General features: G+C 41.4%; 52 protein-coding genes (1 of these 52 cut by a window edge). 30 read left to right on the top strand and 22 right to left on the bottom strand.

Going from position 1 to position 57,671, the window contains the following annotated elements:
• The 6 genes from QF042_RS06970 to QF042_RS06945 form a co-directional block, all read left to right on the top strand.
• Positions 1 to 480, top strand: partial view of a sensor histidine kinase gene (locus QF042_RS06970; protein WP_307526642.1) — the 3' portion only. The gene continues 294 nt to the left of window position 1, outside the view; the window shows 480 of its 774 coding nt (coding positions 295-774); its start codon lies beyond the left edge, outside the window; the stop codon is at positions 478 to 480.
• Between the two features lie 173 nt (positions 481 to 653).
• Positions 654 to 1,304 carry a response regulator transcription factor gene (locus QF042_RS06965; RefSeq protein WP_307526641.1) on the top strand — a complete coding sequence of 217 codons (651 nt, stop codon included), beginning with the start codon at positions 654 to 656 and terminating at the stop codon, positions 1,302 to 1,304.
• Positions 1,305 to 1,561: 257 nt separating this feature from the next.
• Positions 1,562 to 1,867: a hypothetical protein gene (locus tag QF042_RS06960; protein ID WP_029277731.1), complete on the top strand. Its 306-nt coding sequence runs from the start codon at positions 1,562 to 1,564 to the stop codon at positions 1,865 to 1,867.
• A 58-nt stretch (positions 1,868 to 1,925) separates the two neighbouring features.
• Positions 1,926 to 2,477, top strand: a complete 552-nt coding sequence (locus QF042_RS06955) for a hypothetical protein (RefSeq protein ID WP_307526640.1) — start codon at positions 1,926 to 1,928, stop codon at positions 2,475 to 2,477.
• A gap of 7 nt (positions 2,478 to 2,484) precedes the next feature.
• Positions 2,485 to 3,306, top strand: a complete 822-nt coding sequence (locus QF042_RS06950; protein WP_307526638.1) for a hypothetical protein — start codon at positions 2,485 to 2,487, stop codon at positions 3,304 to 3,306.
• Positions 3,291 to 3,710 (top strand): thiol-disulfide oxidoreductase DCC family protein, encoded by a 420-nt coding sequence (locus tag QF042_RS06945; protein ID WP_307526636.1) that lies wholly within the window; start codon positions 3,291 to 3,293, stop codon positions 3,708 to 3,710. The genes QF042_RS06950 and QF042_RS06945 overlap by 16 nt, the downstream gene beginning before the upstream one ends.
• A gap of 87 nt (positions 3,711 to 3,797) precedes the next feature.
• Here the strand turns inward: QF042_RS06945 and obgE are convergent, their stop codons facing one another.
• Positions 3,798 to 4,793, bottom strand: coding sequence for a GTPase ObgE (gene obgE / locus QF042_RS06940; RefSeq protein ID WP_307526635.1), 996 nt, complete (start codon positions 4,791 to 4,793; stop codon positions 3,798 to 3,800).
• Positions 4,794 to 4,933: 140 nt separating this feature from the next.
• Positions 4,934 to 5,509: an adenylate kinase gene (locus QF042_RS06935; RefSeq protein WP_307526634.1), complete on the bottom strand. Its 576-nt coding sequence runs from the start codon at positions 5,507 to 5,509 to the stop codon at positions 4,934 to 4,936.
• A 980-nt stretch (positions 5,510 to 6,489) separates the two neighbouring features.
• Between QF042_RS06935 and QF042_RS06930 the strand changes: the two genes are divergently transcribed.
• The 7 genes from QF042_RS06930 to QF042_RS06900 all read left to right on the top strand — a co-directional run bounded on the left by QF042_RS06930 (position 6,490) and on the right by QF042_RS06900 (position 14,244).
• On the top strand, positions 6,490 to 6,684 hold the full coding sequence (locus QF042_RS06930; protein WP_307526633.1) for a hypothetical protein: 195 nt from the start codon (positions 6,490 to 6,492) through the stop codon (positions 6,682 to 6,684).
• Positions 6,685 to 6,937: 253 nt separating this feature from the next.
• Positions 6,938 to 7,447 carry an RNA polymerase sigma factor gene (locus QF042_RS06925; protein ID WP_307526632.1) on the top strand — a complete coding sequence of 170 codons (510 nt, stop codon included), beginning with the start codon at positions 6,938 to 6,940 and terminating at the stop codon, positions 7,445 to 7,447.
• Positions 7,448 to 8,214: 767 nt separating this feature from the next.
• Entirely contained in the window at positions 8,215 to 9,189 is a 975-nt protein-coding gene (locus tag QF042_RS06920) for a glycosyltransferase family 4 protein (RefSeq protein ID WP_307526630.1), read from the top strand.
• A gap of 17 nt (positions 9,190 to 9,206) precedes the next feature.
• Entirely contained in the window at positions 9,207 to 11,111 is a 1,905-nt protein-coding gene (locus QF042_RS06915; RefSeq protein ID WP_307526627.1) for a glycosyltransferase, read from the top strand.
• Positions 11,101 to 11,688: an HAD family hydrolase gene (locus QF042_RS06910; protein WP_307526626.1), complete on the top strand. Its 588-nt coding sequence runs from the start codon at positions 11,101 to 11,103 to the stop codon at positions 11,686 to 11,688. The genes QF042_RS06915 and QF042_RS06910 overlap by 11 nt, the downstream gene beginning before the upstream one ends.
• Positions 11,669 to 13,171: a PfkB family carbohydrate kinase gene (locus QF042_RS06905; protein ID WP_307526624.1), complete on the top strand. Its 1,503-nt coding sequence runs from the start codon at positions 11,669 to 11,671 to the stop codon at positions 13,169 to 13,171. The genes QF042_RS06910 and QF042_RS06905 overlap by 20 nt, the downstream gene beginning before the upstream one ends.
• Positions 13,171 to 14,244 (top strand): glycosyltransferase family 9 protein, encoded by a 1,074-nt coding sequence (locus QF042_RS06900; protein ID WP_307526623.1) that lies wholly within the window; start codon positions 13,171 to 13,173, stop codon positions 14,242 to 14,244. The genes QF042_RS06905 and QF042_RS06900 overlap by 1 nt, the downstream gene beginning before the upstream one ends.
• Here QF042_RS06900 and QF042_RS06895 read toward each other — a convergent pair.
• From QF042_RS06895 to QF042_RS06885, 3 genes are read right to left on the bottom strand one after another with little or no spacing between them, the layout of a single operon-like run.
• Positions 14,222 to 15,199 (bottom strand): glycosyltransferase family 9 protein, encoded by a 978-nt coding sequence (locus tag QF042_RS06895; protein WP_307526622.1) that lies wholly within the window; start codon positions 15,197 to 15,199, stop codon positions 14,222 to 14,224. The genes QF042_RS06900 and QF042_RS06895 overlap by 23 nt on opposite strands.
• A gap of 2 nt (positions 15,200 to 15,201) precedes the next feature.
• The gene (locus QF042_RS06890; RefSeq protein ID WP_307526620.1) at positions 15,202 to 16,173 is read right to left on the bottom strand and encodes a glycosyltransferase family 2 protein; all 972 of its coding nucleotides are present in this window, start codon (positions 16,171 to 16,173) and stop codon (positions 15,202 to 15,204) included.
• Positions 16,115 to 17,890, bottom strand: coding sequence for a carbamoyltransferase C-terminal domain-containing protein (locus QF042_RS06885; protein ID WP_307526618.1), 1,776 nt, complete (start codon positions 17,888 to 17,890; stop codon positions 16,115 to 16,117). Before QF042_RS06885 ends, QF042_RS06890 begins: the two co-directional genes overlap by 59 nt.
• 218 nt (positions 17,891 to 18,108) lie before the next feature.
• Here QF042_RS06885 and QF042_RS06880 point away from each other — a divergent pair, with 218 nt between their 5' ends.
• Complete coding sequence (locus tag QF042_RS06880; protein ID WP_307526616.1) at positions 18,109 to 18,753, top strand: response regulator transcription factor; 645 nt, start codon at positions 18,109 to 18,111, stop codon at positions 18,751 to 18,753.
• Here QF042_RS06880 and QF042_RS06875 read toward each other — a convergent pair whose 3' ends face one another.
• The gene (locus QF042_RS06875) at positions 18,754 to 20,256 is read right to left on the bottom strand and encodes an MFS transporter (RefSeq protein ID WP_307526615.1); all 1,503 of its coding nucleotides are present in this window, start codon (positions 20,254 to 20,256) and stop codon (positions 18,754 to 18,756) included.
• Between the two features lie 77 nt (positions 20,257 to 20,333).
• The gene (locus tag QF042_RS06870; protein WP_307526613.1) at positions 20,334 to 20,543 is read right to left on the bottom strand and encodes a hypothetical protein; all 210 of its coding nucleotides are present in this window, start codon (positions 20,541 to 20,543) and stop codon (positions 20,334 to 20,336) included.
• A gap of 682 nt (positions 20,544 to 21,225) precedes the next feature.
• On the opposite strand from QF042_RS06870, the gene QF042_RS06865 reads away from it, so the two are divergent.
• From QF042_RS06865 to QF042_RS06850, 4 genes are read left to right on the top strand one after another with little or no spacing between them, the layout of a single operon-like run.
• A complete protein-coding gene (locus tag QF042_RS06865) occupies positions 21,226 to 24,159 on the top strand; it encodes a CheR family methyltransferase (RefSeq protein ID WP_307526611.1) in 2,934 nt (977 codons plus the stop codon).
• A gap of 7 nt (positions 24,160 to 24,166) precedes the next feature.
• Positions 24,167 to 25,780, top strand: coding sequence for a PAS domain S-box protein (locus tag QF042_RS06860; protein ID WP_307526608.1), 1,614 nt, complete (start codon positions 24,167 to 24,169; stop codon positions 25,778 to 25,780).
• A 5-nt stretch (positions 25,781 to 25,785) separates the two neighbouring features.
• Complete coding sequence (locus QF042_RS06855) at positions 25,786 to 26,808, top strand: chemotaxis protein CheB (RefSeq protein WP_307526606.1); 1,023 nt, start codon at positions 25,786 to 25,788, stop codon at positions 26,806 to 26,808.
• Entirely contained in the window at positions 26,805 to 27,452 is a 648-nt protein-coding gene (locus QF042_RS06850) for a response regulator transcription factor (RefSeq protein WP_307526604.1), read from the top strand. Before QF042_RS06855 ends, QF042_RS06850 begins: the two co-directional genes overlap by 4 nt.
• 756 nt (positions 27,453 to 28,208) lie before the next feature.
• Here the strand turns inward: QF042_RS06850 and QF042_RS06845 are convergent.
• From QF042_RS06845 to QF042_RS06830, 4 genes are all read right to left on the bottom strand, one after another.
• Positions 28,209 to 28,625, bottom strand: coding sequence for a PleD family two-component system response regulator (locus QF042_RS06845; RefSeq protein ID WP_307526603.1), 417 nt, complete (start codon positions 28,623 to 28,625; stop codon positions 28,209 to 28,211).
• A 256-nt stretch (positions 28,626 to 28,881) separates the two neighbouring features.
• The gene (locus QF042_RS06840) at positions 28,882 to 29,148 is read right to left on the bottom strand and encodes a hypothetical protein (RefSeq protein ID WP_307526602.1); all 267 of its coding nucleotides are present in this window, start codon (positions 29,146 to 29,148) and stop codon (positions 28,882 to 28,884) included.
• A 94-nt stretch (positions 29,149 to 29,242) separates the two neighbouring features.
• Positions 29,243 to 29,461, bottom strand: coding sequence for a hypothetical protein (locus tag QF042_RS06835; protein WP_307526600.1), 219 nt, complete (start codon positions 29,459 to 29,461; stop codon positions 29,243 to 29,245).
• A 637-nt stretch (positions 29,462 to 30,098) separates the two neighbouring features.
• Positions 30,099 to 30,464 (bottom strand): response regulator, encoded by a 366-nt coding sequence (locus QF042_RS06830; RefSeq protein ID WP_307526598.1) that lies wholly within the window; start codon positions 30,462 to 30,464, stop codon positions 30,099 to 30,101.
• A gap of 708 nt (positions 30,465 to 31,172) precedes the next feature.
• Between QF042_RS06830 and QF042_RS06825 the strand changes: the two genes are divergently transcribed.
• The gene (locus tag QF042_RS06825; protein WP_307526596.1) at positions 31,173 to 31,334 is read left to right on the top strand and encodes a hypothetical protein; all 162 of its coding nucleotides are present in this window, start codon (positions 31,173 to 31,175) and stop codon (positions 31,332 to 31,334) included.
• A gap of 166 nt (positions 31,335 to 31,500) precedes the next feature.
• Here the strand turns inward: QF042_RS06825 and QF042_RS06820 are convergent, their stop codons facing one another.
• Together QF042_RS06820 and QF042_RS06815 are read right to left on the bottom strand one after the other, a co-directional pair.
• On the bottom strand, positions 31,501 to 32,598 hold the full coding sequence (locus QF042_RS06820) for a class I SAM-dependent methyltransferase (RefSeq protein ID WP_307526594.1): 1,098 nt from the start codon (positions 32,596 to 32,598) through the stop codon (positions 31,501 to 31,503).
• Between the two features lie 89 nt (positions 32,599 to 32,687).
• Positions 32,688 to 33,080, bottom strand: a complete 393-nt coding sequence (locus QF042_RS06815; RefSeq protein ID WP_307526592.1) for a DUF4142 domain-containing protein — start codon at positions 33,078 to 33,080, stop codon at positions 32,688 to 32,690.
• A 436-nt stretch (positions 33,081 to 33,516) separates the two neighbouring features.
• On the opposite strand from QF042_RS06815, the gene QF042_RS06810 reads away from it, so the two are divergent.
• Positions 33,517 to 34,482, top strand: coding sequence for an SDR family oxidoreductase (locus QF042_RS06810; RefSeq protein WP_307526590.1), 966 nt, complete (start codon positions 33,517 to 33,519; stop codon positions 34,480 to 34,482).
• Positions 34,483 to 35,162: 680 nt separating this feature from the next.
• Here QF042_RS06810 and treY read toward each other — a convergent pair.
• Complete coding sequence (treY, locus tag QF042_RS06805) at positions 35,163 to 39,215, bottom strand: malto-oligosyltrehalose synthase (protein ID WP_307526587.1); 4,053 nt, start codon at positions 39,213 to 39,215, stop codon at positions 35,163 to 35,165.
• Positions 39,208 to 41,067, bottom strand: a complete 1,860-nt coding sequence (gene treZ, locus QF042_RS06800) for a malto-oligosyltrehalose trehalohydrolase (RefSeq protein WP_307526585.1) — start codon at positions 41,065 to 41,067, stop codon at positions 39,208 to 39,210. The genes treY and treZ overlap by 8 nt, the downstream gene beginning before the upstream one ends.
• A gap of 135 nt (positions 41,068 to 41,202) precedes the next feature.
• On the opposite strand from treZ, the gene QF042_RS06795 reads away from it, so the two are divergent.
• Both QF042_RS06795 and QF042_RS06790 read left to right on the top strand, forming a co-directional pair.
• On the top strand, positions 41,203 to 42,210 hold the full coding sequence (locus QF042_RS06795; RefSeq protein WP_307526583.1) for an SDR family oxidoreductase: 1,008 nt from the start codon (positions 41,203 to 41,205) through the stop codon (positions 42,208 to 42,210).
• Positions 42,211 to 42,229: 19 nt separating this feature from the next.
• Positions 42,230 to 42,721, top strand: a complete 492-nt coding sequence (locus tag QF042_RS06790) for a DUF421 domain-containing protein (protein ID WP_307526581.1) — start codon at positions 42,230 to 42,232, stop codon at positions 42,719 to 42,721.
• A 936-nt stretch (positions 42,722 to 43,657) separates the two neighbouring features.
• On the opposite strand, the gene QF042_RS06785 is transcribed toward QF042_RS06790, so the two are convergent.
• The 5 genes from QF042_RS06785 to QF042_RS06765 form a co-directional block, all read right to left on the bottom strand.
• Entirely contained in the window at positions 43,658 to 44,455 is a 798-nt protein-coding gene (locus QF042_RS06785; protein WP_307526579.1) for an SDR family oxidoreductase, read from the bottom strand.
• Between the two features lie 38 nt (positions 44,456 to 44,493).
• Positions 44,494 to 44,697: a hypothetical protein gene (locus QF042_RS06780; protein ID WP_307526577.1), complete on the bottom strand. Its 204-nt coding sequence runs from the start codon at positions 44,695 to 44,697 to the stop codon at positions 44,494 to 44,496.
• A gap of 52 nt (positions 44,698 to 44,749) precedes the next feature.
• Positions 44,750 to 45,643 carry an SDR family oxidoreductase gene (locus QF042_RS06775; RefSeq protein WP_307526575.1) on the bottom strand — a complete coding sequence of 298 codons (894 nt, stop codon included), beginning with the start codon at positions 45,641 to 45,643 and terminating at the stop codon, positions 44,750 to 44,752.
• Between the two features lie 197 nt (positions 45,644 to 45,840).
• On the bottom strand, positions 45,841 to 48,033 hold the full coding sequence (locus tag QF042_RS06770) for a catalase (protein WP_307526573.1): 2,193 nt from the start codon (positions 48,031 to 48,033) through the stop codon (positions 45,841 to 45,843).
• A gap of 14 nt (positions 48,034 to 48,047) precedes the next feature.
• Positions 48,048 to 48,632 (bottom strand): ferritin-like domain-containing protein, encoded by a 585-nt coding sequence (locus QF042_RS06765; protein WP_307526571.1) that lies wholly within the window; start codon positions 48,630 to 48,632, stop codon positions 48,048 to 48,050.
• A gap of 188 nt (positions 48,633 to 48,820) precedes the next feature.
• Here QF042_RS06765 and QF042_RS06760 point away from each other — a divergent pair, with 188 nt between their 5' ends.
• The 6 genes from QF042_RS06760 to QF042_RS06735 all read left to right on the top strand — a co-directional run bounded on the left by QF042_RS06760 (position 48,821) and on the right by QF042_RS06735 (position 52,655).
• Positions 48,821 to 49,306 (top strand): CinA family protein, encoded by a 486-nt coding sequence (locus tag QF042_RS06760; RefSeq protein ID WP_307526569.1) that lies wholly within the window; start codon positions 48,821 to 48,823, stop codon positions 49,304 to 49,306.
• Positions 49,307 to 49,321: 15 nt separating this feature from the next.
• Entirely contained in the window at positions 49,322 to 49,999 is a 678-nt protein-coding gene (locus tag QF042_RS06755; RefSeq protein ID WP_307526567.1) for a DUF6766 family protein, read from the top strand.
• Positions 50,000 to 50,038: 39 nt separating this feature from the next.
• The gene (locus QF042_RS06750; protein ID WP_307526565.1) at positions 50,039 to 50,833 is read left to right on the top strand and encodes an inorganic diphosphatase; all 795 of its coding nucleotides are present in this window, start codon (positions 50,039 to 50,041) and stop codon (positions 50,831 to 50,833) included.
• Between the two features lie 66 nt (positions 50,834 to 50,899).
• Positions 50,900 to 51,457 carry a ferritin-like domain-containing protein gene (locus QF042_RS06745; RefSeq protein WP_307526563.1) on the top strand — a complete coding sequence of 186 codons (558 nt, stop codon included), beginning with the start codon at positions 50,900 to 50,902 and terminating at the stop codon, positions 51,455 to 51,457.
• A 158-nt stretch (positions 51,458 to 51,615) separates the two neighbouring features.
• On the top strand, positions 51,616 to 52,083 hold the full coding sequence (locus QF042_RS06740; RefSeq protein WP_307526561.1) for a low affinity iron permease family protein: 468 nt from the start codon (positions 51,616 to 51,618) through the stop codon (positions 52,081 to 52,083).
• A gap of 98 nt (positions 52,084 to 52,181) precedes the next feature.
• Complete coding sequence (locus QF042_RS06735; RefSeq protein ID WP_307526560.1) at positions 52,182 to 52,655, top strand: ankyrin repeat domain-containing protein; 474 nt, start codon at positions 52,182 to 52,184, stop codon at positions 52,653 to 52,655.
• Here QF042_RS06735 and QF042_RS06730 read toward each other — a convergent pair.
• Positions 52,652 to 53,260 carry a hypothetical protein gene (locus QF042_RS06730; protein ID WP_307526558.1) on the bottom strand — a complete coding sequence of 203 codons (609 nt, stop codon included), beginning with the start codon at positions 53,258 to 53,260 and terminating at the stop codon, positions 52,652 to 52,654. The genes QF042_RS06735 and QF042_RS06730 overlap by 4 nt on opposite strands.
• 201 nt (positions 53,261 to 53,461) lie before the next feature.
• Here QF042_RS06730 and QF042_RS06725 point away from each other — a divergent pair, with 201 nt between their 5' ends.
• Together QF042_RS06725 and QF042_RS06720 are read left to right on the top strand one after the other, a co-directional pair.
• Complete coding sequence (locus QF042_RS06725; RefSeq protein ID WP_307526556.1) at positions 53,462 to 55,003, top strand: FAD-dependent oxidoreductase; 1,542 nt, start codon at positions 53,462 to 53,464, stop codon at positions 55,001 to 55,003.
• Positions 55,004 to 55,095: 92 nt separating this feature from the next.
• A complete protein-coding gene (locus QF042_RS06720; RefSeq protein ID WP_307526554.1) occupies positions 55,096 to 55,332 on the top strand; it encodes a hypothetical protein in 237 nt (78 codons plus the stop codon).
• 20 nt (positions 55,333 to 55,352) lie between these two features.
• On the opposite strand, the gene glgX is transcribed toward QF042_RS06720, so the two are convergent.
• Positions 55,353 to 57,467 carry a glycogen debranching protein GlgX gene (glgX, locus tag QF042_RS06715; RefSeq protein WP_307526552.1) on the bottom strand — a complete coding sequence of 705 codons (2,115 nt, stop codon included), beginning with the start codon at positions 57,465 to 57,467 and terminating at the stop codon, positions 55,353 to 55,355.
• Positions 57,468 to 57,671 lie beyond the last annotated feature (204 nt).

Below are 57,671 nucleotides of genomic sequence, written 5' to 3'. Positions count from 1 at the left end.
AAAGGCAAAAGTTTGCTTGACGACGGAATTTATAAAATCCGCGGCATTTCGCACAACCTCCACTCCACCATTTTACAAGAATTAGGTTTAAAAGAGGCCATTTCACACTTCTGTAGTAAAATCAGCCATAGTAATGTTGCCGAAATCAGTTTAAGTTTAACAGACGATCACTGCATAAAGGTAAGCCGGAACGATATCAGTATTTACAGAATCATTCAGGAGCTTATCCATAACATAACCAAACATGCAAAAGCCAGCCTTATCCATATTCAATCTGTGAGTGTTAATCATAATTTGGTATTTACCATTTCGCATAACGGCAATGGTCTTACACAAAATCAATTTGAAGAATTGCGCTTTATAAAAGATGGATTAGGTTTGAAAAATATTCAAAATAGAATGATCCTGTTAAAAGCAGACCTTGTTTTTTCACAGTATGGAGGTCGGTATTTTATTAAAATTACCATTCCTGCTAGTTAAACATCTTACTATGTAATATAAATTATATTAAAATGTAATAATAAAACTTCACAAGTTATAAAGTTAAAACCTAAAAGAAAATAATAATAAATACAAATAAGATAGTATTAATAGACAATTAGTGTACATTAAGATAAATATTAAGTAATTTTAAGTGCTCAATTAAAATAATAATGCTCAAAATAAGGATAGCCATAGCAGATGATTATAGCATTTTTAGAGACGGTTTAAGGGTAGGCTTTAACCGTGATAAAAATCTGGAAGTAATATTTGAGGCATCAAACGGTGAAGAACTGATATGCAAACTCGAAGATGTACAGCCGGACGTTATTTTAATGGACCTGAAAATGCCAGTAATGGACGGGATGGAAGCCATGAAATTAATCCGCAAAAAATATGCTGAGAGTATTAAAATTCTTGTTCTAACCATGTATGATGAGGTTAAATTTATTATTCATTTAATGGAAAACGGGGCTAACGGCTATCTATTAAAAAATACAGATCCTAAAGAAATCAGGAAAGCTATTTATTCGGTACACGAAAGCGGCTACTACTTTAACGATATTGTAACCAAAGCATTATTAAAAAAATTAACAATTAAAGGTTCTACCAGGCCCTCGCTCGATCAGAATATAGAATTCTCAGAACGTGAACTGGATGTTTTAAAAATGATCTGTGATGAGAAAACTGCGACTGAAATTGGCACAGAACTTTTTTTGAGTCCCCGTTCAGTTGAAGGTATCAGAATGCGCATTATCGAAAAAACAGGCGTTCGCAATACTGCGGGCCTGGTGATGTTTGCCATTAAAAACGGTGTAATATAACCGTATCAAATCCTCTTTCTTAAGCTAAATACAAGGCTAAAACATTCTTTTGCCTTTCTATCAGCATCTATCTTATTTTAAGCATACACCCAAAAGGCCATTTTATCCTAGTAACTACGTAGAAATACTCAATATTTTAAATGAGTATTACCACTCTGGTAAAAAAATTATGGTGTACCGAACTTTATGTTGTGCAAATGAAGCTTCAAAACAAGGCACACTAAACAATTTTTTATTTACCTCAAAAAGAAAACAAAATGGCAAAGTCAAGTTTATCAAAATCAGAATTAGCAATTCTTGATGCATTAATCGCTAATTTAAAAGGCGACAACGAAATTGTTGAAGCGAATTCAGCAGAACCACTTTTTATTGCTGCAATAGCCCGTACAGCGCTCCAAGCTGTTAAGGTAACCATTCAAGCCACCCCGGTAGTTACCCAGGTAATTGAGGCTATCGGTGCTGCTAATGCTTTAAATGAAGCTGAAATTGGCGCGCTTTCTAAAGAAGCCAAAGATGGTTTGTCTTTAGATAAGCTGATCGAACTTCGTAAAAAATTCAATTAACAATTTGAAAAGGAGGGGAAGTATATCTACCCCCCTTTTCCTCAACTAATTCGAAATTATGATGCTGAAATTAGACCCTGTAGTTATTTACGAGCTTGTAGTAACTATTTTTCTGGCCTTTTGGTTTTTAGCAACCATATTGTGTCAGTTTAAGGAAACCAAAATATCCTCGTTTATCAGATATAAAATTGATTATTTTAACCTGATCCCGCTATGGACATTCTTTGCCCCACACCCCGGTAAAAGGGATTACCATCTACTGTATCGGGATAAAATAACCGACATCGATTATAGCGATTGGCAGGAAATGGAAATTACCGAAGAACGTACAATATGGTCATGGCTTTGGAATCCCGAAAAACGTGATAAAAAAATATTATCAGACGTAGTACAAAGCCTGGTATCAAGCATCCCTTCTTACCGCGAAAAAGCAGGGAACCTAAATTTACTGATGTTTTCTATGCCTTATATCATAGTATTACATGCGGTTAGCCAATACAAAAAACAATCACAAAATTGCTATCGGCAGTTTATGCTTGCAGAATCATCAGGTTATCAAAAAGAAACTGCGCCATCATTAATTCTATTATCCGTTTTTCATCAAATATAAAATAGTCATGATTTTATTAAATGATATATCACAAACCGTACTCATTATATTGAGTATAGGTTTATTAATTTCTACGCTGGAGTACCTCAAGAAAGTGCAGATATTTTCTCCTAATGGTTTGTTATCCTGGAATGTAATGCAGCTAAAATGGACCAAACAGAACGAAAAGTCTTTTTTTAAACCTCTTTTTAAACTGTTTAGCGCACCAGGCCTGGCTGCCCTTTTTATCATCAGGTGCCTGCTTATTGTTGGATTATTGTTCTTTCCGTTACAGAGTACAACAGGATGGGTACTGATCAGTTTGTTAGGATTCAGCTTACTGGCGGCATCACTGGTTACTTATTATGGAAGTGATGGTTCAGACCAGATGAGCATGCTCATTATCATCACATTGATCCTATGCAATCTTCCTGCTTTTACAACTGGTAAATTGAGAGATATCGGTATATGGTTTATCGGATTACAGGCCTGTCTTTCTTATACTGTTGCGGGTATTGCCAAACTTGTATCTGCTGAGTGGCGTTCGGGAACAGCAATAAAAGATGTATTCTCGACCAAAACATATGGCTCCAAAAAAGCAAGTCTTTTATTGCAAAAATACCCTTCTGCAAACCGTTTTCTGTGTTGGAACGTTATTGTTATGGAAACCATATTTCCATTATGCCTTATTCTGCCCTGGCAGTATGCCATAGTATTTCTGATCTGGGGATTTATATTCCATTTCTTTACAGCGCTTATTATGGGCTTGAATTCGTTTTTCTGGGCTTTTATGGCTACTTATCCAGCAATTTATTTTATTAACCACCAAATAACATGGCACCTATTTTAGACACAACAAAAGACATCATCCTATTTGATGGTGTTTGTAATTTTTGCAATGGCTTTATCAATTATATAATCACTCATGATCAGGCAAACAGGTTTAGCTTTGCTCCGCTTGACAGTGAAACCGCAGTGCAACTGGGCAAAGTCCATCAGGTTAATTTTATAAAACTAAATAGCATTATTGTGGTACGCAACAACGAGTTTCTTAGCCAATCTAATGCAGTAGCTTATATCCTAAAAAATTTAAATGCCTGGTGGGCTCCGTTAATCAATGTGGGTTATTTGGTACCCGGTTTTATAAGAAACCGGCTGTATAAAGCATTCGCCGATAACCGCTATGCTTTATTTGGGCGAACAGACAGTTGTATGCTGCCTACTGAACATATTCGAAGTAAATTTTTGATATAGACTTCGATCGGCGGCTTAATTTTGGTAAATGCAGAATATGGCAGCAATGTTCTGCACACCAAAATTATTTATTAAAACTTGTTTATATTACCCTTCAATTGCTTTCCAAAGCATATCCTTTAGCTCTAAAATATTTTTTTCAGCTACTGACGAAATAAATATAGATGGAATATTTGGCAGATCCTGTTTCATTTCTTCCATTAATTCTTCATCTAACATATCTGATTTGGTAATGGCTAAAACATGCGGTTTCTGCATTAATTCAGGATTGTAAGATTCCAGTTCGCTTTTAAGAATTTCGTATTCTTCTTTAACTGAACGGCTTGTATCAGCCGGAACCATGAACAACAGCACTGAATTACGCTCGATATGACGCAGGAAACGGTAGCCTAAACCTTTACCTTTTGATGCACCTTCTATAATCCCAGGAATATCGGCCATTACAAAAGATTTTCCACCTCTGTAACTTACAATACCCAGGTTAGGAACAATGGTTGTAAAAGGATAATCGGCAATTTCTGGCTTAGCAGCCGAAACTACTGAAAGTAAAGTAGATTTTCCCGCATTTGGAAAACCCACCAGGCCTACATCGGCTAAAACTTTTAATTCTAAAATGTTCCAAACCTCTTGTCCCTGCTCACCCGGTTGTGCAAAACGTGGTGTTTGTTGAACAGAGTTTTTAAAATGCGCATTACCCAAACCGCCACGGCCACCTGGTGTTAAGATCTTAGTTTCGCCATCTTTGGTAATTTCGAAAAGGACTTCTCCGGTTTCAGCATCTTTGGCGATGGTACCAAGCGGAACCTCTAAGATTTCATCCTTACCTTGTTTACCGAATTTATGGGAACTCCCACCTGCTCCACCATCTTCAGCAATAATGTGCTTACGGTATTTAAGGTGTAATAATGTCCAGATATGAATACTGCCTTTAACGATAATGTGGCCGCCACGACCGCCGTCACCACCATCAGGACCACCCATTGACGTTAAAATATCACGATGTAAATGTGCCGAACCTGCCCCGCCTTTACCAGAACGGCAACAAATTTTTACATAATCTACGAAATTCGAACCCTGCGACATATTTTAATATTGAAATGTTTTACTCTCGGAGCGTTGAAATAACAACTCCTTTAAAATTAAAAAGTTATAACGTTTTAACATTATAACTCTTTGTATGTTTTGAAATATACCGGATCTGAAAATTAATCCTGATCTGGCACTTATACTTTATACTGATCTATTACAGCGCAAAGATCATTATATACTGTTTCTATATCACCAATTCCGTTTACTTTATTCAACTTTCCCTGCTCTTCATAATAAGGCAATACGTGGATGGTTTTATCAAAGTATTCTGAAATTCGTTTTTTCAATTTTTCAGCGTCATCATCTGGACGACCGCTGGTTTTATGGCGTTCGGCAATACGTTTTGTCAACTCGTCCTGATCAACATCTAAAGCAATAACACCAGCAATTTTACTGCCTTTACGCTCTAAAAATAAATCAAGTTCAATTGCTTGCGGAACGGTACGCGGAAATCCATCAAACACAAATCCTTTAGCATCAGGATTTTTATCTACCTCTTCTTCAAGCATGGCAATTGTAAGGGCATCAGGAACCAATTCTCCATCAGCTAACAATTGACTCACTTTTTTTCCTAATTCGGTTTCTCCTTTAACGTGTGCTCTAAAAAGATCGCCTGTTGAAACGTGTACCAACTGATATTTTTCTATCAGCTTTTCAGATTGGGTGCCTTTACCCGCCCCTGGAGGGCCAAAGAGAACTAAATTAAGCATTCAAGTTGTTTAGGTTGTCTTCAAAAATTAAAAAAGCCTTATTCCTATGGCTCAGTCAAAAGTAATATTCAAATCACTGATTAATAGGATTAGACATTGCTTACTTTCAAGGCTGCAAATATATCATTATTAATTTAGATGCCATTTAAAATTGATAATTTATTTAAAAAGGGGCTATTTTAATGACATTTATCTTATGCTACGAAGAATCTTGTGCCATTTTTATATTTAACAGAATTTTCTTCAAATACAAGGCGGCCTGACCAAACAATTCCTTTCACATTTTATTAGAAACTGTTAAAAGATGATGAAAATTTACGCAGGTTGTTACGTTGAGTCTGTCGAAACGCCTTAAACTGATCCTTCGACAAGCTAAGAATGACAGAATCCGTTAGTGTGGTCGTCATTCCCGCGCATGCGGGAATCTTAAAATCGCTTGCATTAAGATTATCTGCAATGAGCACTTCGTGGTTCCCAATCGAGTTGGGAATGACGATACCCCGATGCTATTCACTTCCTTAAAATCTCATATTATTTATATTGATTTCATACAAAATATTAACCATTGACAGAATCCTATAGAAAAGTCGTCATTGCGAGGAGGAACGACGAAGCAATCTTTCCTGCTATTGATCCTGCTATAAAGATTGCTTTGTCGGCTGAAAAAGCCTTTTCGCAATAACGAAAATATGAGGAGATTTATCTTCTTTAAAATTCCTATTATTTATATTGCTTTTTATGAAATAAATTGTCCCTCAGGATGATAAGTAAAATATAAAACGAAACCTTAAGCAGTTTCTTAACCAATCAATTTTAACTACAAATGGATTAACCACTATCTAAAAAGAAGTATTTAACACCGCAATATATCCAAAACACAAGTAGATATACCTGTTTTACTCATTCGGTTAAACAGCCTAAAACCTTTTTAAAAAATTCCCTGTTACTTTTTATATGTTTTACCTTAAATCACAAAATCTATGAAAAAGCTGATGATTATCTTATTGGCATTAGGAATAGGCTTAGCCTCTTCTGCCCAAACCCGTCAGGACACCACTAAAAAGAAAACGGAAAAAACCAAACCGGCAAAGAAAAATGTTCCCGGCAAAAGGGATACGACCAAGCGTGACACGCTGAAACGTGACACCATAAAAAAAACAATCCCACCACTATAGGACTAAGCCCGGTTAATCCGGGCTTTTTGTTGCTACTTATTTTCGTGGATAGCAGCTTTCAATATTGCATTGCGAAAAATGCAAAACTCACCCAAGTTAATTTAATCAAACTTCTTTTTGACTTAACACCATGTTCCTCAGGTATTTTTCCTCGTTGCGGTTTATACCTAGGGCACTAGTAAGCCAAAAAATGACGCATGCCAAATGGTATACCCTTTGATGAACTTTATTATACCTTAAAACATTTTTTGCTATGACACAATCCGAATTCACCCAAAGCGTAAACCTCTATTCGAGAGCGCTGCAATTACATGCCCTCAATTTTACTAAAGATCCTGATGACGCAAATGACCTGTTACAGGATACGCTTGTTAAAGCCATCCGGTTTGCTAAAAACTTTAATCATGGCACCAATATAAAGGGATGGCTGTTTGTAATCATGCGCAATACCTTTATCAATTCTTATCGCCAAAACCAAAGACATCGCGACCGCATTGTTCAGGTAGAAGAAATCTCTTCAGCGAACCTTTGCCATAGTGCAACCTCAAACCATGCAGAACACAGGTTTGCGATGGAAGACATTAAAAATGCTTTAAACAGGCTTCCGGCAGCATATTCAGTACCTTTTATCCGGTATTTCGAAGGATATAAATATAAGGAAATAGCCGAAGAACTGGGTATCCCGGTGGGTACAGTTAAAACACATATCCATCAGGCCAGGTTACTGCTTAAAAAGCAACTTAAACAATATAAAACGCAATAACTATAATGGCCTGCTGCTGTCCTATGGCATGCAGGCCTGACCACAAATACAGACAGCCTATTGCCTGCGCTGTTGTTGCGCAAATTACGTGATCTTACGTAACTTATACCTAAAAGCACCTGGTAAATCCTGTCTGAATGTAATGCTATATCCCCAGGCTTAAACCAACTACCCGGATTCCTATTCCTCAGGATAAATCAGGCAATCTATATAGCACGAGCTTTCCTAATGTCATTAAGTTAAGTAGAAGCTGTCAGTCTGAGCTTGTCAAAGACCTTTAATTGTCGAAAACAAAAACATTTTTCCTTCGACAGGCTAACATTGACAGACACTAAAAATCGGCGTCATCTCCTTTTCAATGCGGAGTGGAGAGATCTTTTAACTATGTTTAAAAGATCTCTCCACTGCGGTCGAGATGACGATTTATCTTAACCTGTCATCCAACTCCTTTGTTTTTGGCTAAAAAACTGATCTTCCAACTAGGCCATACCACCGTATCTCGGTTCTACTTAAATCCGGCCAGTTTTTAGTAAAGCACGCTTCGCTTCCTATACATTAATTAACAAAAATCAATTTGTATTAACCGCCTTGAGTTTTGTTTAAACCTGAAACAAGGTATTCCTGGTCATGATTCAGGTATATTCCACGTTAAAACAGGTAGTTGCACAACGAACAAAACGCTTCTAAGCGTAGTTGTTTAAAACAGTATTACCCGGGCAGGTATCTAGCTTTTTTGCTTAATATCTTGTCCATTATTCAGATCTTTTATGCAACAATATAACAGGCTAAAAATTTTTACATGGCACATCCACGGTAGTTATCTTTTTTATCTTTCACAGGGTGACTATGATATTTATATACCCGTAAACGAGGCTAAGAGCGAAGGATATGTTGGCCGGGGCACGACTTTCCCTTTTGGCAACAATGTCCATGAAATCCCTGCAGCTGAAGTCCGCAATATGGATTTCGATGTCATTTTATTCCAGACCGATGAGAACTATCTCCGCGACCAGTTCGACGTCCTTTCTGAATCCCAGCGTACTTTACCAAAGATTTATCTCGAACATGATCCACCCTGGGACCACCCTACCAATGCACAACATCCGGTAAAAGACCCAACGGTAACACTTGTCCATGTAACACATTTTAACCAATTGATGTGGCATAGTCCAGGTGTACAGACCCTGGTTATTGAACATGGCGTAACCGCCAGTAACCATCCGTATAAAGGCACACTCGAACGTGGAATAGTGGTGATTAACAATTTGCCAACAAGGGGACGTCTTTTGGGTTTCGATATTTTCGAACAACTTAGTAAGGTACTTCCCCTGGATCTGGTGGGTATGGGTGCAGAACAATACGGAATAGGCGAAGTACTTCATCCACAATTACCGGCATTTATATCCAACTACCGTTTCTTTTTTAACCCCATCCGCTACACCAGCCTTGGCCTTGCCGTATGTGAGGCAATGATGCAAGGTATGCCTATAGTTGGCCTGGCTACCACAGAAATGTCGGTGACCATCAAAAATGGTTATTCAGGTTTTGTACGAACAGACATGGGGATGCTTAGAAAAGATATGGAACTTCTTTTGGAGCGCCCTGAACTTGCGCAACAATTGGGTAATAACGCCCGAAAAACCGCCGAAGAACGCTTCAGCATCGAACGGTTTACCCTACAATGGCATAACTTATTCAAAGAAGTAGCTGCAAAAAAGGCCATGTATAAATTAACTAACTGATACCTAAAAAGAATCCGATGACAAATAGAATTGCATTTATAAGTGAACATGCTTCACCACTTGCCCTGCTTGGGGGAAAAGACAATGGCGGCCAGAACGTTTACGTGGCCGAAATTGCAAAACAATTGGGGCAGCAAGGATACCAGATTGATATCTTCACCCGTAGGGAGGACCTCATCTCGGAGGAAGTTAACACATTTAGTGAAAACGTACGGGTGATATTAGTAGAGGCAGGCCCCAAAGAACCTGTAGATAAAGAAGATCTGTTACCCTATATGAAAGATTTCAGAAAGGAAATGGAATATTTTATCCTTAGAAATAAAATTTCTTACCGGCTCATCCACGCCAACTTCTGGATGTCGGGCCTGGTGGCAATGGAGCTTAAAGAAAGGCTCGATATCCCTTTTGTGATTACCTTTCATGCCCTTGGGCACATCAGAAAAATATACCAGAAAGAAGCTGACCGTTTTCCTCCGGAGCGTGTAGAAATCGAACGTGCCATTGTACAAAGAGCAGACAAGATCATCGCTGAATGCCCACAGGATGAAGCCGATCTCAGTACTTACTACAGGGCGGATCCGGAAAAAACCGTGATGATTCCTTGTGGATTTAATCCTGAGGACTTTTACCCTATTGCAAAACCTACAGCAAAGTCATTGCTCGAAATAGATGAACAGGAAAAAATAGTACTCCAGCTTGGCAGGATGGTTAAACGAAAAGGCATAGACAATGTTATTGAGGCGTTTGCCAAATTAGGCTCCAAGCATCGGGCTCGACTTATTGTGGTTGGTGGAGAGCAAGATGATCCAAGTGCTGATCCGGAACTGAAAAGATTAAAACAGCTCGCTGCCGATCATGGAGTTGAGGCCACTGTAAGCTTTGTAGGTCGCAAAAACCGTGAACTGTTAAGGTATTATTACAGTGCTGCCGATATTTTTATCACCACTCCATGGTACGAACCTTTTGGTATTACGCCATTAGAGGCCATGGCCTGTGGCACCCCGGTTATTGGTGCGGCAGTTGGTGGCATAAAATATACTGTAAAAGATGGCCATACCGGCTATTTAATTCCGCCTCAGCAGCCGGAAATTCTTGCGCAGAAAATTGACCGGTTATTGTCTGACCCTGCCCTGCTCAGCGAAATGTCTGCCAAAGCGCTTAACCATGTACAGGAAAACTTTACCTGGGAAAAAATTGCCAGACAGATACACGACTGTTACGAGGCAATCCATGCCAATCAGCAGAAAATGCAGGAGCAGGAATTTAAAATGATCCAGCATGCCTTTGAAGAAGGTGCAAGAACTTTCGAACGCACTTCCAGAGAATTAAGCACAAAAATTGCATTTGCCGGCGAATTGATGAGCAGGGCACTCAAAGCAGGAAACAAGATCCTGGTTTGCGGAAACGGCGGAAGTGCTGCCGAAAGCCAACACTTCGTTGCCGAGCTCGTTGGCCGTTTCGAGGTACCGCACCGAAAAGGGCTCCCAGCTATATCGCTCAATTCGGACATGGCCATTATAACCGCGTGGGCAAACGATTTTGGATATGATGATGTATTTGCGAGGCAGGTTCAGGCTTATGGTGCTGAAGGAGATATACTGCTCTGCCTGAGTACCAGCGGGAACTCTGACAATATTATCAAAGCCATACAAATGGCAAAAAAGAAAGGGATTAGCTGTATCAATATGCTGGGTAAAGATGGTGGTCGCGCAGCAGCCTTTGGAGAACTGAATCTCATCGTGCCTTCGCAAAGCACCCAGCGCATCCAGGAAATGCACTTACACCTGGTACACCTGCTTTGCAGCATTATCGAAAACCGCATGTTCAATGTTGCCTTTACCAACAAGACCGCAGCAAAAGAACGCACATTACCGGCTTTTTCTCATACTGAAACAGCCTACAACAGCAGTTATGGCAGTTAAAAAGGCAGTATTTTTAGATAAAGATGGAACCCTTATTCCCGATATCCCTTATAATGCCGATCCCGACCTGATTAGCCTTGAAACCGGCGTTGGTGAAACACTGGCGCAACTGGCTGAATATTTCCAGCTGATCGTCATCACCAATCAGGCTGGGATTGCATTTGGCCGTTTCACCGAAAAAGATCTTATCGGTGTAGAAAAAAGAATTGCAGATTTACTGCAGCATTATGGTGTAAGACTAAGCGGTTTCTATTATTGTCCGCACCATCCACAAGGCAGTAGCGCCCCGTATGCGAAATCTTGTACCTGCCGGAAACCAGGTCCTGGTCTGATCATTAAGGCGGCTGGAGAACACAGCCTTTCTTTAAGTGACTCCTGGATGATTGGCGATATCCTGAACGATGTACAAGCCGGAAAAGCGGCAGGCTGCAAGTCGATATTGATTGATAATGGAAACGAAACCGAGTGGGATTTTATGGCAAGTCCGGAGCGCATTCCCGATTACATCAGCAAAGATTTCGCTGATGCAGGCAAGTATATTCTTAGAACTGAAAAAAATGAAAAATACAGCAAATAAATACGATCGTTACCTAAAAAAATTCACAGGAAAAAAGATATTGGTCATTGGAGATCTGATGCTAGACCGTTACCTTCAAGGGAGCTGCTCGCGCATTGCGCCTGAAGCAACGGTACCAGTGGTCGATTTAAATTCCAGTAGAGAATGCCTTGGCGGTGCCGCCAATGTTGCAGCAAACCTACGTGCATTGGGCGCAAACGTTCTGCTTTGTTCTGTAATAGGAACTGACACACATGGCCACAGCTTAACTAACCTGTTAAAAGAGCATGGCATAAATACCGACCTTATCATCCAGGACCAAGAAAGATCAACCATCTGCAAAACCCGTGTAAGCTCCGGTTCACAGTTGATTGTACGTTATGACGAAGGCAGTTGCGATCCTATTTCACTGGCTACTGTGGAACAGCTTAAACAAAATATTATAGCTGGTTTTGATCAGGTTGATGCCGTTTTCATTTCTGATTATGGCAAAGGCGTGCTCACTGATGCGCTTATTGACACATTAATTTCGTTACGAAAAAATTCTACCCAAATAATTGCTGTTGATGCCCGCGACTTTGCGCTTTATGCAGCTTTGGAACCTACGTTGATCAAACCCAATTATAGTGAAGCTGTATCCTTATGCCAGTTTAAAACTACCCATGATAAACGGGCCGAACAAGTAAAAAACTGGGGTAAAACCCTTTACCAGTATAGCGGTGCAAAGCATATTTTCCTCAGTATGGATAAAGACGGCGTATGCTGTTTTAAAGAAGGTAACTTTTGCTTACACCAGCCCGCGCCAACGGTTGTCAACCCACAGGTGAGCGGGGCCGGCGATACATTTATTGCCACGGCCCTGATGGCACTTCTTGGTGGTGCTGATGTTATCGCTACTACCGAGCTGGCCGTAAGCGCAGCCGCTATGGTGATCAGCAAGCCACACACCGCCGTATGTGATATTGAGCATTTGAAGAAAAACCTGGGCGAGAAACAAAAATTACTCCTGGCCAAACAGGAAATAAAAGAATTAATCGCCGGGTATAAAGCGCAGGGCAAACGCATTGTATTTACCAATGGCTGCTTTGATATTCTGCATAGCGGGCATGTTAGCTACCTGAAAGGATCAAAAGCACAGGGAGATGTACTCATCGTTGGATTGAATACCGATGAAAGTATTAAAAGGTTAAAAGGGCTGCAACGCCCGATTAATTCTTTAGATGACCGTACTGAAGTACTTTCTGAACTGAGTTGCATTGACCACATTATTCCCTTTGGTGAGCATGGTGACGACACGCCAATACCGCTCCTTAAACTGATAAAACCACATTTTTTTGTTAAGGGTGGCGACTATCGCCATAAATTCTTGCCTGAAAAAGAACTACTGGATAGCATAGGTTGTAAAATTATTTTCCTGCCAACGGTAGCCAACAGATCAACCAGCAATGTAATTAGCAAAATCCAGGAAAACCTGAGTTTTGCCGGCCAAAATATCGTAAATTAATGGACTGGAAATCCTGCAAGCATATCCTGGTTATCCGGCCAGACAATATGGGCGACCTACTGATGTCGGCCCCGGCCATCAGGGCCTTGAGCGAAAGTTTTGGCTGTAAGATAACCCTGCTCACCTCGCAAATGGCAGTGGAAGCATCGGCTTTACTGCCCTGGATACAAGAGGTGATTTGCTACGATCTTCCCTGGGTAAAAACAAATGAAGCAATGCCTGGTGAAGCGTTAACCAAAGTAATTGAAGAGGTTAAAGCCAGGGCATTTGACGGATGTATCGTTTTCAACGTTTCTACCCAGAACCCCGCCCCTTCATTAATGATCGCTTTTATGGCCGGCATTCCTTTGCGGGCAGCATACAGCAGAGAAAACCTTTATAGCCTGCTTACCCACTGGTTACCAGATAAGGAACCCTATTTCGAAATCATACATCAGGTAGAGCGGGATTTGAGACTTTGTGCATTTATAGGTGCCCATACCGCAGATAGACAGATCAGAATTGGCAGTTTACCTCAGGATATTCTCCAGGAAAAATTAAAACCTCTTAACCTTAAAAAGAACCAGTTCTTTGTTTTCCATATCAGTGTTTCAGAAAAAAAACGACAATACCCGGAAGCAGAATGGATAAAAATAGCCAAAGAACTGATCCGGATACAAGGGCTTCCAATATTACTAACCGGAAGCAAAACAGAGCAGCCGTTAATCGAGCGTGTTGCCACCAATGTTGGCGAAGGTGCACTGCCCATAGCAGGTTTGCTAAATTTAAAAGAACTGGCAGCCTGCATTGCCATGGCACGAGCTATGATGAGCGTAAACAGCGGCCCCATGCACCTGGCTGCAGCAACAGACACCCCCGTTCTAAGTTTATATGCCAGAACCAACCCACAGCACAGCCCTTGGATGGTACCGCATAGAACTATCGAGTTTGATGTTCCCTCCGCTTTGCAGAGTAATAATCAGGTTTTGAGGTATCAATCCGTAAAAGCTTATTCTTCTCCAATTACATTTCCGGGTGCGGAAAAAATACTGAAGGCATTTGAAGATCTGCTCAACGAAACAGCATCTCGTTAACTGCTTGTTTAACCAGGTTATATTCTGGCGTTTTTGTCCAGTCGATAGTGGTATGTCTTGATACATCGAGCGGTCCCCAACGGCCAGGTTCGCCATCCATACTGATGATCACACTGTGCACTTTGAGTGCGGCAGCCATATGCGATACGCCTGTACAATTGGCAATTAGTCCTTTAGCGCCTTTAAGTAGCACGCCTAGTGTACCCAAATCTGTTTTACCTGCCACCACAACTGGGCTTCCCTTCATCAATGCGCTTACCTGGTCAATAAGTCCAAGTTCATCTGCCGACCCGGTGAGCACAACCTCATAATCTTGCTCTATACAATAGTCGGCCATTTTTGCAAAATTGACTGGTGGCCACTGCCGCCATGCACCGCGCGAACCACAGTGCATACAGATATATTTTTTATGAATAGCAGATCTGTCAAGCGCTTTAAAGTCGTTTTCGTGTAATGGAAAAAACATCTCTGTCGTTTCAATCGGCACGCCAAGGTGTTTCATGAGTGCGATATGCCTTAAGCTTTCGTGGCCCGAATCAGGATAAGGCATCAATAAAGGATTTCCTTCCAGCTCGGTGCGATCTAGTGAAAAACCACCAAGGAGACTACCCGAGAGTTTACCCAGCATAGCATTCACAATACTTCCATTACCATGCATCTGCAAAATGATATCGAATGCTTCCAAACGCATTTGCCGTTCAAAACGGACAAAACCATCTTCATCAAATTCCCTTTCTGGCAGTCCCGGAAAGCCTGGAAACTCCATAAACCTATCAAATAGCGCTGCATAACGTTCAATCAGTTTCTGGCTGGATGGCAGGCCAATGAAAACTATTTCGGCATCCGGGCAAGCGAGACGAAGATTTTTAAGGGCAGGCATTGCGCATAAAAGGTCGCCAAGCTGCAATGCCCTGAAAATGGCAATCTTTTTAAACTGCCTGATTGCGTATCCCATACTTAAAAAAGAAGTTTTCTATAACGGATACTTCCGTAAATACGGTAATAAACAGACAGGAAAGGAATAAAAAGAGAGGTAATCAACATTTCGGCTACATGACTGCCAGAGCGGCTACTTTTCCTGAGTCGCTGATAGGCGAAGATTACGATGATCAGAAACATACAAAGCAGCATTGATTTCGATAATACATCGTATCGCCGAATCCCTGTAAGCAGGGCAAGTACGCCTAACAATACGATCAGATAATAATTCCACAAAGGTCTTTTTTGTATCTTTTGCCTGTAGAGTGTTGGGTATTTTTTGAATAGCAGCACATCGAATATGCCTTTGCGCTGCTCCTTTAAACTTACTCCCCAAGGCGCTTTCCGCACCGGATGCACCACAACGGCCTTCTCGTTTCTGTATACTGGTACCTGGGCCAGCAATAATTTAAATTCCAGGTCAGAATCTTCACGCCAGGCCATGCTAAACCTTTCGTCAAAACCGCCAACCTTAAGCAGCGCAGGTTTTGTACAGGCACAATTTGCAGTAATAAATTCCGCTTCTGAGAGCCTTGCGGTATTCAGCGCAAAATCTGTAGGCTCCGGATCAAGAGGAACAACTGTTTTACCGCTAAAAGCAATAAATTCCTGATTTTGATAACCATCTAAAAATCCGGTCAACCAGTTTGGTCCCGGCAGGCAATCATCATCAGTAAAAGCAACCAATTTTCCACTAGCCAAAAGCCATCCTAAATTACGTGCGGCTGCCGGTCCTTTTTTTTCTTCCGTACAACGAACCAGTAGTCGAAAGGCATAGCGGTCGCGTAGGTTTTCCAGTGCCTTAAAAATCCGCTCATCCGGTCCATCATGAACCACGATGACCTCGAAATCGCTGGCATTAAGGCTTTGCCCGTTAAGTGCATCCAGGCAGTTACATAAGAGGTTCAACCTGTTGTAGGTTGGAATGACTACTGATATTCTTTTTTGCATCTGTTTTGGTAATTAAATATGATCCGATAATAAGTGCGTCGAAGGGCGATGTCCAGAAACACTCCACTGCATCTCTTGGTGTACATACAATGGGTTTGCCCAGGGTATTGAAAGATGTATTGATTAAAACAGGAACCCCGGTTATCGCTTTAAAAGCCTTTAATAACTGATAATAACGCGGGTGTTGCTCCTCGTTAATGGTTTGTACCCGTGCAGTGCCATCTGTATGCCGTACGGCAGGAATCTGATCTTCTTTTTCCTTTAGCACATCGTAGATAAAAAGCATAAAAGGCGAAAAATGTGCATCTTTAAACCACAGATGGGCATCTTCCTCTAACACCACGGGTGCAACCGGACGGAAATCCTCACGGTCTTTCACCTCATTTAGCATGGCTTGCATCCGGGGGTCAATTGGCGAGGCCAGAATAGAGCGGCTGCCTAATGCCCTTGGCCCAAATTCCATCCTGCCCTGGTACCAGCCAATAATCTGGTTATCAGCCAGCAGCGATGCTGCTTCCAGGGCCACATCTTCCATTTTTGTAAAAGGTACTTTTGCCCAGTTTAAAAAACGTTCAATCTCCACATCGCTATATTCTGGCCCCCAGTAAACATGGTCCATTATAAATTCTTTTTTATTCACTTTACGTTCATTGATATCTACATACATGGCTGCCCCTAATGCTGTTCCCGAATCGCCTGCAGCAGGTTGTACCCATACATTTTCGAAAGGGCCTAAATCCCTGATCCTGGCATTTAACACGCAATTTAAGGCTACCCCACCGGCCATCACCAGGTTAGGAACTTTAGTAACCTGATAAAGATAATCAACAAGCTTGAGCACCGTTTCTTCCAAAACCAATTGTAATGAACGCGCAAGATCGAAGTGAAAAGCGGTAAATGGCTCATCTTTCAATCTGGCAGGGCCAAAGCGTTCGCTCAGGTTTTCGCCACTTACCGTGTACTGGCCATTACTTCCCAACCGGATGATATCCCTGAAATCGGAAGCGAACCGGGGCTCCCCGTACGATGCCAACGCCATTACCTTATATTCATCAGATGAATGCAGGAAACCGAGATGAGTGGTAAGCCTCTCATAAAGCAGGCCCAGCGAATGTGGAAGATCTACCTGATTAATCCTCGTCATTGTTGTTCCATTCCCAATGCCATAGGTGGTAGAAGCTACTTCGCCCCTTCCGTCTAAGGTTAGGATAGCTGCTTCATCATAGGGTGAAGGGAAAAAGGCACTGGCAGCATGGGCAACATGGTGATCAACATAATGCCATTCCCAATCACTGGTCTTTGCGCCATAAAAACGTTTCTGCAGGTGGTGAGGATAACCATCAACCAACTGGTGAGGTGCATGAAGTATAGAAGAAAGGAACAGGTTGTCCCATGGCTGTGGGGTGGAACTGATAAAATCCTGACTGGGATAAAATGGAATTTTGCATTCCGGGTTGTTTTGCAAGGCCGGTGGAACCAAAAGGTTTGGATCGAAAGAGTAGGCAATGTGGTCTACATCGCTCAAATGGATGCCTGCAATCTTTAAACAATAATCTATCGCGTGAAAAGGAAGTTCGTAGGTGTTAAATGGAATAGGTCGTTTTCCGTGTTTAAAATGGGTAAAGCGCTCATCTTCTACAGCTGCCAGGAGCATTCCATCTTTAAAAATACAGGCAGCAGAATCATGAAATACTGCATTAATACCGAGTGTAATCATATTGATATTAGGTTTAAGTGAAGGAAGTAGTTCAGCTTATAAACATCTTCTATTGTCAGAGGATTTTGTTTTTTTTTAAACAGGTATAACCACTACCGGTAATCGTATAAATACCTAAAGTGCGGGAGTTTTTACCCCGCGTAAAACTTTTGTTTTTTCAGCTATGTTATTTTAGTATTAATGACCATTACTGGCGAACGATTACATTTTAAATTATTATGATTAAAGTAATATTGGCTGATGACCATCATGTAGTAAGAGATGGCATTAAGATGCTGTTAAATTCCGGAGAGGAAATTAAAGTTATAGGAGAGGCATCAGACGGACATCAGGTGTTGGGATTGATCGATTCGGGTTTGGATCCTGATATTGTGATTTCAGATCTGAGTATGCCTGTTATGGATGGCTTTTCACTGATCAGCAAACTCAAAACAGAACGGCCTTCAATTAAAACCATGGTACTGTCTGTTTCTGATGATGAAAATTATGTGGCCCAGGCTTTTCAAAATGGCTGCCTTGGTTATCTGAGTAAAAGTGTTCAACCGAGCGAACTTATTTTTGCCATCAGGCATATCCATTCTGGCGGGCGTTATCTTGGTGCAGACTTAAGTGTAAAAATGGTAGACCGCGTAATGCAGGAGAAAAAACCGGAACTTTCTCCGGATATTACTTTTACCTCACGCGAGAGCGAAATCCTGCAACTTATTGCGCAGGGATGTACCAATAATGAAATTGCAGAGAAACTTTTCATCAGCAGGCGCACAGTAGAAGGCCACCGTCAGAATCTTATCGAAAAAACTACTTCAAAAAATACCGCAGAACTGATCGGCTTCGCTTTCCGTTATGGGCTTATTTTAAACTAACTAAGCCAGAGGTGTTTGGTCATCAACCGTTCCAGTGCCTTTATGCCTGTTGCGCCTCGCCCTGACAGTGGCTTTTAACTGTTCGTTAATGGAGATGAGATCTCCGATCAGAAAATAATCCCGTAGATTGTTTTTGATGGTTTTACGCATAATCCTGCGGACGATGTCTTTATGGATTTCTCCGAGCTCTTTTACACGCGAAAGCCTGTTGAGCGCAACCAGGGCAAGCAATGCACCAATTATAAAGAGGAAGTTCCACTCATGCAGTTCGAGCAGTTTAAAAGTCTTATGGATTACCGGGCTGCTCCAGTCTATCGTCATCAATAGTTTTCGTTCGGCAAAGTAAACTGCAAGCATTCCGCCTGCCAATGGCCCTAAAGAAGAGGCTACAGCAACAACAATATTTTTAACTGAAAGATAGACGATTGCATCTTTTTTTGGCGCCAATTTGAGCCCGATATTATTAAGGGAAAGGTTAATGCCTGCAGCCGCGAAACCACTAAACACGTGAATAGCCAATAATAATAACACATTAGCGTACTGGTGGGTATAAATACCAACAAAACACCAGGCCAAAATACACAGAATGTAAAGTGGTGCGGCGGCCGCGATAATACTTTTATTACTGTAACGGTCAGAAAATGTTCCCCAGAGCTGAAGTGTCAAAATACCTGCAAGCTGACCAGCAACACCCAAAATGATCACATAAGAGATCGGGAGTTTTAAAGAGGTTAACATAAAAACAGTAAAAAATGGCGTTGCCATATTAAGTGCAAATGCCCAGGCACAATTGAAAACCAGCAATCTGCGAAAGTTAGGATTCTTGAGCGGACTTTTAAACAGCGCAAAAATATTACTGTCTGAAAGATATGACTGGGGTTCCTGAGCCTTGGAAAGGACAAAACTACCAATGAGGCCAATGCTTCCCGCAATCATAAAAAACAGGGCATAAACACTAAGCTGATAGTCTGGATACCGATTTTTAACCCAATCTAACAGGAGTGCCAGCGCTATGCTCAAAACTACATTAAGTGTTTGTGTGTAACGGCTGCGCCTGGAAAAATATTCACCAAGCATATTTTCCGGCACCATATCTTTCATCCAGGAGTTCCAGCTTGGCCCGGCTATCGAACCAAATACATAATGAAAGAAAAGCATAAAAATCAGTAGATTCAGTGAAAGCCCGGAAAATACGAGTACGCTTAAACCAACCAACAACAATGGAACCCGTGCAAAGTAAGCACATAAAACAGCAACAATACGCCTGTTGTGATAGCGGCTAACCAGCCATATCGATGCCAGTTGAAAAACATTTGTGGCCAACGGCAGTGCTGCCAATAATCCGATCTGCATACTGTTTGCCCCTAAAAGCAAGGCCATCGAAACCAAAAAAGCGCCACTGGAAAAAACGGTCATCACCTCTGCGGCCAAACCGTCCCATATTACAATTTTTAATCCTTTTTGTACATCCTGCTCGCTAAGCGCTTCCTTTGGTAATAGCATAACAATTGGTTTAATTAAAAGCACCCGGCTGTTTGGCTATGCTTTCAACTGATCGACAAATCCGGAGCGTTTTCAATTCATATTCCCCTGATTAATGGACTCTCCCATTCCTGGCTTTGATCTTTGCCTCCATCGCTGGTCAGTTTCTTTTTTAAATTCCCTACTGACCTATTTGAACCCACGGTACCTGAAGAATCTGCAGGTATTTTACCTTTATTACACTGTGCACCAATGCGTTCGTTTGCCAGCGCATTTTTGCTGTTTTTCCCTGAATTATGATTTCCCATATCCATCTTCATTTTGCTATATAAATAACAGCACAATTTGCAGATTGGTTAACGTAATTTATACCCGTTCTGAAGGAGGTTAATACGCTTTCTATGGAATAAAAATGGTTTTTTATCACCTGAAAGAAGTACTACAATTTTACTCAGATGGCCCGGCACGATTGAAAAAAAATTGACAAGGAAATTTGATCCATGTTTGAAAATTAAGAGATTCCTTTATGTAAACACAGTTTTACCGCTATTCTATACCATAAAACCAAAGGCAGAAAGCATTGTCAAAATCAAATTAAAGATGAGCCCAATCATTCAAATTGTAACATTTTTAACACGTAACAGTACCTCGCGCGCCTTTTATTTTTTTAGTGGTACTGTCTTTCAAAAACCTTTAAATCCATATTGTATTCTTTTCGAACAGGATTTAAGGCATAAAAAGCCTTTGCAGCACTAAAATGGAAGCTTCCTGATTTTTTACAGAAGCGTTTACCTGCTTTGACACATAGGAAATTTCGCCTATATTTATGCCTTAACTTTCATGCGGATGCCTGGCTAATGCACTTGTACGCCCAGATGTGGTCTAAATTCCAACTTGAAGGCAATGCTCCCAGTGAGCAATATAAGAAGGATGCTAATTGCAGACTACCAATTCCCGATGGTAATCGCGATCCGCAAAAAACAAAAAAACATGCAAGAAAACCAAGATGGTGCGCTGTCACATCCCGCAGCAGAACTGAACATGGAAATGCCACAAAAAACAGGAACTTTTCCAATAATTGGTATGGGTGGGGCCAGTGGGTCTTTATCTGCTTATCAAAAATTCTTCACCCATATGCCTGCCAGGTCGGGAATGGCATTCGTAATAATTGTTCACCAGGATGAAGCCGAAGGACTCGATTACATTAAATTGCTTAAGGGCTCAACCAGCATGCCCATATTAACTGCAGAAGATGGAACTGAGGTACGTGAAAATCATATTTATATTATTCCTCCCCGCACAGATATGGGTATCCATAACGGGCATCTTTTGCTCTTTAGTGCATCCCGGCAAAAAGGTGCACACATGTCCATCGATTATTTCTTACAAAGCCTGGCAGAAGACCAGTGGAATAAGGCGGTAGCCGTTATCTTTTCGGGTTTGGGCGCTGACGGGGAAACGGGGCTCAGGATGATTAAGGAAAAACTGGGTATGGCCATGGTACAAGACCCTGATACAGCCGAGTATCCGAGCATGCCTTCTGCGGCGATCAAAACCCATCTGTCAGATTATATTCTTCCGCCAGAAGAAATGCCTTTAAAACTGATCCAGTACCTTAACCACCCGGCGTTGGCCGGGGCCAATGAAGAACTGGTATCACCACAAACCAATAAAGTACATATCCAAAAAATACTGATGTTATTGCGTTCGCAAACCGGACATGATTTCACCTTATATAAAAAAAATACCATTTCCAGGCGTATTGAACGCCGCATTGCCTTCCATCAACTGGCAGACTATGAAAGTTATGTAAATTACCTAAGGGAAAACCCTGGAGAGATTGAGATTCTTTTTAATGAACTGTTGATCGGGGTGACCAAATTTTTTAGAGACCGCCATGCCTTCGAAAGCTTAAAAGATCAGATATCCAGGTTGCTTAGGCAAAAAAGCGTAGAAGAACCAATCAGGGTATGGATTGCAGGCTGTTCAACCGGAGAGGAAGCCTACTCGGTGGCCATCATTATCACTGAATATCTCGACAGCCTTAAATCGAAGCGGAAACCAAAGGCACAGATTTTTGCTACCGATCTGGATCCAAACGCCATAGAACACGCCCGTGCAGGTTTTTATTTTTCTAACATTGTCGCAGAGTTATCTTCACAACAGCTCGAAAGGTTTTTTGTTAAAAAACCAAACGGTTATACAGTAAAAAAAGAAATCCGCGAGATGATCGTGTTTGCACAGCATAACCTGATCAAAGATGCACCTTTTACCAGGCTTGATTTACTCTGCTGCCGTAACGTAATGATTTACCTGACCACAGAACTGCAGAAAAAGATCATTCCCGTTTTCCATTACTCGTTGCAGCCAAACGGGCTGCTTTTCCTTGGCCCTGCAGAATCTGTAGGTACATTTCATGATATTTTTAACAGTGTAGATTCGAAGTGGAAAATCTTTGAAAGAAAAGAAGGGGTTAGCTCACTTGGCAAAATTCTCGATTTCCCTTTCCATATCGCCAATCAGGATAAACTGAGTAAAACAGACGGGCTGGCTAAAGCCGTGGCCAAAAACCCAATCGCAGAAAACTTTAACAAGGTATTAATCGAAAACTACACGCCAGCTTCATTATTGCTTAATGAAAAAGGAGAAATACTATATATCAACGGCAAAACAAACCGGTTTATTCAATTAAACCCTGGCGAGGCGGTAATGAATATCCACAGGATGGTAAGGGAAGAACTTAAATATGTACTGGGCAACGCCATCCACCTCTGTATAATGAACCAGTCGAAGGTCGAAATTACTGACATTAAGATCAAGGAAGACAACCGCACCTACCTGATGGACTTTTCTGTTGATTACCTGACAGAGCCAGCACTGCATGGCCTCTTATTGGTTAGTTTTCATGAAAAAGGTCCGGTAAAGAAACTACCTGGAAGAAAATCTAAATCTTCAGGCAACATCAGTGAAGGAGTCGTTGAGGAATTGGAGAAAGAGCTTACTTACACCAAGCAGCAGCTCCATACCACCATCGAACAGATGGAAACCTCTCTCGAAGAACTTAAGTCGACCAATGAGGAGCTCCAAAGCACCAACGAAGAATTGCAGAGCACCAATGAGGAAGCACTTACGACCAAAGAAGAAATGCAGTCGCTCAATGAAGAATTGATGACCATTAACCTGCAATACCAGAACAAGGCAGAGGAACTTACCCAGCTCAACAACGACATGAAAAATCTGCTGGATAATACGGAAATTGGCACTATATTTCTCGATAACCAGCTTAATATATTACGTTTTACCCCACAGGTAACCAGACTATTTAATGTTATTTCTTCGGATATTGGCCGTTCCATCACCCATATTGTTTCCAATTTTGAATATCCATCGATCGAACTCACCATCAAAGAGGTGATCGATAGCCTCTCTGGCAAGGAACTCGAAATTAAAACTAAAAAAGGCGAGTGGTACAACCTGCGCATTATGCCATACCGCACCATGGACAATTTTATAAACGGTGCAGTATTAGCCTTTACCAAAATTACACCGATTAAATCCATGAATGCCAGGATGCTCGGACTCCTGCAGTATGCACAGTCGACCGCCGATTTACATCCGCAGGCCACCGTGGTACTGGATGCCGACCGTAAGGTACTGGTATGTAATGAAAAGTTCCAGAACATGTTCCGTATACAAGAATACGAAATCAGAGAACTTTCTTTCACCGAAATTGTTATTAATAAATGGCAGATGGATCTTCTCTCTGATAAGCTCTCTGATTCATCACCTGCGAACGAAGAGGTTTATGTACAGCATCATTTTAATGGGATGGGTATTAAACACTTACAGATTAAAATAGACAGGATAATGGAAAAAGGAACAGAGAATACTTTAATCATAGTACTTAGTTTTAAAGAAAAATAAAAAACAGGTGAACAGGACATCAAAAGAGGTTATTCTTTCTGCGCTGAGGTCTAAAGCTGAAGAGCTTTTAAGTGTAAGATCTGGTGCAGAACATCGGACATTGCCCGACAGCGAACTGGCTGTATTGCTCAATGAACTGGAAATTCACGAACTGGAAGTGGATATGCAGAACGATGAACTGCGCCAATCGTACCGTTCAATCGATATGGAGCGTTCGAGGTTTACCGGATTTTTCGACGCGGCTCCAATCGGCTATTTCATTCTCGACTCATTAGGTACGATAAGAGAAATTAACCGCAGCGGCATCGAATTATTAGATGCTGGTAAAGATGCCATATTGGGCAAACACCTTTCTTATTGGATTGTACCCGAGGTAAAAGAAGATTTTTATGTTTTTATCAACAGCCTCGAAGCTGTGGGCAGCAGGCGGAATTACGAAACCCTGATGCGCAGCTCACAGGGACAGGTGATGCACGTACAACTTGGCGGAATAGCGATGATAAACCCGCTCACTTCTGCCCCAGAATACTATATTACACTTACCGATGTCACCGAATCAAGAAATGCCGCCCAGGTACTTAAAGAAACAACCGAACGTCTTAACCAAACCCTTAAAGCCTCGGTAACCGGCACCTGGAGTATCTGGCCCGACCGGCAAGAGGTGTTTTTTGACGAATTTAGTAAAAACATACTTTCCATTAATTCGGTCAGCTTTGACAATACCTTAGCCAGTTTATTGGAACTGGTGGTGCGCGAAGACCAGGAAAAAATAAGATCGGTATGTGACAAAAGTGGTGCACTTCGGGAAATTGATATGGAATTCCGCTTAAAGTCAGATCATGGAATGCCAAAAATCATTATGGCAAAAGGCAGGGAAATTTCAAATCCTGGTGAAGCCTGTTATTTTACGGGAATTTTATTTGATATTTCTGAGCGCAAACGCGCTCTGGACATTGAAGAAGCCACCAAACGCAGCCAGCAACGGCTCTTAACGCAGGCAGCGCTTGATGCACAGGAAAAAGAAAGGGCAAAAATCAGTGCAGCATTACATGATAGTATCTGCCAGCTTCTCTATGGAATAAGATTTAACATCAACCACTTAAAAAAGGCAAATGATGCCCAGCTAAAAGCCGAAATGGGAACCATCACCAAACTCCTTGATCAGACCATACGGGAAATCAGGGACATTTCTTATGAGCTTACCCCTTCGGTATTAAAAGATTTTGGATTTATCGCAGGTGTTAAAGAGATGAGCCAACGGTTAAGCAACAAATTTTTCAAAGTAGATAGTAAAATTCACAGGGATGCAGATCAGCTTCCTGCAGCTGTACAGTTATACGCCTTTCGTATTATCCAGGAACTTCTTAATAACAGTATCAAACATTCTGGCGCAACACAGGCCTCGGTATCGGTATGTACAGAGGGCGGCCGGGTAAACCTTACGGTTTGCGATAACGGAAAAGGAATTGAGCTCAACAACGAGACCCACCTTCGAAACGGATCGGGACTGAGGGGAATTAAAAACAGGGTAGCCATGCTTAACGGAACTTTCAGGGCTTATAACAATGAAGGTGCCTGTTTCAGTATTTCTTTCGATCCGTTTGAACTTAAAGAATATTGATGTTTATGGCAAAAACCGTTAGAAATATTATTACTATTGGTGCTTCGGCAGGAGGATTATCAGCTGTTTCCAAGTTGTTAACCAAATTGCCTGCAGATCTTGATGCTGCAGTGTTTATCGTTATCCATTTGGGCAAAGCTGCAATTGTAGATGTCGTACTCAATATGCTGGGCAAAAATTCGGCTTTAAAGATCTCTGTACCCGAAGATGGAACGCCGATAAACACCGGGCGGGTTTATCTTGCACCAGCCGATTCGCATATGATGTTGGAGAAAGGGCATATTTTGATCAAACAGGGCGCGAAAGAGAACCACTGGCGCCCCTCTATTGATGTATTGTTCCGTACCGCCGCTGCTGCTTACAATTCTTGCGTAACGGGCATTATACTTACCGGCTTATTGGATGATGGCACATCTGGAATGGCGGCAATAAAAAAATGTGGTGGCCGCTGTATTGTACAAGAGCCTGATAATGCAGAATTTCCAGACATGCCCAATAATGTTTTAAACAATATTGAAGTTGACTACAGGGTTCAGATTGAAGAAATGGGCTATATCCTTAGCGACCTCTATTCGAGAAACGATTGCGATGCGGCGAGCGTTCCGGATGATGTAAAGCTGGAATCGGCGATTACATTAAGAATGGCAACCAGCTTGCCTGTAACCGCACAGCTCGGCACACTTACTCCATTTACCTGCCCAGACTGTGGTGGTGTGCTTACCCAAATAGACGAACCGAATGGAGAAACCCGATACAGGTGTTTTACAGGCCATGTTTTTAGCGAAAGCTTTTTGGATAATCAATATGCAGATAAAACCGAAGAAACACTCTGGGTGGCTATCCGCATGATGGAAGAACGCAGAAACTTTATTAATACCATGCGCAAGAATGATATTAATAAGAAAGAAAGAGAGGAACGCGACCAGGAAATTCTTGTACATATAGAAAGGCTAAAAACCATCATGCAAGAAGTGGCTAAGAGCCGCCAGGAATTAACTAAATCAGATCATAAAAAAATAGAATCTTGAAAATTATACTAGCAGAAGATCATAATATTGTCCGTAACGGCATCAGGATGCTATTGGAATCGCAGGGGGAGATAAGCGTCGTTGCCGAGGCAGGCAATGGGCTCGAAGTGATTACATACTTTTCGGAAGGGAATCAGGCTGATATTGTGATCGCCGATATTAATATGCCTGAAATGGATGGTATCAGTTTAATCGGCGAACTCAAAACACTTAGCCCCGCTACCCACGTAGTGATGCTTTCTATGCTTGATAACGAAAAATATGTAGCACAAGCATTTATGGAAGGTGCACGGGGTTACCTCCTTAAAAATGTTGGTGAAGAAGAGCTGATTTTTGCACTTCGTTATGTAGCAGGAGGCGGTAAATACCTATGCGCGGAACTTGCCGAAAAACTATTAGACAGGCTTATACAAACCACAGTGCACCAACCAGAAACAAATGGGCAGCATATTGATTTTTCTTTAAGGGAAATGGAAGTACTGCACCTGATTGCAGAGGGTTTTACCAATAGTGAGATGGCCGAAAAATTATTTTTAAGCAAACGTACGGTTGAGGGGCACCGCCAGGCACTAATTGACAAAACCGGCACAAAAAATACGGCTGCACTGATCCGCTTTGCATTGGTTAACGGATTTATCAATTAACATGCTTTTCTGTTGAGCATAATGAACCAAAAGGATGATTAAAAAATAATTTTAGCGCAATAAAAACGCTGTAAATCCAGGTTAACACCATTTTCGTATTTCTAGCAAAAAAGGAAATGGTGACAAAACAAGAAAGATTACAGGTACTTCTTGCCATTCGATCTGTTTATAAGAGCGGATTCGGGGGCATCCTCGAGGATGGTAGTATTGTTGACAGAAGAAAATTCCCCTCAGGCGATCCCTATAGCTGCCAACACCCAGTTTGGCATACCTAAAAGCCGTAAAGTTCCAGATGCTGAACAGAACCGATAAGCTTAATAACCTGATTTCGATTGATATTTGCAGTAATTATCTGTTTTTACCACTTCTAGGCTAGGCGTCGCGTCATGCTGAATTTATTTTATTAGTAGATTTTATTGCTTCAAAGGCCTAATAGCTACTTCGTGGTCAGCATCTTATTTGCAGGAAAGACCCTGAAATAAACTGCGCAGCACTCTTGAATACAATTGAAAATATAAACAGACAATGAAAAATTCAGGGTGACGACCCGTTCATTCAAAATGTTCATACAAAACAAATAAAAAAACATTATTAATCGAACTCAGATTAATAAGTATTTTCCGAATAGCTTAAGCAGCAAGTGCAAATAGCCTCTTTGAGGACTACCATAAGATCAGATTTTAAAGATATAAAGAGCTTAGTGAAATTCTGTGCGGTTAGTTTTAAAGTAAAATGGCATCCGGGTCCTTTTTTGGCTTACCAGGTTCTTTCTGAACAATAATCGCTCAACAGGCCGTAATATCTCCTGAATACTAAAGGGTTTCTCAATAAAACTATCAAAAGCATATCCTTCCAGGTGAAGTAATATACTGCTATAGGCTGTGAAATAATGATGACAGGGGTTTTAGCTAAAAGCTTATTATTTTTAAGCGCTGCGCAAATCTCTCCACCGTTTACTTTTGGTAAATGATAATCGATAATAACCAGATCAGGCCTAAATCCTTCGATGGTATTTATTTCAGGGGCATCTGTCTCCATTCTACAGTGGTAACCCAAATCAGTAAACAGGTTATCCAGCACCTCAGAAAGCGCGAGGTCATCCTCGATTATCATTAGCCGCTGTGGAAAAGACTTTAGGCATTCTACTGGTCTGTTATGCATTTTTTGTTCCATATCGCCATTGTTATATTACCCTTAGCAATTTACCAAACACCAATATCAGGAACAAGGTGATTTATACTTTTTCGCTCTTCCTAAACTACCTGATTAACAGCGTTTTTATACTATAAACAAGCAGAAAGATTAAGCAACTTAAAATAAAAAATAATCAGGGATCTGAGACAAAAAAACGCCAGATAAGTGTAAATCTGCTTATCTGACGTTATAAATGCCACTGGCGATCTGGCTATTGTGCCTTTTACCAAATGCGCTAATCCAATGCCGGATTTCCGGTACTTTCATCCGTATCCAGTTCACTGCTTTCAAAGGGCTCTTCTGACGTTCCGTTGGTTTCATCTGGATTCCCGTTATTATCCGTTTGTTGATCGGGTGTTTCTTCCTGAAGGTCATTTTCCTGGTCGTTCCCATTTTCTGTAGAATTTTCATTCCCATTGGGCCGGCCAAAATCTCCACCGGTACTTCCACCTTGCCAGTTTTCATTTTGTTCTGGGTTGGTTTGATTTTCTTGCTGTTCCATATTTTATAATTTTAAGTTTAAAGCATAATTTCTGTGCTTTCCTAAACATAAGTTTACCCTATGCATGGCAAAGGCTATACTGCATGCAGCAATGTTATTGCTTTGATCGCTGCCCGCTGATACTATCTTGTCGTGTAGAATCGGTTCGCGTGGTGTCTCCGGCGGTGCTATCCTGCATAGGATCAGTAGCACTCATTGAGCTCATTGAAGTATCATTTGAAGTGGAATCGCCTGATGTAGCGCGGTTTTCGGAGTTACAGGCCATTAACATGGCCATTAATCCTGCTGACAATAATAAAATCTGTTTTTTCATATCTGATGAGTTATATAAAGAACAATCAGCTACGCTACGCAAAAGTTTTACTTTTCAGGCGTATTACTTCAAAACAGGTGTTAACCACGCTTACGCTTAGGTATTTATCCTATTAACCCCTAGAACTTTATATGGCTATTAGTTTTATTGTGGGATTAAGATTGCAACCGACAGCCTAATGTTATTAAATATAAATGACAGGAGAATTTAAGAAAAACAATTCTCCTCTGATTATCGTCATTGCGGGAAGGCTTTTTCAGCCGACAGCCTGCCCCGATTTTCGGGGAAGCAATCTTAATGGCAAGAATCACTAGCATGAAAGATTGCTTTCCCGAAAGTTCGGGATTCCTCCTCGCAATGACGACCTTTCTATTCGAATCTGTCAATGATAGCGAGCTTGTGCTGAGCGCAGTCGAAGTAAAGGGCACTTATTTGCGTTTTACTAATCTCAAGAAGTCTTCGACTATGCTCAGGCTGACGGCCATGGTGCTTAACTTAATATCTCATTGACCGACAGCCCATGACTGGTTAAGCCGTTAAAAAAAAGAGGTAAGCAATAAATCGACTGTAGAACCATTTTATGGAATGAAATCTAAACTGTAAAGCCGACTAAATGCTCCAGGCTTTGAATGCTGCCTTAACTTTCAACTTTTGGGATATGTTTGCGCAGTACATGATATAAAAGGTTCAGATCAAATGGTTTACTGATATAGTCATCAAAACCATTTTTTTCATAATCGAGGTGGATATTTGAGTTGCAGCTTAAAGCGAGTATAGGAAGAAAGGGATACTGCTTTTTAATTGTGCTGCATATTTCAATAGCATCATCTCCGCGTAAGCGGAAATCAAGTATGACTACATGCGGCCTAAAATCGTTAATGATGTTCAAAAATCCAGGATTAACACCCAGCATCCCTTTTACCATAAACCCTTCTGCTTCGAGTGCAATGGTAAGTACTTCCAGAATCGATTCTTCTGTTTCCTGTATTAAAATTTTATACATAGGCCTCTCCCGTCCCTTATCTAATGGTGGCGCAAATTAATACCACAAAATACAAAAACCGACGGCAGTAAAAGAACGCTTTTGCCCGTGATCCCAAGATCGCGTACTATAAAATCAAAAAGCGTAATTATACGCTATGTATCTGGATACAAATTATCTTAATCACATTTTATACGATACTATTCCGTAATAAGTAATAACAGTACATTTTATACTACAGCTCATTTGCGAAAAATCTGATATTGGTAACTCATCATCACAAAACGAGTTCTGTTACGCCCGGAAATCCATGACAAAAAGCGTATTTACCCCTTGCAATTCCAGTATTAAAACGCTTCTCAACAGGCTGTCTATCAGTTAAATTTGTCACATTAGATCAAAATCAACGGGACGATTTAGATTAAACAATTAGCCCTGCCAGAGATGGAGGGCTTTTTTTCTATTAGTAAATATTTTATCACTATACCAGATAAGCTAACATTGCCATTCCGCCTGGCAGCCGAAAAGTTAGTTGTAAACCTAAAACCAATTGCAAACCTCATAACCTCTTTCTACCTGATTAAACCACAGCAATATTACAGATAAAAAGAAGCGCGCAGGTATAAAGCGCAATTAAGCTTTTACAAATCGGTTAAATACCTGATTTTCAAACCACACGATTCCATATCGTTTAATTTTTGTAATTTGATTAAACAAAAAACAAAAGCTATGGAAAATGAAGCAAGGCAATTGACAAAGGAGCATGCATTGGAAAATGCGCTCTTATTCGAAAAATCGGCTGAATTACGGCAGCGTGCAAATGAATGCAGAAAAAGGTTAAAAGCTTTAAAAGATGAAGTTAAAAAGCTGATCCACCCGGAACAAAAGTAATGGCTATAACAGACTATTTAAGTATCCTGTAAAACAGAGGACTCAATAGAAAATAGGATGATAAGTATTGATAACAATATATTTTACTTAACCGATTTCGACTATTTTACCTAATGGGGTTACAATTGTATCTAAGCGCATGGCCTTATGATATTTTTGAGAATATTTAAGCGCCACGAAAAATTTCAAGACCTGAGAGCTTATCGCACACTACTCCTTTTTCCTGTATCAATACTTTATATTTGCTTCCCATATCCATCAGTAGGGTATGGCTTAAACCGGCTGCCTTTTGAGCAGCGCGGACTATATTGGGTTCATTCGAAAGTGTTTTCATCAGTTCGTTCCTGAATCCGAGCGAACTTAGAAAATACCCCTGTTCGGTATAGCCAGATTCTTTTAAACCGTTCTTTTGCCCCCAATGACTTAGTGCAGAAAAATTCACATGAGAAGTGATGTCCTGCTCACCGATATGCTCATAAAAAGAATCATTCACGGAGTGCTGGTAATAACACACCAGCGTTCCCTGGCTCCTGATTGGACTGTACAGATCCGGATTTCTGCAACCATAATCAATAGTAATCACATATCCGCTCTTCAGGGCTGAGGCCACCTCACAAATCCAGCCCAGCGCATCCAGATTGATCTCTGTTGCGTAATCCCTGGCAAGACAGATCTCCATTTCAGCCAGATAGTTTTTAAGCTCCTGTTTTGCCGGCAGCAAGCATTCAGCAAAACCATTTTGATAATCGACATAAACCTCCATCAGCTCCTGTTTCATCACTACCCGATGTACTGCGAAATTATCAACAAGCTCATTAGAGAGCACACAGCCATGTATCTGGTCTATTTCCGAGATCGAATTGTACCATTTAACTTTATCATTTACCAGTTTTCTGGCGCGCTCGCGCATCGGTAAGCTTTTTTCAATGATACAATAACGCATTTCGGCATACATCTCTCGATTTGATTCAAGGTAATTCATGATGTCTCTGCAAAGATGACCTGTTCCTGCTCCATATTCTACAATTGTAAACGGAAGGCGGCCCATTTGTTTCCACATTTCTTCAAGCTGCTTGCCCAGAAGCGTCCCGAAAACCGGAGTAAGTACCGGACTGGTATAAAAATCTCCTTGTGTACCTATAGGATTGTTTTTTGAGGTATAATAGCCCAATTCGGGGTCATAAAGGCACCATTCCATAAATTCATGAAATGAAACCGGCCCAGTCCGGCGGATCCTGTCTGCAATACACTCCGATAATTTCACAGATTTCGTTTAAAAGAGTTGGTCATAAATTCAATTTTGATAAATCTCTGCCCTGTTGCCCATCACAATTCGGGGGCACCTTACCCATTCTATTTGAGCGTCTGGCTCTCTGTAAGGTTCTCGGTGAGCATTGGAAGTTTTTCCTGGGCCCATGCTCTTAATGCAGGATCTTTTGCCCCTTCAGAAGAAATCGCCTTTACATGAAGCCCGATAAGTTGCTGATCCGATTCAACAGTTAGCCTAACCAGCTCCTTTATAAAGCCATCTCCTGTCAGTTTTTTTAACTCAACAAGCCTTTGCCGGTTTTCATCACTGATAACCATGGAAGAATCAGACCCAATTATTCCTAACAGCGAGTTCAGCTCCGAAATGTATTTTTTTGACTGCTCTATTCTTTTTTTTGCAAGTAAAGGAAAACGCGGATCAGCACTAACTTTGGAAAGTTCCTCATTCAGAAGCTGCTGATAATTCTGCTCCGGCATAGCCATCTCATAAAAAGCTTCGGATGTGACGATATATGCCCTGGTATCTTCCTTATGGCAGGATGTACACAGCAACCAGCAACAAACCAGGCTATACAATATTGGTTTGAAGTGTGGCGAAAAAAAAGTATTGCTATGAAAAGCACGTTGAATGTTCATGTTCTTTGTTTTATTGGAAAAGCCTTTTTATCATCTGATTGCTCGTTTACTGTTAAGAACAGTGAATAAGAAGAAGCAGAATAAAAAAGTATTTTAAAATTTTCATAAATAACCTATGGTGATTAAGAATCAACAATACAAAATCAGCTATGGTTTAGTCAATTTTAAATTTTTAAGAAACATTCAATCCCGGCTTAATAAATTAGCCAGGCACCGTACTTAAATTGGTGACGGAGAATGAGCTAGAAAACATTTATTGTTATAAACAGGTTGTATAATGATGATGAAAGAAAAAAGAACAGTTGTCATTACTGGTGCTTCCAGTGGCGCAGGAAGGGCAATTGCAGCAGTATTTGCTCAAAACGGAGATCGGTTGGTCATCTCCTCCCGTAATAAAGACGAACTCGGATTACTAGCTAAGGAATGTGAGTTATTAGGTGCTGAAGTAATGGCTGTAGAAGCAGATGTATCTGATTATAAATCGGTAATCAATCTGGCCGCTTCGGCTGATGATTTTGGGTCGGGTATTGATATTTGGATAAACAATGCAGGGGTGCTTGCCATCGGCGAATTTGATACCACACCGATGGAAGTTTCGGAACAGGTTTTACGCACCAACCTGCTTGGTTATATGAATGGCGCACATGCGGTACTTCCTTATTTTAAAAAACAGGGATCCGGCATCATCATTAACAACATCTCTATCGGCGGTTTTCTTCCTGTACCTTATGGTGTTGCCTATTCTGCAAGCAAATTTGGTTTAAGGGGTTTCAGTGCAGCCCTTAAAGCGGAACTATCTAAGTTCCCTAACATTTATATTTGTGATGCTTTCCCTGCATTTTTAGATACTCCGGGCATACAACATGCAGCAAATTATACCGGAAAAAGTTTAAAACCTGCACCACCTGTTTATGATCCGATGCGTGTTGCATTAAGTATACTCAAACTTTCTAAAACGCCAAAATCACAAACGATGATCGGAAGTACTTCTATACTGCTCCGGCTCTCTTATGCCATTTTTCCGGCACTTACAAGGGGAATAGCAGGAAAAGTAATCAGTAGTTATTTAAAGCATGCGCCAGGTATCGAAAAAACAAACGGTAATATCTTTTCCCCGCTTCCTTTTGGCAATGCCATATATGGCGGCTGGGGAATAGCCGGAAAGCCTAAGGCACACCGTAAATATTTAGCAGGTGCTGTGCTGCTCTTTTTCGGTACTGCGTTTTTGCTCACTAAAAAGTGATAACGCTTGCCCAGCGGGAAATTAAGAGCCTGTTTAATTTTATTATAAATTATTAGTATGTCAGTCTGAGCGTAGTCGAAAACCCGTTTTTCGATATATTAAAAGCAATCGACTCCGCTACCATTGACGTTATTTTATAATCATCTAAATATGAGCTATTATTCCGATTTTGTATTTCCACCCAACTAGGCCGTAGCACCGTATCCCCGTTCTACTTAAATACGGCCTAACAAATTTTTCGGGCCGCACTGCTCAAGCCAACCCACTAGCTTCAAAAGAAAACGGCGAAGCCCTCATGAATGCAGCTGAAAACTATAATACAAATGAATAAATTTTCAGCCGGTGTTTATTAATGGTTTTTTATTGTTTTCATTTGTATTAATGAACTCGGCGGAGCCTCGGTTTTTGTTTTTTCACATGTGTTTATATTTTCAATTGGGTTCAAGCTAGCTACGCTGGTCTTTTTGACACCAAAAAGAAAGAAGCCTGTCCGGCTAGGACAAATAAAACACCCCGTCCTGCGGACACCCCTCTAAAAGAGGGGAATTATATACCGCCTAAAATTTAAACGCCATTTATATTGATTTTTATACAATAAATTGCCCCTCAGGGTGACAAAAATGTTAGATAAGTAAAATAATTGTATCAAATTTAAACAGGCTCTAACTTTTCCGAAATTTTTAGCGCCCGTAGAGTTCGGTTTCTGCTTTCAGCCAGTTTATTGTTTTCTCATCTATAAATTCTTTATTGGCCCTCCATGCCCAATTCCCTGTTGCATTGCCGGGTATATTCATTCGGGCAGTTTCATCCAAGCGCAGAATATCCTGCATGGGGATAATTGCAACTTTAGCAATGGAAGCATAACAAAGTCTGATCAGGATGGTATTGATGTTACTTTCATTAACCTCAGCACATACATACTTTGAAAGCCGCTTTTTAAGGTTTGCATCTGTTTCATTTTTAAACCAGCCCAGGCTTGTATTGTTATCATGCGTTCCCGTGTAAACAATAAAATTTGGTGAGTCGAATTGATGTGGGATATGCACCGATCCGGCCAAATCTTCGCCAAAAGCAAACTGCAGGACTTTCATCCCTGGCAATCGAAACTGTTTTCTCAACTGCTCTACGTCCGCTGTAATTTCACCCAGATCTTCGGCAATAAAGGGAAGTTTCCCCAATTTACGCTTCATCGATTTAAAAAATGTGGCGCCAGCACCAATCTGCCATGTACCCTCAACAGCATCGTCATGACCAGCAGCAACCTGCCAATAAGTAGAAAAGGCCCTAAAATGATCTAAACGGATGAGGTCATAGATTTGTTGGCTTTTCTTCAACCGGTTTCCCCACCATTTAAAACCATCCGCTTTCATCTTTTCCCAGTTATATATGGGCATGCCCCAGAGTTGTCCTTTTTCATTAAAATAATCAGGAGGAACGGCAGCAACCTCGGTTCGGTTTCCGTTTTTATCCAGCAGAAAATTTTCGCGCTGCGCCCATACTTCAACTGAATCATAATCCAGGTAAAATGGAAGATCGCCGATTAGGGCTATCCCTTTCGTATTTGCATATTCTTTTAACCTGTACCACTGGCGATAAAAAACAAACTGATTCCATTTTATTTCTTCAATTTCGGCCTGATTGCTTTTTTCAAAATCAATGATGGTTTGGGGATCTTTTAACTTAAATTTTTCTGGCCAGTTAAACCATGCTTTGCCTTGATAACATTGCTTTATACGGGTATAAACTGAAAAATCAGCTAACCAGCTTTGTTCAGTTTTGCAAAACAAATTATATTCATTGACCAGATTTTTATCGTCTGTGCTTTTAAACAGCTGATAGGCTTTATTTAATACCTGCTGTTTCATTTCTTCTGTTTTTCCAAAGTCTACCTGTCCTGTTTCGGGCAACATACAGGCATTAAGATCGCTTTCGCTCAGCAGCCCTTCGTTAAATAAGCTTTCAGGACTAACTAGCATCATATTTCCGGCCATTGCAGAACTGCTGGAATAAGGCGAATATCCATTCTCTTTTTTGGTGGGATTAAGCGGTAAAACCTGCCAGTACCGCTGCCGGGATGCAGCAAGAAAATCTACAAATTTATATGCACCAGGGCCTAAGTCGCCAATACCAAAACGGGATGGCAAAGCACTGATATGCATGAGTACGCCTGCAGAACGTGTATTGTTTTTAGGGATTAACTTAATCACTGCTAACTGAATCTGATTAAACAATTGGCTGATCAGGATTCCTTCGCATAAGGGGTCTTTATACTCCTTTTTTCCGGTCAGCAGGTTTTGCCAGCTCAGTGGTGCTTCATTTGGCAACAACACTTCGGTATCTTCCCAATTAAAATTATCGGCCGCTACATTTTGATTTTTACAGCATTTAGCGAAACCCAAAGGAACCACCGTGATTAGCCATTGCTGTTTATATTGCCTTGCAAAAGCACAAATATGTTGGCTATACTTACCCTGTACCTGCAGAGGAATGTACGCACCACGCTCAAAAACTTCAGACTCAGATTTTCTGATCTTTAATAGAGTTTTAGTGAGCCACATTTTTATCTTTCCCGAAAATCTTTCTTCCCAGAGCCTTTTAAAATCAATAGGCACATCAAATGCTGCGATCAGATCAGCCCTTTCGTCATAATCAACCGGCCTTCTGTTATCGGGATCAACTAGACTTAAATCCCACAATTCCGTTCCCTGGTAAATATCGGGAATGCCCGGACAGGTGAATTTCAGGGTAAGCTGGCCTAAACTATTGATGACTGCAAAATCAGAGATTCGCTTTAAAAAATTTCTGATTAAGCTATAACTCTCCTGTTTTTCAGCTAAAATAGTCTGCGAAAATTCAGTGAATTTATCCTCATAATCTTCATCAGGATTTGCCCAGTCTGATCGCTTTTTCGATTCCCTCAACGCTTTTACAATAAACTGTGCCAAACGGTTTTCGATTCCATGACCATCTTCTTCCTGAAAGGGCAAAACGCCAATAATGGTCTGCAGGAGCAAATAAACATCATTATCATGTAATAGTTTAAAAGATGCACTTTGTTTTTGTAATGCTATGAAAGTTTTTTTTAGCTGCTGCACCAATTGAGACCACTCCTCCGGAAGATCGCTAAGTACGCTTAATCTTGCCCTCACATCTTCTCCTTTTTTGGTGTCGTGGGTGGAGCTTCCGTTTATACTGAATGGCCAGTTTTGTTGGCGTTGATACATTTCATTGTGAAACTCATGCAAGGCCATTCCAAAAGCATCTGGCGCATCACCTACCTCTGTATGGCCTATGAAGCGGTTATAGGTAAACATGACAGTATCTTCTACCCCTTTAGCCATTAGCGGCCCTGTAAATTGCATACAGCGCTGAAAAAAATTACTCAGCTTTTTGTTGTAAGCAATATTTGCCTTTTTTGGGATTTCCAAAAAGATTTCATTCAACAATTCTCCTGCTTTAGCCAGCTTTTTATCATGGAGAATGGGTGTAAGCAGATTTTGAATATTCAGCGCTTCAACCTCTGCGAGCGGAAAACGATAGTTGTAATACCGGTATACTGGCATGGCAATGAGCATTTCGGCAAGTGCCATTTTAAGATCGGCCTGGTTAATGTTAGAAAAATCAGCCAGTTTAAGCGCCAAAAACAGTTCGAATAAATTATCCAGTTCGCCCTGCATGTGTTCAAACAAGATATTGCTTTTCTTTTCGTAAATCAGCTTGGCTGGATCGAGTTTTTTGCCTGTTACTTCCTGATAAAGCTTATTAAAAGGCTTTTCTGCCGCTTGGTTGGTAAAAAGATTGTTTACCATTGCCAAAAAATCGTAACCGGTACTGCCCTGCACTTTCCAGTTTTTGGGCAACTCCTCACCGTTTTCAAGAATTTTTTCTACAACGATATAAATGTCTTTGCCCACCGCTTTTCGAAGCTGTTGTAAATATTCTTTAGGATCGTAAAGGCCATCAACATGATCGATTCGCAAGCCCTGGAAAACGCCTTTATTAAGCAATTCAAAAATGTAGCGGTGATAAAGATCGAAGGTTTCCTGATGCTGCATGTTCAGGCAGATAAGGCCGTTAACGGTAAAAAATCTGCGATAGTTAATGTTATAATCGGTTTCCTGCCAGTTGCACAAGCGGTAATGCTGATTTTGCACAATCCTGGTTAAAGCAGTAGGATCGCTATTTATTTCTTTTAGGTTCTGTGTCGAAAGCATACTCGCGGTTTCTGCATTAACCGGCCAATTGGAACCGCCGTAACTCAAGTAGTATTTGCCTTTAATCGCCAGTAACTTTAATTTCTGCTCGGCAATCGCTTCTTCAAGACCCTCACCTAAAAAAGGGACCATCAAACGTCCATCGCCTTTTTGCAGATCAATGTCAAAAAAACGGGCAAAATCAGAGGCCTTTCCTTTTTGTAGTACATCCATTAACCAGGTATTATCTGGATGGAAGGCCATATGGTTTGGAACGATATCCTGAAGCCAGTTGATGCCAGCGGCTTTTAACTTTTTAGAAACCTTTAGCAATTCTGCTTCGGTGCCGATCTCGGGATTGATCTTCAGGGGATTGACCACATCATAACCGTGTGTACTCCCGGACACAGCCTCAAAAATCGGCGAAGCGTATAAGGTACCAATCCCCAGTTCTATTAGGTAAGGAATGATATGATCCAGCGATTTAAGGTTAAAATTTTTATGAAACTGGATCCGATAGGTGGAAGTTGGTTTATACATTTGTTTTAAAAAGAATAAGAGTTGATTCGGGAAATAAAGTAATCTGGCTTTCAGCAGATATAGTGTTTGATTGTAAGTTTGGGCCGTTCCATTTTATCAAAGCAGAATCTAACAGCACCGACGCATGTTGAAATGCCTGATCAATAGATAACATCTGCATTTGCGTAGAAAAATTGAACAAAACAATGATTTCGTCGCTGCCTCTCCAGCGTTTTAATACAAGGCATTTTTTTTCAGAAAAGGCTTCCGCATGCACATTTTTTCGATCCAGGTTAGCGAGCACGGGATGTTGTTTCCGCAATGCAATTAAAGTTTTATAATAACTGAGCATGATTTCGTGCTTCGATTCACCGGTTTTTTCCCAGTCGAGCTTAGACCGTTTAAAAGTAGATTCATCCTGGGGGTCGGGTGTATCTCCATTATTATGGAAAGCAGCAAATTCTGCCTTCCTTCCTTTCCTTACCGCTTCTACAAGTTCCTCATCGCTATGGCTTACAAAAAACTGGAAAGGATTGGTTTCTGCCCATTCTTCTCCCATAAATATTAAGGGTAAAAACGGACTGCAAAAAACTGCTGCAGCCATTACCTTTAACATTTCAAAACTAACCAGGGTACTGCTTCTTTCGCCCAGCATACGGTTACCCACCTGATCGTGGTTTTGTGAAAAAACAACAAATTTAGCACCTGAAACATCTTGTACAGGCACTCCAAACTTTTTCTGCCGATGTGCGGAATACTGTCCGGTGTAGACATAAGCATCCTGATAAGATTTGGCCAGATCTGCTACGCCATTAAAATCTGAATAATATCCCTCTTTTGTTTGCCCTGTACAAACCCTAAGTGCATGATGAAATTCATCGACCCACTGGGCATCCATTCCATAACCATATTTGCTTTGAGACCTGATATAACGGTCGTCATTTAAATCAAGTTCAACAATCAATTGGTATGCCCTGCCGGTAAATTGAGAAAGTTTTTCGGTATGCGTTTTAATCTCCGCCAGAATATGAACAGGACTAAAATCTTTAATTGCATGTACCGCATCCAACCTAAGGGCGTCGATATGAAAATCCCTGAACCACATTAAGGCATTTTGGATAAAGAAATCGCGCACGGCATCACAACCTGCATCATCAAAATTAATGGCCTCTCCCCATGGGGTATGGTATTTATCGGTAAAATATTTCCCAAAATCGGCAAAATAATTACCTTCGGGCCCTACATGGTTATAAACGACGTCTAAAATTACTGCTAAACCTTTAGCATGGCAGACATTAACCAAATGTTGTAAGGCCAATGGTCCGCCATAAGTATTTTGCACTGCAAAGGGAAATACGCCATCATAGCCCCAGTTTCTGTTGCCCGAAAATTGTGCAACCGGCATAATTTCTATGGCTGTAATGCCAAGCTCAACAAGATAATCGAGTTTAGTTTCTATGGCTGCAAAATCTCCATTTGGCGTAAAGGTTCCGGTGTGGAGCTCATAGATAATGAGATCGTTTAGGCCTACCCCTTTCCAATCAGCATCCGTCCAGGGAAAAGCGTTTACATCAAATGCTGTAGAGCGCCCATGAGGTCCTGCTTCCTGAAATAAAGAAGCTGGATCTGCCCGATCGAGCGTTTCTTCACCTGTTAAAGGATTGATTTTAAAACTATATTTATCAAGTGCTTTGATCTGGTCTGTTTGCAAAACCCAATAACCATAATCCTCCTTTAGCAGCTCTAAAGTCAGTTCGCGATCTCCTGTTAAAATAAAAACCTGCGCTGCCAGCGGTGCCCAAAGCCTGATTTCAGCTTCCCCGTCTTCATTAAAATTTAACCCAATATTTCTCTTTCGTATATCTTTTTCCATTGAAGTTCTTTTGAAAAAAAACAAAAAAAACAGGCCAAAAGTTTTGGAAACGGCATACTCATTCGTTAAAGTTCAAAAAAACCAAACCATCTAAAACCTGATCTGGTTATATCTATACCTATTAAAGACATCATTATGGACAGGAAAAAAAATGTTACACGACGCGAGGCAATTGGAGGTCTCGGAATCGGACTGGCTGGCATAGCCATTTCACCTACTTTAACTGCAGCAACATTAAGCCAAAACAATGATTGGCCCCTCGCTGCGCTTGAAGATCCTACAACTAAGTATCCACGACCGCCTTTTAACCACCAGAATCAGCCTTGGCCGGCATTAGCCAGTAAAATGGTGCCAAGGCCCGATCACGGCGAAACCAGTTATAAAGGTTCGGGAAGACTGGCGGGCAGAAAGGCACTCATAACGGGTGGTGATTCCGGCATGGGGAGAGCCGCAGCCATCGCCTATGCCAGGGAAGGCGCAGATGTTGCCATCGGCTATCTTCCACAGGAAGAACCAGATGCTAAAGAAGTAATTGAATTGATAAAAAAAGCTGGCCGAAAAGCTGTCGCAATTCCTGGCGATATCAGAGATGAAGCCTTTTGCAAAAAACTGGTAGATACTGCTGTAAGCCAGTTGGGTGGCCTCGATATCCTGGTGAGTAATGCGGCAAGACAACAGAGTACGCCATCACTTGCTGATTTAACCAGCGATCAGTTTGACTGGACCATAAAAACAAACATATATGCCCCGTTCTGGATTATTAAAGCGGCCTTGCCACATTTAAAACCCGGATCGTCTATTATCGGAACCACCTCGGTACAAGCAACTGATCCTTCTCCTGATCTTTATGATTATGCACAAACGAAAGCCGCAACCACAAATTTTGTAAAATCGCTGGCTAAACAACTTGGTCCCAAAGGCATTCGGGTAAATGGCGTTGCACCCGGCCCTATCTGGACCCCATTACAAATGGGAGGTGGATCAACCCCAGAGAAACTTAAAGAATTCGGTAAAGACACAGCATTGGGCAGACCTGGCCAACCTGCAGAACTGGCATCGATTTATGTTCAGCTTGCTGCAAATGATGCGAGTTTTTCTACCGGACAGATATACGGTGCTGCTGGTGGAAACGGGCAACCATAACTATTGATGCAGAGGCGATATGAATTTTCATAACCTGATCGGACGGGAGAGCGACTTAACCGCAATGCAGATGGCAGTAAGGGGCGTACTCGTTTTTATAGTAGCTTATCTTTTGATCAGGATTTCTGGCCGCAGGTCTTTTGGCATGAAAAGTCCTGTGGACAATATTATTGTGATACTGCTTGGCGCAATCTTAAGCCGTGCCGCCGTAGGCGCCTCCCCTTTTATACCCGTAGTAGTTACCTGTCTGGTTATTGTAGTCATCCACCGTATATTGAGTTGGCTCATCAGTATCCATCCAACATTCGGAAAACTTGCGGAAGGCGAAAAAATTCTGCTGTATGAAAACGGAAATTTTAGGGAAGTGAAACTCAAGCGGGCATTAATATCCAAAGCAGAAATTATGCAACAGATAAGAACTATTCTTCATTCAGAAAATTTAGAAAAAGTAGATAAAATTTTCATGGAGCGTGATGGAAAGATTTCAATAATACTGAAACCTAATGCCTGATTTTTTAATTTAAGTCAGCAATTAGATTTTTTGGTGTTTTAGCTATCTGGAAGTTTGGATTAATGATCAATTTTTAGCTGCTTTCCCCTGTCGCGGTCGTCATGAGGTTGTATTAAAATATAGATTTGTCATCCTGAGCGTAGTCAAAGGGCCTTTTAAATACACTTTAAGGTGTTTCGATTACTTGTCCCGATTCTTCCTATCGTGTGGACACATCTTTGTTAACCTAGATTTGTGTTTGTAATCTCTTTTTCTAAGGCGATCGTCATGCTGAATTTATTTCAGCATCTTTCCTGCTATTAAAAGATCATGGTTCTAAAAAACTAATTTTTAGACACAAATGTTGATTTTTTCCGCTCTATGCCGCGGTGGCATGGTAGTTTTTCGCAGTCAACGTTGTTTTTAGCTGTGCTCAAGAATGCTGGCGCATTTTGGAGCGCCAAAGTACCCAAAGCGCTTGGTCAATCCAACAATGGGCCCTTTACACCATCTCACGCACATCAAAAAAACAGCGGCACTTTGTTTTGTGTTCAATGCTTTTTTGAGCTTTAATTCAGTGCTTACGAACACAAAACCACTACGTTTCAGGTTTGTTCGTGCCAATTGTAATGAACTACTCCTGTTTTTTTGATTCTCCCGGCCCTTGGGATTGACGGCGTTCTTCGGTAAAGACTGTGGTTTATTAAAGCCAGCTAGCATGATGCCCAAACCATTCTTAAAAAGATGTGTCCACACGATAGGATTCTTCGGGAAGCTCAACATGACATCATCTGAGGCGAAATCGCCTTTATGATACAACTCATCTTTCCCACAGAATAGACCCTGAAATGAATTCAGGGTGACGGCTATGCGTTTAATATCTACAGAACTATTTTTAAGTCGTATTTTCGGTAATATTTACCTGGCTTTTAGCCAAATTATCAGAAGGCTCAAGGCTTATGATTTATCATCAACCGGCTCCTGCATCTTACCAGTCTGTTCTGCCAGTATGCTATCAGGTGTTATATTTCCCATCGCTACCTGTAATTTGTTCTTAAATCCAGAGATTACCATATCCTTTCCTGCAATCATCGCTTCATAGCCATCTTTAGCTACATCTGCTGGATCTGCCAGTTCACCCTCTTGCACCACCTTGGAATCCAGCATATCAGCTTTTCTGAAAAAGTCGGTATCTGTAGGGCCTGGCAATAAAGAGGTTATGTTAACAGGTGTATCTTTAATTTCGGCACGGACAGCTTCGCTAAAGGAGTGCACAAATGCTTTTGTTCCATGGTAAACTGCCTGATAAGGCCCAGGCACTTTTCCTGCAACCGAAGCCACATTTAATATCTTGCCGCTTCCCCGCGCTACCATTTCGCGTACATACAACTTGGTTAAGGTTACTAAAGAGGAAATGTTAAGCTGGATAATATCGAGTTCTTTATTAAGATCGGTATCTACAAATTTGCCGTAAACACCTTGCCCCGCATCATTAACCAGCACATCTATCTGTATGTTTTGCGCTTTTATTTGTTCATATAGATCAAAAGCTGCATCTGGCTCAAAAAGATCGGCAGTAATTGTTATTACTTCAACTCCCTGCGCTTCAAGCGCAACTGCAGCCCGTTTCAGCTTTGCCTCATCCCTGCCCACAATAATCAGGTTAAAGTTATCTTTTGCAAAAAGCTTCGCAAGTTCATAACCAATGCCGCTGCTTGCCCCTGTAATAAGGGCAAAATGTCTTTTATTATCCATAAAACGTATTTTTAATGTTAGTCAAACCATTATAAAAATTAAGAATCTGTTTGGCCGGTATTGCTTTTACCAGTTTGCTCATCAATATCCGAATCAGATTTTGAGGCCTGTTTAGCCAATTCCTCAACAGCATCTTCATCCTGATGAGCACTGTCAGCATCACTTCCTTTTATCTGCGAGGTCGGGATAACCCCTACTTTATCCTCATTCTCTGTTTCGATGTCTGTTTTTTTATTTTCCATAGTTTTAAGATTATTAAAATCATATTTAAAGGTAGGATGAATCGCCGTTTTACTAGATTGTAATCATCCCTCCGGTAACGGGTATAGTGGCGCCAGCAACGTAGCTTGCATCATCAGAGGCCAGGAACACAAATGCTGGGGCTACCTCTACGGGTTGGCCCGGCCTGCCCATTGGCGACTGCTTTCCGAATTCTTCATGATCTGGAATTGTAGATGGAATCAGTGGTGTCCATATTGGCCCCGGAGCTACAGCGTTTACCCTGATCCCCTTACCATTTTTCAATAATATCTGGCTCAGATTAGCTGTAAAATTCTGTATGGCGCCTTTGGTTGTGGCATAAGCCAAAAGCTGCTCGCTTGGTGAGTAGGCATTAACCGAAGTGGTATTGATAATGCTGCTACCAGGCTTGAGATGAGGCTCTGCGGCCTTGCATAAATAGAACATTGCAGTAATATTGGTATCAAAGGTCCTTTCCCACTCAGCAGGTGATAAATCATCCAGGCCTTTTCGGGCCATTTGGAAAGCAGCATTATTAACCAGAATATCCAGGCCTCCTAGTTCGCTAACCGCTGTATCGATAATTTTCTGACAATGCTCCTGGTTTCTGATGTCTCCTGACAGGGTTACTACTTTTCTTCCTGCCTCGTTTACCCAATGGGCCGTTTCCTTTGCATCATCATCTTCGGTTTCATTTAAATAACTGATCAGCACATCTGCACCCTCTCTTGCAAAAGCAATGGCTACAGCACGTCCTATTCCAGAGTCGCCGCCCGTAATAACAGCTTTCTTTCCAGCCAGTTTTCCGCTGCCTTTATACGATAGTTCTCCATGATCTGCTTTCGGAATTAATTCAGATTCGGTACCAGGGGGATCTTGGTCCTGGGTTGGAAATGCAGGTTTTGGATATTTTTCTTTCGGATCTTCAGTGTTATTATAATTTTCCATGTCCAATAATTTAAGAACAAATGATACGCTATAAGTTAATCCCCGGACAGAACTTCTTTTGTCCGGAAAACCTCTCTTCATTATCAAACAAGCTAGAACCTTTGTCGGTTTGATTTTATTAAAAAAAACAGCCAGGCTGACTGACCTGGCTGAAATGATTTTTAAATCAATGTTATTCTAAAAATTTAACGGAGTTTCTATGCCGGAATTTTTCTTGGCACCTCTCTATCCCAAAATCTATGCCGGGCAATCATCCTGATAAAAAGCTCCACTAATGAAGAAAGATTTTCTGAAACTAGTACCCCCTCGCGCAACACAGTCTCCTGCGAATATTCGTCTGGAAGTTTTTTATAGAAATACGTAGCCTCCAAAACCTGTATTGCTGATGCATCGGCAGCTATTGCCTTACAGTGCTTAAAAGCCTCGTTCAGGAAATGTACCGCATTGGCCTCAGCTTCTAATGTAGCAGAGCTATTCGTTCCTCCTGGAAGATAAACGGCATCATAAAGTACCGAAGCAGCTGTGAGGAAGCTCTCATCTACTTCGATCTGCTGATCTTCCTGTGAAAGGATAGTGCCCAGCTTTGGCGCTATAATATGCACAATTGCACCTTGGGCAACAAGTGTATCCTTCACCTTACTAAGCGATTTACCATCCACGCCATCTGCGGCAAGGATGGCTATCTTTCTGGTAGCAATGGTATCCTTAACCGTTCCGGCCATACTTAATGCCTCCGATTTTGTAAGTTCACCTTCTTTCTGTTCGGGGCTATAATCAGCAGGATCAGCGTCCGCCGGCACACTGCCATTAAGTTCTTCCAAAGGAATAAGGGGAACGTGAAGCCCAAGGGCATAGGCAACAGCCGCAGCAAGCCCTTTGTCAACATGGTTAAGCAGCCCAAGCATGCGCTCTCTTACTGCGACCATTTTTACCTTGCCCAATTCAAAGCTAAAGGCATCTATAAGGTGATTTTTTTCGGCCTCAGACTGACTGTTAAGAAATAACCTCGCCTGTGAAAAGTGATCGAAAAAACTCCTGCTTCTTGCACGGATCTTCCTGGCATCAATACGTTCGTTATAACTTACAAAACCGCCATCTGCTGCTGTAACCTGTTGTGGATCGTTCGCAGCTATTCCATTAGGACCATAACTGGTCTTCCCGCGGTTTATGGTTTGGCGCATATAGCCATCGCGCTGATTATTGTTTACAGGCACAACCGGTCTGTTAATCGGAATCTCATGAAAATTTGGTCCGCCCAGCCTGATCAGCTGCGTATCAGTATAAGAAAACAGCCTTCCCTGTAAAAGTGGGTCGTTAGTAAAATCTATTCCCGGAACAACATGCCCAACATGAAAGGCAACCTGTTCAGTTTCTGCAAAAAAATTATCGGGATTGCGGTTTAAAGTCATTTTTCCAATGCGTTGCACGGGAACCAGCTCTTCGGGGATAATTTTGGTCGGATCCAATAAGTCGAAGCCAAACTTAAATTCGTCTTCCTCCGGAACAATTTGAACACCAAGTTCCCACTCTGGAAAAGCGCCCGCTTCTATCGCATCCCAAAGATCCCTTCTATGAAAGTCGGGATCTTTTCCAGAAATATTCTGCGCCTCATCCCATGCCACCGAATGTACGCCTAGCAATGGTTTCCAGTGGAATTTTACAAAACTGGCCACTCCCGACGCATTAACAAAGCGGAAGGTATGTACCCCGAAACCTTCCATCATCCTGTAACTTCTTGGAATGGCCCTGTCACTCATCAGCCACATAATCATGTGTGCAGATTCGGGCATATGGGAAATGAAATCCCAAAAAGTATCATGCGCAGATGCAGCCTGGGGAATTTCATTGTCTGGCTCGGGCTTTACTGCGTGCACTAAATCAGGGAATTTAACCGCATCCTGAATAAAAAAGACGGGCATATTGTTGCCTACGAGGTCAAAATTACCTTCCTGAGTATAAAACTTTACCGCAAAACCACGAACATCACGAGCAAGATCAGTAGAACCTCTTGATCCTGCTACAGTTGAAAACCGAACAAAAACAGGCGTTTCTGCGCCCGGATCGCAAAGGAATGCTGCCCTGGTAATGGAAGACATATCTTCATATACCTTAAACACCCCATGTGCTCCGGATCCTCTGGCATGTACAATACGCTCGGGTATCCGCTCATGGTCGAAATGGGTAATTTTTTCCCGTAATATAAAATCTTCTAATAATGTTGCACCACGATCGCCCGCCTTAAGCGAATTCTGATCGTCGTTTATTTTGACTCCATGATTAGTGGTGAGTTTTTTACCGGTAGAATCTGCAACAAAGGCCTCAAGTTTTGCTGTCTTATCATTATCTTGTTTTATCGGACCGGTATCTTTTACTGTTGTTTTTTTTGCCATTTTTGTCTCCTTTTTTAAGCCTCCTCAGCTGCTTTATAATTAATCTCACTCTCCGCAATATCGGTAAGCTTTATATCGGCAAGTTTTTCTTCAGCAAGTGTTTGTTCAAGTAAGTCTGCAATTTCTGTTAAACCCAATGTTGTTGCCAATTGAAAAAGTCCATTATAAGAAGCAATTTCATAGTGTTCTACCTTTTGGCAGGCCAGTATAATGCCCACATCACGTGTTGCTGTTCCGGCCTGTGTTTCTTCGATAATACTTTCACCCTCCTTACCCAATCCTTCCATCGCATCACATTTTTTCGCTATGGCTTTTTCGCCGAGGAGATCAAAAACCTGTTCAAGCCTGGTTACATGCCCCGTGGTTTCAGTAAGATGTGATTCAATCGCCCCTTTAAGCGCTGGAGCTGTTGCGCTGGAAATCATTTTAGGTAAATTTTTAACCAAGTGGTTCTCGGCCCAATAAAGATCACGGATTCCGTCTGTAAAAAGCTCTTTCAAGGCCGAAGAAGCCACTACCGTGGCTTTGGCACTCAGTTTTGGTTTACTGCCACTGTCCTGTTTTTTCATGGTATATTTTTTAAGTGTAAGATGTTTCATCGTTAACCATCCTTTATTAAACCCTTTATTTCGCTATTTAGTTTCCGAAATTTATTCGTGTTTTAATAAGGGATGATAATAGCTACCTGTTACAAAATTCACTTTAAAACCATTTGCCAAAATAGGATGTTATTTAGGCGACAAGCCCCTAATCAGATAATGTGATGGGCCACTAGCCAGATCTTAATATGAAAAGCGACAATATGGATATTGTGGGCAAAATGCTCATTAATAAAAATTTAACAATTGCCTTTGCCGAAAGTGCCACTGCCGGCCGGCTTTCAGCAGAATTTTCGATGATTGATAATGCAGGGAAATTTCTTAAAGGCGGTATCGCCTGTTATGATGCCTGCTTAAAGGAAGATCTTTTACAGGTTGATCATGCGCTTATTGAAACCTATACACCCGAATCAATGGAGGTAACCCGGGCGATCAGCCTTGGGCTGGCACGATTGATCCCCGCAGACATCCATATCGGGATTACCGGGCTTACCACTCCGGGCGGAAGCGAAACCAAAGAAAAACCTGTAGGTACCATGTTTATTTATGCTAGCCACCAAAGTGAGCTGGCCTTTTCGCAAAGGTTTAATTTTACCGGAGAACCGGAGGAAATTGTTTCAGCAACCATAGAGGCCTGTGCAGCGATGCTGATAGATTATCTCGGTTCCATCTAAATTAATAGCTGTATTATGAAAGCAAAAAAAGTATTCCCCAAAAAGACCTGGTTATATAAAAATGGGTTATCTGTTGTCTTTATCAGCCTTTTTATCCTTACCCTTTTGGCGCAGGCCCTTACTGGCTGGAATGAACACAACAACCAACTGAACGAACATGGAGCACCCGATCTTGATTTTGGCACTTATCTGCAGACAGGTCATTTTATCTCCGCAACCTTTGAAAATTTCGAAAGTGAATTTTTACAGATGGTGCTTTATGTATTGTTGACCGTAAAATTACGTCAGATTGGTTCTGCTGAATCAAAAAAACTTGATGAGGAGGAAGAAGTAGACCGGGAACCCGTACCCTCGAAAGATGCACCATGGGCAGTACGCCAGGGCGGATGGATCTTAAAACTATATTCAAATTCACTTTCTATTGTTTTCAGCATACTTTTTTTGCTAAGCTGGTACCTCCATTTTTATGGCAGCTGGCAAGACCACAACATGGAACAGGTACTAAAAGGAGAGCCTACAGATACCATGGGCGCATACCTGGGGCAGGCCAACTTCTGGTTTGAAACCTTTCAAAACTGGCAGAGCGAATTCTTGTCTGTTGCCGCTATTGTAATACTGACGATTTTTTTAAGGCAGAAGGGTTCGCCTGAATCAAAACCTGTTGATGCACCCCATATGGAAACAGGGAAATAAAACTGATGATCAAAATAATAACATTAAAAGCTTATTGTGATGAGCAGATATACACAGGTAATTATCGAGACACCAAAAGGCTCCCGCCAAAAATTCGATTATGAGCCCAAAAGCGGCAGCTTTTTACTGAACAAACTGATGCCGGCAGGCATGGTCTTTCCATTTGATTTTGGTTTTCTCCCGGGCACCGTCGGAGATGATGGCGATCCGCTTGATGTAATGCTGATCTCTGAACTCAACACCTTCACAGGCTGTGTGGTCGATTGTCGGATCATTGGTGGAATAAAGGCCAAACAGCGGGAGAAAGATGGAAAAATAACGCGTAACGATCGTTTTATTGCTGTTCCAGAAATAAGCCTGACTTATGCGAAGGTAAATTCATTAAAGGATATACCAGAAAAACTATTGAAGGAAATTGAGCAGTTTTTCATCAGCTATAATCTGCTGGCAGGAAAATCTTTTAAAGTCCAGGGGCATATCAATACCGATCTGGCACTTAAACTTATTGACAAAGGCCGTAGAAACAACAATGACAAACAAAAACTCATTCAGTTGTTTTTGCCTTTAATAAATTCGCCATCTGCAGATAAAAAGCTAAAAGCGCTGGAGCAAAAGCTGATCAAAAATTTCGGTGGGCTGAGTATCTATGCCCAGAACCCGGTATCGGGCAAATGGAGGGAAAAAGGGCAATTAGAGAAAGACAAAATGATGGTGTTTGAGGTGATGGTACCAATTTTTGACCAAAAATTTTGGCAGAAACTTAAAACCAGTCTTGAAAAACAGTTCAATCAGAAAGAAATACTGATCAGGTCACTTGATATCGGGATGATATAATAAAAAACTCAAAACCATCACAATTTTAACCTGTTCTATAATAAATAACCGATTAAAAATATAATTATGGCAACTACAAAAACAACAGCAAAGAAAACCTCAAAACCTATGGGGAAAACAGGAAAAATTGAGAATTCAGAGTTCCACGATTTTTTTATTGATGAGTTAAAGGATATTTATTGGGCAGAGAAACACCTTGCAAAGGCACTTCCAAAAATGAAGAAGGCTGCTACAAGCCCTGAACTGGCAGCAGCTTTTGAAAAGCATACCCAGGAAACCGAGCAACATATCAACACCCTTGAAGAGGTATTTAGCCTTTTAGGAGAAAAAGCCACTGCAAAAAAATGTGATGCCATGGCCGGTTTAGTTGAAGAGGCCAACGGAATTATCGCTGATACTGATAAAGGCACCATGATCCGCGATGCAGGGCTTATTCTGGCTGCTCAAAAGGTTGAGCACTATGAAATTGCAACCTACGGAACTTTAAGGGTATTTGCACAGAATATTGGCCATGATGATGTGGCAGAACTACTTACGCAAACGCTCGAAAATGAAAAGGCGACAGATGTAGCCCTGACCGAAATAGCCGTTAACGCTGTCAATTCAGAGGCGGTAACAGAATAATCATAAAAAAGACTCCTTTTTTATGCCCCCAAAAAGTTAGACACTTTCTGGGGGCATTTTTATTGCTTTATCTTTCCATGAAGCGCCGTTCAATCAATGTTTTGATATAAATTAAAACCAAATGAGGTTAGCCTTGTATATAGCTTTAAAAATTTATCATGAATAAGCAAAACTTTTTTGAGCGTATATCCGATAAAATAACTTATTGGACAGGAAGTGCCTGGGCTTTTACCATGGCTTTAGGCGTTATTATTATCTGGGGCATAAGTGGTCCTATATTCAACTATTCTGATACCTGGCAACTGGTTATCAATACAGGGACGACCATTATTACTTTTTTAATGGTATTTCTAATCCAGAAAACACAGAACAAAGATTCGAAGGCAATACAATTGAAGCTTAACGAACTGTTGGCAGCGAGCCGGCATGCCAGTAACCGCATGGTAGATATCGAAGATCTTTCAGAGGCTGAACTTGATGTGCTACACAAATTTTATCAAAAACTCTCTGATGCGGCAGAAAAAGATGAAAATATATACGTGTCGCATTCTATTGATTCCGCAGAAAAACTTTCCAGCGAAAAATCATCAGGCAAAAAGCGGATGAACAGGGATAAGTCCGATTAGCATATCCATATTAGCCAATTACCGGAGCAGCGAACAAAATAAAATCGACTTTAACTTTAAGCGGCAAACCTTTTCTCTATAAGTACGGTTTTATTTACATGGAAAATTTAGACCTATTGATTATACCTGCAGCAAGACAGGGAGAAACCGAAGTATTAAAAGAGCTTATCAGAAGGGGAGCCAACATTAATTTCAGAGATGAAAAAGGATATACCCCGTTAATCATCGCCTGTTATAATAACCGTTTATCAAGTGCAGAGATACTCCTGGATGCAGGAGCTGATATAGATGCCGCAGATTTTGGCGGCAACACGGCACTGATGGGCGTTTGCTTTAAGGGCTACCTTCCAATTGCAGCACTACTTATAGCCAGGGGTGCAAAATTAGATCTTCAACATGGAAACGGAGGAACTGCCCTGATGTTTGCAGCCATGTTCGGAAGGAACGATCTGCTGAAACTCTTACTTGAAAAAGGTGCAGATCCTTCGCTTACCGATATCCGTGGACAGCGTGCCGCAGAGCTTGCAGCGATGCAGGGCAACGAAGAAGGACTTGCCATATTACAGCATTAAGGCTTGCCATCAAGTAGTCCTTTTACCAACAGTTTCCATTGAGGATAGGATAAACCCAGCTTGGCACTAAAACCAACAATGAGATTCCGTGCCCTATCGATTAAATTTCCTTCATCAGTATTCGCCTGCTCGTTCCTGCCATGCTCCTCTGCCCATACTGTAATTCTATCCCTACGGATAAGAAAGGTAGAAGTGGCATGGTCTTTCAAAAAATGAGCAGTCTGTTTATCCTTGTTAAATGGTGAAGGACATGGACGAACACGCATACTGATCATTTCCTGATCGCCGTCATGCTCGCTTTCGATTTCTTCAATCTTCACCCAATCAAACCCACCTCCCGATACCGGACCTGGCCCAGGGATATCAATTTTAATAAAATCTCCCTTTTGGGCTGATCGCATTGCTTCCTTTCCATCAGGCGCAAAAATCTTAAAGTCCGAAAGTCCGGAGATTCTGCCCCATTCATTCACTGCGAGTAACCTTTTTGCAGCTGCTGAGAAAAATTCCTGTGCCTGGGTGAGGCTGCTTAATTTCCGTTCTTCAACCACATCCATCTGGCTTCCGATAACCTGTCGGGGAACCAGACTATTAATTAATTTTCCCATCGTTTCTTTTTCTATAAAACCATTATTCTGGGTTGTTGGTTTGATTATTTAAACATTAAAAATACCAGGTTATCAAATAGCCGCTAAAAATTTACATGAAACATTGCAGAATAACATTCAGGATAGCATAAGCGGTTAAAACAAAATTCTACAAACCTTTCTGTTTGAAAACAGGTTATTAATTTATCAACTGCTTTGAAAATGGAAAACAACGGAACAGAAACAAATGGGAGAGATGGGGCCAATACCAGTATCTGGCAATCTGCTTCAGTAGACAATCCTGTAACTTCCTATTCTGATCACGAGGAGGTATACGATGCGCTGATTATCGGAGGAGGAATTACAGGTATAACGACCGCACTGCTGCTGCAAAAACAGGGAAAGAAATGTTTACTGGTGGAAGCAAAAAATCTCGGCTTTGGTACAACCGGGGGCACCACCGCACACTTAAACACTTTTCTGGATACCACCTATCCCGAAATTGATAGCGATTTCAGCAAAGAAGCCTCAAGGCTGATGGCCAAAGGCTCAAAGGAAATGATCGAAATGATCAGTGCAAACATAAAGGAATTAAAAATTGATGCAGACTTCGAGTTTAAAGAAGGTTATCTTTTCTCGCAGAACGAAAAAGAAACAGAAGAACTCCAGTCTATTCTAGAATCATCGCAAACTGCTGGTGTAGAAGTGAGCGAAGCTTTTGAAAATGGAGTTCCGATCCCGTTTGAGCATGTGCTGTGTTTTAAAAACCAGGCCCAGTTCCACCCATTAAAATACATCCTCGGCCTGGCCAAAGAATTTGAAAAACTGGGCGGAAAAATTATCGAACAAACGTTTATCCATAGTACCGAGCTGCACGAAGACATCCATTATGCAAAGAGCGATAAATTTACACTAAAAGCAAAAAACATTGTTTATGCCACGCACATTCCTCCCGGTATAAACATCCTGTCGCTACGCAATGCACCTTACCGCAGTTATGTGCTTGCAGTAAAACTGAACAGCGGCGAGTACCCCAACTGCCTGGCATACGATATGCAGGAACCGTATCACTATTTTAGGAGCCATGAGATTGATGGACAAAAATATCTGATTATTGGAGGCGCCGACCATAAAACCGGCCACGGAGACCCATTAAAGGCATTTGAAGATCTTGAACATTATGCCAGAAAACATTTCGACATCAGCCAGATCGATTACCGCTGGTCATCACAATACTATGTACCTGTTGATGGCCTTCCTTACATTGGCCATTTACCCGGTGGCGACAAAGGGATTTTCATTGCAACAGGTTTTAACGGAAACGGCATGATACTGGGCAGTCTTTCGGCTGTGCTGATCAGCGATCTTATTTTAGAAAAAGAAAACCCCTATGAAAAATTGTTGAGCCCGTCAAGGTTGAAACCTATATCTGGATTTTCTGAATTTGTAAAGGAAAATGCAGATGTGGCTTACCATTTTGTAGCAGATCGGTTTGGTGCAGAAATAATCAGATCTACCAGTGAACTGGCAAAAGGTGAGGGTAAAATAGTAGAATTTGATGGAGAAAAACTGGCATTACATAAAGATGATGCCGGAAAAGTAACCGCCTTAAATCCGGTATGTACGCACGCTGGCTGTATTGTGAGCTGGAATCCTACAGAAAAAACCTGGGACTGCCCCTGCCATGGAGGAAGATTTTCCATTACAGGAAAAGTGCTAAGCGGACCACCGCAAAAAGACCTCGAGGTCGTTCCAGTAAAATGAAATAAAATCGGCAAAAAGGAGCAAAAAAAATAAACACCTTAAAACCAGTGAAAGATTTTATTGTTTTAATAGAAAAAGAATATATGGAAAAAATGAAAAGATCAGTTGGGCTGGATAATAGATCCATGAATACACTCATCAGGCAGCCCGAGCTTAAAGTACATGCTTTAATGGGTGCTGAAAGTGTAGTGCAGCTAAAAAAATCTGCAACCATTTTACAACTGCGCAATTTTAGCGCCAACCAATTGAAAGATCCCCGCGATGTTCCTGGAGAAATAAAGGTTTTAACCGTTTTGGCAACGAAAAACGGCCTTCAGGGTCTTTTATAAATCTTACGGTATTAGGGCAGTTACCCTGCCCTAAGTACCATTAACGTTCTTCCTCCAACCTCAACACTGCTTTCTGCCCTAAACTGTGCTTTTTGATTAATACTTTCGTCTGTAGAAATCTCAACAGACCAATTAAGTGCGTACTCCGCTGCAGGCAGTTTAAAGGTTACACCATCATGATGGGCATTAATGATGAGAAAAAAATGAACATCAAGAATATCCTCTCCATTTTCTGCTTTACCCTGTATCCCCTCTCCATGAAGAAAAATCCCGATACTCCCGGAGCTATCCTCTTGCCAATCGGCTGTTTCCATAATTTTACCGCTTGGCGAAAACCAGGCAATATCCAAAAGCCCGTCCGAATCGATCCTATCACCCACTATCCATTCCTTTCTACGCAGACTAGGATGTTTAAGGCGGAGTTTAATCAGGTCCTGGGTGAACTTTAAAAGTCCCTCATCTTTATTCTGCCAATTGATCCACGAAATTTCATTGTCCTGGCAATAGGCATTGTTGTTACCATTTTGGGTCTTTCCCATTTCATCACCCGAGGTGATCATCGGGATGCCTTGCGAAAGCAACAATGTGGCCAAAAAATTGCGTTTTTGTCGTGCACGGAGCGCATTTATAGCGTCATCATCCGTTTGCCCCTCCACACCGCAGTTCCACGAATGGTTCTCCGCTTCGCCGTCGGTATTGTTATCGCCATTTGCTATATTGTGCCGCTCATTATAGCTGACCAAATCGTGAAGGGTAAAACCATCATGCGCAGTAATGAAATTGATGCTGGCAGTTGGTCTTCTATAGTCCTGCATATAAATATCAGGACTCCCTAAAAACCGTTTGGCAAACTGCCCGAGTGTTCCATGGTCACCTTTCCAAAAACGGCGCATCAGATCGCGGTACTTGCCATTCCATTCTGCCCAGCCTGGCGGGAACTTACCTATCTGATAGCCTCCTTCTCCTAAATCCCAGGGTTCAGCAATTAGTTTTACCATAGAAATGATCGGATCCTGATGGATGATATCAAAAAATGCGCCCAACCGGTCAACATCGTGCAGGCCCCTTGCCAAAGTTGAAGCCAGATCGAACCTGAATCCATCTACATGCATCTCCTGTATCCAAAACCTCAGGCTATCCATAATAAACCTGAGTACGGTGGGCATTCTCGAATTTAAGGTGTTCCCCGTTCCAGTATAATCTGTATAATATCGTTTGTTTTCTTCTTCCAATCTATAATAGGTTAAATTATCTATTCCCTTAAAGGAAAGTGTTGGACCTTTCTCGTTGCCCTCGGCAGTATGATTGTAAACTACATCTAAAATCACCTCTATTCCGGCAGCATGCAGGGCTTTTACCATATCCCTAAACTCTTTTACCTGGTTTCCATTGGTACCAGAAGAAGAATACCTGGATTCGGGCGCAAAAAAGCCAATGGTATTATATCCCCAATAATTATTCAGCCCTCTATCAATGAGATGGCCGTCAGAAACAAATTGGTGTACAGGCATCAGCTCAACAGCGGTGATGCCAAGCGATTTGAGGTATTGAATACTTGCCGGATGGGCCAACCCTGCATAAGTACCACGCAAAGATTCGGGAATTAAAGGATTTAACTTGGAAAAACCCTTAACATGAAGCTCGTAAATAACACTTTGGTTATAGGGAATATGTAGAGGCTTATCATTTCCCCAATCATAGGTCATATCAACCACTACCGACTTGGGCATGTAAGGTGCACTATCGGTTTCTGAGAAACTCAAATCAGCCTCTTCTCCCTCCAGGTCATATCCAAAAACTTCAACACACCATACCACATCACCCGATATTGCCCTCGCATAGGGATCAATCAGTAATTTATTCGGGTTAAATCTGTGGCCGTTCATGGGTTCGTAAGCGCCATGCACCCGATAACCATATAACTGCCCCGGGCCGATATCGGGAATATAACAGTGAAAAACATGGTGATCGCGTTCAGCGATATCAACCCGAGCTACTTCAACGCCATGCTCATCGTAAAGGCAGAGTTCTACTTTTTGAGCGTGCGCCGCAAAGAGTGCAAAATTAGTCCCACTGCCGTCCCAGGTTGATCCAAGCGGATGAGGACGGCCAGGAAGCTGGCTAACTGTATGCATATTCGTTTTTAATTGCATTCATTTCACTTCTTCTATGCCCTTAACTTAAGGAAATCAAAAAATTGTCTTCCTGAAGATTCAGTTAATATTGAAGTGCTAGTGATAATTTTTTAGTAAAATTGTAATTACGAGATCCATTTTTCGTCGGCTGAAGCAGTCCATGCGGTCGCTATAACCCATAGTTGTAAGATTGCTCCATCGTTC

Origin of the sequence: Pedobacter sp. W3I1, from assembly GCF_030816015.1 — a bacterium.
Taxonomy (GTDB): domain Bacteria; phylum Bacteroidota; class Bacteroidia; order Sphingobacteriales; family Sphingobacteriaceae; genus Pedobacter.
This window is presented reverse-complemented; position numbering and strand designations above follow the sequence as displayed.

Bases quoted from the DNA above. Each gene is read 5' to 3' on its own strand.
- QF042_RS06915 (WP_307526627.1), top strand. From the start codon at position 9,207: ATGACAAATAGAATTGCATTTATAAGTGAACATGCTTCACCACTTGCC.
- QF042_RS06785 (WP_307526579.1), bottom strand. From the start codon at position 44,455: ATGGATAATAAAAGACATTTTGCCCTTATTACAGGGGCAAGCAGCGGC.
- obgE (WP_307526635.1), bottom strand. From the start codon at position 4,793: ATGTCGCAGGGTTCGAATTTCGTAGATTATGTAAAAATTTGTTGCCGT.
- QF042_RS06960 (WP_029277731.1), top strand. From the start codon at position 1,562: ATGGCAAAGTCAAGTTTATCAAAATCAGAATTAGCAATTCTTGATGCA.
- QF042_RS06910 (WP_307526626.1), top strand. From the start codon at position 11,101: ATGGCAGTTAAAAAGGCAGTATTTTTAGATAAAGATGGAACCCTTATT.
- QF042_RS06755 (WP_307526567.1), top strand. From the start codon at position 49,322: ATGAAAGCAAAAAAAGTATTCCCCAAAAAGACCTGGTTATATAAAAAT.
- QF042_RS06780 (WP_307526577.1), bottom strand. From the start codon at position 44,697: ATGGAAAATAAAAAAACAGACATCGAAACAGAGAATGAGGATAAAGTA.
- treZ (WP_307526585.1), bottom strand. From the start codon at position 41,067: ATGGAAAAAGATATACGAAAGAGAAATATTGGGTTAAATTTTAATGAA.
- treY (WP_307526587.1), bottom strand. From the start codon at position 39,215: ATGTATAAACCAACTTCCACCTATCGGATCCAGTTTCATAAAAATTTT.
- QF042_RS06920 (WP_307526630.1), top strand. From the start codon at position 8,215: ATGCAACAATATAACAGGCTAAAAATTTTTACATGGCACATCCACGGT.
- QF042_RS06890 (WP_307526620.1), bottom strand. From the start codon at position 16,173: ATGCAAAAAAGAATATCAGTAGTCATTCCAACCTACAACAGGTTGAAC.
- QF042_RS06720 (WP_307526554.1), top strand. From the start codon at position 55,096: ATGAAAAGATCAGTTGGGCTGGATAATAGATCCATGAATACACTCATC.
- QF042_RS06790 (WP_307526581.1), top strand. From the start codon at position 42,230: ATGAATTTTCATAACCTGATCGGACGGGAGAGCGACTTAACCGCAATG.
- QF042_RS06775 (WP_307526575.1), bottom strand. From the start codon at position 45,643: ATGGAAAATTATAATAACACTGAAGATCCGAAAGAAAAATATCCAAAA.
- QF042_RS06745 (WP_307526563.1), top strand. From the start codon at position 50,900: ATGGCAACTACAAAAACAACAGCAAAGAAAACCTCAAAACCTATGGGG.
- QF042_RS06965 (WP_307526641.1), top strand. From the start codon at position 654: ATGCTCAAAATAAGGATAGCCATAGCAGATGATTATAGCATTTTTAGA.
- QF042_RS06950 (WP_307526638.1), top strand. From the start codon at position 2,485: ATGATTTTATTAAATGATATATCACAAACCGTACTCATTATATTGAGT.
- QF042_RS06945 (WP_307526636.1), top strand. From the start codon at position 3,291: ATGGCACCTATTTTAGACACAACAAAAGACATCATCCTATTTGATGGT.
- QF042_RS06810 (WP_307526590.1), top strand. From the start codon at position 33,517: ATGATGATGAAAGAAAAAAGAACAGTTGTCATTACTGGTGCTTCCAGT.
- QF042_RS06900 (WP_307526623.1), top strand. From the start codon at position 13,171: ATGGACTGGAAATCCTGCAAGCATATCCTGGTTATCCGGCCAGACAAT.
- QF042_RS06905 (WP_307526624.1), top strand. From the start codon at position 11,669: ATGAAAAATACAGCAAATAAATACGATCGTTACCTAAAAAAATTCACA.
- QF042_RS06845 (WP_307526603.1), bottom strand. From the start codon at position 28,625: ATGGAACAAAAAATGCATAACAGACCAGTAGAATGCCTAAAGTCTTTT.
- QF042_RS06895 (WP_307526622.1), bottom strand. From the start codon at position 15,199: ATGGGATACGCAATCAGGCAGTTTAAAAAGATTGCCATTTTCAGGGCA.
- QF042_RS06955 (WP_307526640.1), top strand. From the start codon at position 1,926: ATGATGCTGAAATTAGACCCTGTAGTTATTTACGAGCTTGTAGTAACT.
- glgX (WP_307526552.1), bottom strand. From the start codon at position 57,467: ATGCATACAGTTAGCCAGCTTCCTGGCCGTCCTCATCCGCTTGGATCA.
- QF042_RS06870 (WP_307526613.1), bottom strand. From the start codon at position 20,543: ATGGGAAATCATAATTCAGGGAAAAACAGCAAAAATGCGCTGGCAAAC.
- QF042_RS06825 (WP_307526596.1), top strand. From the start codon at position 31,173: ATGGAAAATGAAGCAAGGCAATTGACAAAGGAGCATGCATTGGAAAAT.
- QF042_RS06735 (WP_307526560.1), top strand. From the start codon at position 52,182: ATGGAAAATTTAGACCTATTGATTATACCTGCAGCAAGACAGGGAGAA.
- QF042_RS06875 (WP_307526615.1), bottom strand. From the start codon at position 20,256: ATGCTATTACCAAAGGAAGCGCTTAGCGAGCAGGATGTACAAAAAGGA.
- QF042_RS06835 (WP_307526600.1), bottom strand. From the start codon at position 29,461: ATGAAAAAACAGATTTTATTATTGTCAGCAGGATTAATGGCCATGTTA.
- QF042_RS06930 (WP_307526633.1), top strand. From the start codon at position 6,490: ATGAAAAAGCTGATGATTATCTTATTGGCATTAGGAATAGGCTTAGCC.
- QF042_RS06725 (WP_307526556.1), top strand. From the start codon at position 53,462: ATGGAAAACAACGGAACAGAAACAAATGGGAGAGATGGGGCCAATACC.
- QF042_RS06765 (WP_307526571.1), bottom strand. From the start codon at position 48,632: ATGAAACATCTTACACTTAAAAAATATACCATGAAAAAACAGGACAGT.
- QF042_RS06760 (WP_307526569.1), top strand. From the start codon at position 48,821: ATGAAAAGCGACAATATGGATATTGTGGGCAAAATGCTCATTAATAAA.
- QF042_RS06885 (WP_307526618.1), bottom strand. From the start codon at position 17,890: ATGATTACACTCGGTATTAATGCAGTATTTCATGATTCTGCTGCCTGT.
- QF042_RS06750 (WP_307526565.1), top strand. From the start codon at position 50,039: ATGAGCAGATATACACAGGTAATTATCGAGACACCAAAAGGCTCCCGC.
- QF042_RS06925 (WP_307526632.1), top strand. From the start codon at position 6,938: ATGACACAATCCGAATTCACCCAAAGCGTAAACCTCTATTCGAGAGCG.
- QF042_RS06880 (WP_307526616.1), top strand. From the start codon at position 18,109: ATGATTAAAGTAATATTGGCTGATGACCATCATGTAGTAAGAGATGGC.
- QF042_RS06770 (WP_307526573.1), bottom strand. From the start codon at position 48,033: ATGGCAAAAAAAACAACAGTAAAAGATACCGGTCCGATAAAACAAGAT.
- QF042_RS06740 (WP_307526561.1), top strand. From the start codon at position 51,616: ATGAATAAGCAAAACTTTTTTGAGCGTATATCCGATAAAATAACTTAT.
- QF042_RS06865 (WP_307526611.1), top strand. From the start codon at position 21,226: ATGCAAGAAAACCAAGATGGTGCGCTGTCACATCCCGCAGCAGAACTG.
- QF042_RS06855 (WP_307526606.1), top strand. From the start codon at position 25,786: ATGGCAAAAACCGTTAGAAATATTATTACTATTGGTGCTTCGGCAGGA.
- QF042_RS06795 (WP_307526583.1), top strand. From the start codon at position 41,203: ATGGACAGGAAAAAAAATGTTACACGACGCGAGGCAATTGGAGGTCTC.
- QF042_RS06830 (WP_307526598.1), bottom strand. From the start codon at position 30,464: ATGTATAAAATTTTAATACAGGAAACAGAAGAATCGATTCTGGAAGTA.
- QF042_RS06935 (WP_307526634.1), bottom strand. From the start codon at position 5,509: ATGCTTAATTTAGTTCTCTTTGGCCCTCCAGGGGCGGGTAAAGGCACC.
- QF042_RS06815 (WP_307526592.1), bottom strand. From the start codon at position 33,080: ATGCCGGAGCAGAATTATCAGCAGCTTCTGAATGAGGAACTTTCCAAA.
- QF042_RS06840 (WP_307526602.1), bottom strand. From the start codon at position 29,148: ATGGAACAGCAAGAAAATCAAACCAACCCAGAACAAAATGAAAACTGG.
- QF042_RS06730 (WP_307526558.1), bottom strand. From the start codon at position 53,260: ATGGGAAAATTAATTAATAGTCTGGTTCCCCGACAGGTTATCGGAAGC.